Source organism: Cupriavidus basilensis OR16 (assembly GCF_000243095.1).
GTDB lineage: Bacteria > Pseudomonadota > Gammaproteobacteria > Burkholderiales > Burkholderiaceae > Cupriavidus > Cupriavidus basilensis_D.
The window spans coordinates 1-57,671 of sequence record NZ_AHJE01000016.1; the positions used below are offsets into that span (position 1 = coordinate 1).

49 protein-coding genes and 5 pseudogenes are annotated in these 57,671 nt (G+C 66.2%); 34 read left to right on the plus strand and 20 right to left on the minus strand.

All coding sequences use genetic code 11. The annotated features are described in order from the left end of the window. Together OR16_RS05640 and OR16_RS05645 are read left to right on the plus strand one after the other, a co-directional pair. Positions 1–495, plus strand: a 495-nt coding sequence (locus tag OR16_RS05640) for a M20/M25/M40 family metallo-hydrolase (RefSeq protein ID WP_006157001.1), incomplete at its 5' end; no start/stop codon positions are given. Between the two features lie 52 nt (positions 496–547). Continuing rightward, positions 548–1,205 (plus strand): annotated as a pseudogene (locus OR16_RS05645) (Bug family tripartite tricarboxylate transporter substrate binding protein). Between the two features lie 10 nt (positions 1,206–1,215). On the opposite strand, the gene OR16_RS05650 reads toward OR16_RS05645, so the two are convergent. After that, positions 1,216–2,154 (minus strand): LysR family transcriptional regulator, encoded by a 939-nt coding sequence (locus OR16_RS05650; RefSeq protein ID WP_100227843.1) that lies wholly within the window; start codon positions 2,152–2,154, stop codon positions 1,216–1,218. Between the two features lie 312 nt (positions 2,155–2,466). On the opposite strand from OR16_RS05650, the gene OR16_RS05655 reads away from it, so the two are divergent. Further along, positions 2,467–3,207: a class I SAM-dependent methyltransferase gene (locus tag OR16_RS05655; protein ID WP_006157003.1), complete on the plus strand. Its 741-nt coding sequence runs from the start codon at positions 2,467–2,469 to the stop codon at positions 3,205–3,207. A 31-nt stretch (positions 3,208–3,238) separates the two neighbouring features. Here OR16_RS05655 and OR16_RS05660 read toward each other — a convergent pair whose 3' ends face one another. Then, complete coding sequence (locus tag OR16_RS05660) at positions 3,239–4,141, minus strand: dihydrodipicolinate synthase family protein (protein WP_006157004.1); 903 nt, start codon at positions 4,139–4,141, stop codon at positions 3,239–3,241. A gap of 83 nt (positions 4,142–4,224) precedes the next feature. After that, a complete protein-coding gene (locus tag OR16_RS05665; RefSeq protein WP_081488692.1) occupies positions 4,225–4,755 on the minus strand; it encodes a LamB/YcsF family protein in 531 nt (176 codons plus the stop codon). A gap of 68 nt (positions 4,756–4,823) precedes the next feature. Between OR16_RS05665 and OR16_RS05670 the strand changes: the two genes are divergently transcribed. The 22 genes and pseudogenes from OR16_RS05670 (at position 4,824) to OR16_RS05775 (ending at position 30,263) form a co-directional block, all read left to right on the plus strand. Beyond that, the gene (locus OR16_RS05670; RefSeq protein WP_006157006.1) at positions 4,824–5,873 is read left to right on the plus strand and encodes an ABC transporter substrate-binding protein; all 1,050 of its coding nucleotides are present in this window, start codon (positions 4,824–4,826) and stop codon (positions 5,871–5,873) included. Between the two features lie 110 nt (positions 5,874–5,983). Next, complete coding sequence (locus OR16_RS05675; protein WP_006157007.1) at positions 5,984–7,606, plus strand: ABC transporter permease subunit; 1,623 nt, start codon at positions 5,984–5,986, stop codon at positions 7,604–7,606. A 2-nt stretch (positions 7,607–7,608) separates the two neighbouring features. Then, entirely contained in the window at positions 7,609–8,673 is a 1,065-nt protein-coding gene (locus OR16_RS05680) for an ABC transporter ATP-binding protein (RefSeq protein WP_100227836.1), read from the plus strand. Between the two features lie 49 nt (positions 8,674–8,722). Beyond that, positions 8,723–9,445 carry a GntR family transcriptional regulator gene (locus OR16_RS05685; RefSeq protein ID WP_006157009.1) on the plus strand — a complete coding sequence of 241 codons (723 nt, stop codon included), beginning with the start codon at positions 8,723–8,725 and terminating at the stop codon, positions 9,443–9,445. Between the two features lie 56 nt (positions 9,446–9,501). Then, the gene (locus OR16_RS05690; RefSeq protein ID WP_006157010.1) at positions 9,502–10,455 is read left to right on the plus strand and encodes a dihydrodipicolinate synthase family protein; all 954 of its coding nucleotides are present in this window, start codon (positions 9,502–9,504) and stop codon (positions 10,453–10,455) included. A gap of 16 nt (positions 10,456–10,471) precedes the next feature. Beyond that, entirely contained in the window at positions 10,472–11,926 is a 1,455-nt protein-coding gene (locus tag OR16_RS05695; protein WP_006157011.1) for an N-acyl-D-amino-acid deacylase family protein, read from the plus strand. Positions 11,927–12,061: 135 nt separating this feature from the next. Then, positions 12,062–13,288: a pyridoxal phosphate-dependent aminotransferase gene (locus OR16_RS05700; RefSeq protein WP_043418641.1), complete on the plus strand. Its 1,227-nt coding sequence runs from the start codon at positions 12,062–12,064 to the stop codon at positions 13,286–13,288. Next, the gene (gene pxpB, locus OR16_RS05705; protein ID WP_006157013.1) at positions 13,285–14,067 is read left to right on the plus strand and encodes a 5-oxoprolinase subunit PxpB; all 783 of its coding nucleotides are present in this window, start codon (positions 13,285–13,287) and stop codon (positions 14,065–14,067) included. The genes OR16_RS05700 and pxpB (OR16_RS05705) overlap by 4 nt, the downstream gene beginning before the upstream one ends. Continuing rightward, entirely contained in the window at positions 14,064–15,068 is a 1,005-nt protein-coding gene (locus tag OR16_RS05710) for a biotin-dependent carboxyltransferase family protein (protein ID WP_006157014.1), read from the plus strand. Before pxpB (OR16_RS05705) ends, OR16_RS05710 begins: the two co-directional genes overlap by 4 nt. A 17-nt stretch (positions 15,069–15,085) precedes the next feature. After that, the gene (locus OR16_RS05715) at positions 15,086–15,838 is read left to right on the plus strand and encodes a 5-oxoprolinase subunit PxpA (protein ID WP_043418691.1); all 753 of its coding nucleotides are present in this window, start codon (positions 15,086–15,088) and stop codon (positions 15,836–15,838) included. A 69-nt stretch (positions 15,839–15,907) separates the two neighbouring features. Next, entirely contained in the window at positions 15,908–17,503 is a 1,596-nt protein-coding gene (locus OR16_RS05720; protein ID WP_006157016.1) for an ABC transporter substrate-binding protein, read from the plus strand. 80 nt (positions 17,504–17,583) lie between these two features. Next, positions 17,584–18,570 (plus strand): ABC transporter permease, encoded by a 987-nt coding sequence (locus tag OR16_RS05725; protein WP_006157017.1) that lies wholly within the window; start codon positions 17,584–17,586, stop codon positions 18,568–18,570. A gap of 10 nt (positions 18,571–18,580) precedes the next feature. Continuing rightward, a complete protein-coding gene (locus tag OR16_RS05730) occupies positions 18,581–19,417 on the plus strand; it encodes an ABC transporter permease (RefSeq protein ID WP_006157018.1) in 837 nt (278 codons plus the stop codon). 4 nt (positions 19,418–19,421) lie between these two features. Further along, on the plus strand, positions 19,422–21,128 hold the full coding sequence (locus tag OR16_RS05735) for an ABC transporter ATP-binding protein (RefSeq protein WP_006157019.1): 1,707 nt from the start codon (positions 19,422–19,424) through the stop codon (positions 21,126–21,128). Continuing rightward, complete coding sequence (locus OR16_RS05740; RefSeq protein WP_006157020.1) at positions 21,125–22,387, plus strand: Zn-dependent hydrolase; 1,263 nt, start codon at positions 21,125–21,127, stop codon at positions 22,385–22,387. The genes OR16_RS05735 and OR16_RS05740 overlap by 4 nt, the downstream gene beginning before the upstream one ends. A 67-nt stretch (positions 22,388–22,454) precedes the next feature. Continuing rightward, a complete protein-coding gene (locus OR16_RS05745; protein WP_006157021.1) occupies positions 22,455–23,459 on the plus strand; it encodes a hydroxyacid dehydrogenase in 1,005 nt (334 codons plus the stop codon). Next, positions 23,456–24,281 (plus strand): annotated as a pseudogene (gene hutG / locus OR16_RS05750) (N-formylglutamate deformylase). Before OR16_RS05745 ends, hutG begins: the two are co-directional and overlap by 4 nt. Before the next feature lie 112 nt (positions 24,282–24,393). After that, a complete protein-coding gene (locus tag OR16_RS05755; RefSeq protein WP_006157024.1) occupies positions 24,394–25,350 on the plus strand; it encodes a LysR substrate-binding domain-containing protein in 957 nt (318 codons plus the stop codon). A 262-nt stretch (positions 25,351–25,612) separates the two neighbouring features. Next, complete coding sequence (locus OR16_RS05760) at positions 25,613–26,599, plus strand: N-carbamoyl-D-amino-acid hydrolase (RefSeq protein WP_006157025.1); 987 nt, start codon at positions 25,613–25,615, stop codon at positions 26,597–26,599. 40 nt (positions 26,600–26,639) lie between these two features. Next, positions 26,640–27,722, plus strand: a complete 1,083-nt coding sequence (locus OR16_RS05765) for a threonine ammonia-lyase (protein ID WP_237716942.1) — start codon at positions 26,640–26,642, stop codon at positions 27,720–27,722. An 81-nt stretch (positions 27,723–27,803) separates the two neighbouring features. Continuing rightward, on the plus strand, positions 27,804–28,790 hold the full coding sequence (locus tag OR16_RS05770; protein WP_237716943.1) for a Bug family tripartite tricarboxylate transporter substrate binding protein: 987 nt from the start codon (positions 27,804–27,806) through the stop codon (positions 28,788–28,790). A gap of 12 nt (positions 28,791–28,802) precedes the next feature. Then, positions 28,803–30,263 (plus strand): N-acyl-D-amino-acid deacylase family protein, encoded by a 1,461-nt coding sequence (locus OR16_RS05775; protein WP_006157028.1) that lies wholly within the window; start codon positions 28,803–28,805, stop codon positions 30,261–30,263. A 46-nt stretch (positions 30,264–30,309) separates the two neighbouring features. On the opposite strand, the gene OR16_RS05780 is transcribed toward OR16_RS05775, so the two are convergent. From OR16_RS05780 to OR16_RS05815, 8 genes are all read right to left on the minus strand, one after another. Continuing rightward, a complete protein-coding gene (locus OR16_RS05780) occupies positions 30,310–31,155 on the minus strand; it encodes a putative hydro-lyase (protein WP_192816407.1) in 846 nt (281 codons plus the stop codon). Positions 31,156–31,181: 26 nt separating this feature from the next. After that, positions 31,182–32,525, minus strand: a complete 1,344-nt coding sequence (locus OR16_RS05785) for an MFS transporter (RefSeq protein ID WP_006157030.1) — start codon at positions 32,523–32,525, stop codon at positions 31,182–31,184. A 534-nt stretch (positions 32,526–33,059) separates the two neighbouring features. After that, positions 33,060–33,278, minus strand: coding sequence for an acetyl-CoA carboxylase biotin carboxyl carrier protein subunit (locus OR16_RS05790; protein ID WP_006157031.1), 219 nt, complete (start codon positions 33,276–33,278; stop codon positions 33,060–33,062). Positions 33,279–33,316: 38 nt separating this feature from the next. Continuing rightward, positions 33,317–34,129, minus strand: coding sequence for a 5-oxoprolinase subunit PxpA (locus OR16_RS05795; protein ID WP_050982898.1), 813 nt, complete (start codon positions 34,127–34,129; stop codon positions 33,317–33,319). Further along, positions 34,074–35,036: a biotin-dependent carboxyltransferase family protein gene (locus OR16_RS05800; protein ID WP_006157033.1), complete on the minus strand. Its 963-nt coding sequence runs from the start codon at positions 35,034–35,036 to the stop codon at positions 34,074–34,076. The genes OR16_RS05795 and OR16_RS05800 overlap by 56 nt, the downstream gene beginning before the upstream one ends. Further along, a complete protein-coding gene (gene pxpB / locus OR16_RS05805) occupies positions 35,033–35,794 on the minus strand; it encodes a 5-oxoprolinase subunit PxpB (protein WP_006157034.1) in 762 nt (253 codons plus the stop codon). Before pxpB (OR16_RS05805) ends, OR16_RS05800 begins: the two co-directional genes overlap by 4 nt. Then, a complete protein-coding gene (locus OR16_RS05810) occupies positions 35,791–37,224 on the minus strand; it encodes an acetyl-CoA carboxylase biotin carboxylase subunit (protein ID WP_006157035.1) in 1,434 nt (477 codons plus the stop codon). Before OR16_RS05810 ends, pxpB (OR16_RS05805) begins: the two co-directional genes overlap by 4 nt. A gap of 114 nt (positions 37,225–37,338) precedes the next feature. Further along, positions 37,339–37,773 carry a VOC family protein gene (locus tag OR16_RS05815; protein WP_006157036.1) on the minus strand — a complete coding sequence of 145 codons (435 nt, stop codon included), beginning with the start codon at positions 37,771–37,773 and terminating at the stop codon, positions 37,339–37,341. A 167-nt stretch (positions 37,774–37,940) separates the two neighbouring features. On the opposite strand from OR16_RS05815, the pseudogene OR16_RS05820 reads away from it, so the two are divergent. From OR16_RS05820 to OR16_RS05830, 3 genes and pseudogenes are all read left to right on the plus strand, one after another. After that, a pseudogene (locus OR16_RS05820) lies at positions 37,941–38,820 on the plus strand (LysR family transcriptional regulator). Between the two features lie 500 nt (positions 38,821–39,320). Then, positions 39,321–39,923, plus strand: a complete 603-nt coding sequence (locus tag OR16_RS05825; RefSeq protein ID WP_043418705.1) for a methyltransferase family protein — start codon at positions 39,321–39,323, stop codon at positions 39,921–39,923. 217 nt (positions 39,924–40,140) lie between these two features. Continuing rightward, positions 40,141–40,461 (plus strand): hypothetical protein, encoded by a 321-nt coding sequence (locus OR16_RS05830; protein ID WP_006157038.1) that lies wholly within the window; start codon positions 40,141–40,143, stop codon positions 40,459–40,461. 452 nt (positions 40,462–40,913) lie between these two features. On the opposite strand, the gene bglX is transcribed toward OR16_RS05830, so the two are convergent. Next, complete coding sequence (gene bglX, locus OR16_RS05835; protein ID WP_006157040.1) at positions 40,914–43,202, minus strand: beta-glucosidase BglX; 2,289 nt, start codon at positions 43,200–43,202, stop codon at positions 40,914–40,916. Between the two features lie 233 nt (positions 43,203–43,435). On the opposite strand from bglX, the pseudogene OR16_RS05840 reads away from it, so the two are divergent. Beyond that, positions 43,436–44,866: pseudogene (locus OR16_RS05840) on the plus strand (glucan biosynthesis protein G); the annotation flags it as partial. An 8-nt stretch (positions 44,867–44,874) separates the two neighbouring features. Here OR16_RS05840 and OR16_RS40945 read toward each other — a convergent pair. Genes OR16_RS40945 through OR16_RS45375 form a run of 4 tightly spaced genes read right to left on the minus strand, consistent with a single transcriptional unit; the run spans position 44,875 to position 48,734 of the window. After that, a complete protein-coding gene (locus OR16_RS40945) occupies positions 44,875–46,218 on the minus strand; it encodes an aspartate aminotransferase family protein (RefSeq protein WP_081488694.1) in 1,344 nt (447 codons plus the stop codon). A 29-nt stretch (positions 46,219–46,247) separates the two neighbouring features. Beyond that, positions 46,248–47,714, minus strand: coding sequence for an N-acyl-D-amino-acid deacylase family protein (locus tag OR16_RS05850; protein ID WP_006157043.1), 1,467 nt, complete (start codon positions 47,712–47,714; stop codon positions 46,248–46,250). A gap of 16 nt (positions 47,715–47,730) precedes the next feature. Continuing rightward, entirely contained in the window at positions 47,731–48,357 is a 627-nt protein-coding gene (locus tag OR16_RS45370) for a Bug family tripartite tricarboxylate transporter substrate binding protein (protein WP_423739635.1), read from the minus strand. Beyond that, a complete protein-coding gene (locus OR16_RS45375) occupies positions 48,321–48,734 on the minus strand; it encodes a Bug family tripartite tricarboxylate transporter substrate binding protein (RefSeq protein WP_237716944.1) in 414 nt (137 codons plus the stop codon). The genes OR16_RS45370 and OR16_RS45375 overlap by 37 nt, the downstream gene beginning before the upstream one ends. Positions 48,735–48,951: 217 nt before the next feature. Between OR16_RS45375 and OR16_RS05860 the strand changes: the two genes are divergently transcribed. After that, positions 48,952–49,845: a MurR/RpiR family transcriptional regulator gene (locus OR16_RS05860; protein WP_006157044.1), complete on the plus strand. Its 894-nt coding sequence runs from the start codon at positions 48,952–48,954 to the stop codon at positions 49,843–49,845. 16 nt (positions 49,846–49,861) lie between these two features. Here OR16_RS05860 and OR16_RS05865 read toward each other — a convergent pair whose 3' ends face one another. The 4 genes and pseudogenes from OR16_RS05865 to OR16_RS05880 form a co-directional block, all read right to left on the minus strand. Then, positions 49,862–51,250 carry an amidase family protein gene (locus tag OR16_RS05865; RefSeq protein WP_050982899.1) on the minus strand — a complete coding sequence of 463 codons (1,389 nt, stop codon included), beginning with the start codon at positions 51,248–51,250 and terminating at the stop codon, positions 49,862–49,864. Further along, on the minus strand, positions 51,228–51,443 hold the full coding sequence (locus OR16_RS05870) for a hypothetical protein (protein WP_006157046.1): 216 nt from the start codon (positions 51,441–51,443) through the stop codon (positions 51,228–51,230). Before OR16_RS05870 ends, OR16_RS05865 begins: the two co-directional genes overlap by 23 nt. Position 51,444: 1 nt before the next feature. Continuing rightward, the gene (locus OR16_RS05875; protein WP_006157047.1) at positions 51,445–52,779 is read right to left on the minus strand and encodes an MFS transporter; all 1,335 of its coding nucleotides are present in this window, start codon (positions 52,777–52,779) and stop codon (positions 51,445–51,447) included. A 23-nt stretch (positions 52,780–52,802) separates the two neighbouring features. After that, a pseudogene (locus tag OR16_RS05880) lies at positions 52,803–53,617 on the minus strand (transporter substrate-binding domain-containing protein). A 312-nt stretch (positions 53,618–53,929) separates the two neighbouring features. On the opposite strand from OR16_RS05880, the gene OR16_RS05885 reads away from it, so the two are divergent. The 4 genes from OR16_RS05885 (at position 53,930) to OR16_RS05900 (ending at position 57,572) form a co-directional block, all read left to right on the plus strand. After that, positions 53,930–54,847, plus strand: coding sequence for a LysR substrate-binding domain-containing protein (locus tag OR16_RS05885; RefSeq protein WP_043418710.1), 918 nt, complete (start codon positions 53,930–53,932; stop codon positions 54,845–54,847). 151 nt (positions 54,848–54,998) lie between these two features. Further along, positions 54,999–55,472, plus strand: a complete 474-nt coding sequence (locus tag OR16_RS05890; protein WP_006157049.1) for a RidA family protein — start codon at positions 54,999–55,001, stop codon at positions 55,470–55,472. Positions 55,473–55,498: 26 nt separating this feature from the next. Further along, positions 55,499–56,692, plus strand: a complete 1,194-nt coding sequence (locus OR16_RS05895) for an aminotransferase class V-fold PLP-dependent enzyme (RefSeq protein ID WP_006157050.1) — start codon at positions 55,499–55,501, stop codon at positions 56,690–56,692. A gap of 82 nt (positions 56,693–56,774) precedes the next feature. Beyond that, a complete protein-coding gene (locus OR16_RS05900) occupies positions 56,775–57,572 on the plus strand; it encodes a TlpA disulfide reductase family protein (protein ID WP_006157051.1) in 798 nt (265 codons plus the stop codon). The last annotated feature ends 99 nt before the right edge of the window (positions 57,573–57,671 follow it).

Here is a 57,671-nt window from a genome sequence, read left to right on the forward strand (position 1 = left end):
GCGCGCAAGATCCTGGCGCTGCATGCGCTGACCGACGCGGAGCAAGGCATCACCACCAATGTGGGCTGCGTGAAGGGCGGCATCGTGCCCAATATGGTGGCGCCGCATGCGCAGGCCGAGCTCGACGTGCGCTTCACCGCCGACACGGATATCGAGGCGCTGGTCGAGCAAGTGCGCGCCATCATCGAGGCCGAATCGCTGCCGCGCACCAAGGGCCGGATCACCGAGATGCGCCGCACCCGGCCGATGACCCAGACGCCCGCGGACCTGCTGGCGCTGTACCAGCGCGGCGCGCGGCAGCTGGGCTTCTCGGTAGAGGGCGAGTTCACCGGCGGCGCGGCCGATAGCGGGCTCACATCCTCGGTGGGCACGCCCACGCTGTGTGGCACCGGCCCGGTGGGCGGCCATGCGCACACCGTGCGCGAGTACTGCGAGCTGTCCACCTTCGTGCCCCGCGCACAGGCGGTGGCGCTCGCCATCCTCGCACTGCGCTGAGCCGGGGCATTTTTGCCTGCATCCGATTTCTAACCACTTTCACCACACCGCCATGCCGAACGTGCCATTCTCTCGCCGCAAGATCCTTCGTACCGGCCTCATCGCAGCGGCGTGCGCGTGCGCCGCGCCGCTGGGCGCGCACGCACAGGGCGCCTATCCCTCGCGTCCCATCACGCTGGTGGTGCCCTTCCCGCCCGGCGGGTCGGTGGACATCATGGCGCGCCAGTACTCGGAGCCGCTCTCGCGCATCCTTGGCGTGCCGGTGGTGGTCGACAACCGCCCGGGCGCCGGCGGCTCGGTCGCCACGCAATCCGTGGCGCGCAGCAAGCCCGATGGCTATACGCTGGTGGTCTCGTCCCAGAGCAGCCACCTAGCCAACCCGCTGACCCAGCCGAAGCTGGGCTACGACCCGATCAAGGATTTCGAGCCGGTCCGACGTGCCGACCATGGCCGAGCTGGGCTATCCGCAGCTCAACCTGAGCTCCTGGACGGGCATTGCCGCGCCTGCCGGCACGCCCGAGCCGGTGGTGCAAAAGCTCTACCAGGCGGTGCGCCAGGCCGCCAGCGAACCCGCCATGCAGACAGCACTGCGCGCGCGCGGCGTGTTCCCGCCCGAGGAGATGACCCCGGCCGCCTTCGAGCGGATGATGGCCGAGCGGATGCAGCGCTACGGCGAAGTGGTCCGCCGCGCCAAGATCTCGGCGGAGTGAGCGCGGGGGATCAAGGCTTGATGGTGGCCGCCCCGCCTTTCTCGCTCATCCCGCTCATCTCGCCCAAGCCGCCCGCGCGCAGCATGTCGATGACCAGTTGCATGGCGGGCGTGGGCGGGCGGCTCTTGCGCAGCACCAGCCCGTAAGGCGCAAGCCGGCCATGCAAGGCGACCGGCAGCGTGGCGATCATGTTCAGGTCTTCGTAGTAGCGGGCCACCGAGGTGGGCAGCACGGCGAGCATGTCGGACTCGCGCAGCACGGACAGCGTGGTGAGGATCGACGAGGTCTCCACCGTGCTCACCGGCGGCGGCACGCGGTTCTCGCGGAAGGTCTGGTCGATGATCTGGCGCATCGGGCTGGGATGCGGCTGGATGATCCACGCATATTCCGTCAACGCGGCCAGTTTCAGCTTGCCGCGCTCCGCCGCCGGATGCCCAACGCGGGTGACGATCGACAGCGCCTCCTCCCCTAGCGTCTCGAACGACAATTCCTCCGCCGGCCAGCCATCGGGGATGCGGCCCAGCACGATATCGATCTGGTCCTGCTGCAACGCGTGCACCAGCACATCGCTGGTGTCGATCTGCACGATGATGTGCAGGCGCGGATGCGCTTGCTTGAGCTTGACGATCACGTGGGTGAGCAGGTCCGGCGCCGGCGCCATGACCGCGCCCACGCGCACCTTGCCCACGTCGCCGGCCTGGATGGCGACGAGCTCCTCGCGCAGTTCGTCCATGTCGGCAAAGACCACCCGCGCGTAGCGCATCACCGCCTTGCCCGATACTGTCGGGTCCAGCCCACGCGCGTGGCGCGTAAAGAGCGATACGCCGAGCGCGTCTTCCAGTTCCTGCAAGGATTTGGTGGCGGCCGGCTGGGTCAGGGCCAGCCCTTCGGCCGCCTGGCGCAGCGAGGGCGACTCCGACAGCGCCAGCATCAGTTGCAGGTGCCGCATGCGCAGGCGCTTGCGGATGGATGCGCTGGATGGGATGGTCACCGCGATAATCTCCGAGAATAGGCGGATGGCGAACTCCGCTGTTTTGCTTATCGCGAATTCTCGCACAGGGCGCTGGCGGCAAACACGGATTGCCGCTTCAGGCGCTTGCCGCACTTCGCGCATGCCGCCGCCCCGGCCCGAGGTGCTTTCGGGGCTGTTTGGCAGCATTTCCATGCATTTGGCGTCAGATTCCGGGCCGGCGGAGGGCATTTCGGGCATACTGAATGACTCCCTCCCATTGCGAAGCCGGCGTTCTGGCTTCCCCCCTCGATGCCCGGCTACCAAACCAAGCAAGAGCGCATCGCCGTCGCGGGCGTTACCGACCTCGTCATTCGCTCGCTGCTGGACAAGCAGCAGTACTCCGACCCCCTTGGCGAGGCCGAACGCATGGGCATTTCTTCCGCCATGTGGCCGCTGTTCGGGCTGCTGTGGCCGTCCGGTGCGCACCTGGCCGCGCGTATGGCGCTGCGGCCGGTGGATGCCACCGAGCGGGTGCTGGAAATCGGCTGCGGGCTGGCGCTGGCCAGCCTGGTGGGACACCGCCGGGGCGCGGACGTGACCGCCAGCGACTGCCATCCGATGGCCGCCGCCTTCCTCGCGGAAAACGTGCGCCTGAACGGCCTGGCGCCAATGAAGTACCGGCACGGGCACTGGAGCGCCGCGGAGCATGAGCACGACGCCCCTGAAGGCGCCGGCCCGGCCCCCGCCGAGGTCCACGGCCATTTCGACCTGATCATCGGCAGCGACCTGCTCTACGAGCGCGATGCCAACGCCAACCTCGCCCACTTTATCGGGCGGCATGCCAGCCCCACGGTCGAGATCTGGATCGTCGACCCCGACCGCGGCAACCGGCCCGCCTTCAACCGGCAGATGGCCGAGCAGGGTTTCGCCATGCGCGAGGAAAAGCTCGACCGCGTGGCCGCGCCCGGCGTCGATGCTTACAAGGGCCGGCTGCTGGTCTATCGCTGGGCCATGGCTCTGCCGCCGACATCTGGCCTGCCCCTGCCGTAGGGCCGCAATGCCCCACACAAGGTTCTGGTAGTCACGCCTCGCGCACGCCGCTGGCATGCAAGGCTACGCTCACTGCGTCGATCCCGTCGGCGTCGAGGTCCCGCAGCGGATGCCGCACATGGCCGCCGCGCCAGCCGCGCAGCTTCATGGCGGCCTTGGTGGACTGAGGCTGGCCAAGTTTGCGTGCGACTGCACGCATCGGGTACCAGCGACGATGCAGGCCGCCGGCGTCCGCCGCGTTGCCAATACGCACCGCATCGTAAGTAGCCTTGACCAACTCAGGCAGCGCGCAACTGTTGGTGGAACTGACGCCGTCGAAGCCGAGCACCAGGGGCCCAAGCATTACGAGGTCGGAAGCAGCCAGCACGCGAATGCGGCCACTTACGCGGCCGACGAGCTGATCGACTGTGGTCGGATTGAGATCGCCTTGCTTGAGTGCGACCACTTGCGGCACATCGCACAGGCGCTCGATCAGCGGCACCGAGAGCGTGATACCGACGCCCGGCGCGTTGTAGATCATCACGCCGGTCCTGGATAGCGGTGCCACCTCTTCAAAGAAGCGCACGATCTGGCCATCGGTGACTTCCGACACGAACGGCGGCATCAGCATGGGCAATCCGCCAAGTTGGCCAGCCAGCGAGGTCAGCTCCTTCACCACGCGAATGTCCGCATGCGCTGTGCATAGCAACACGGGCACGCGATCGCTCACCACTTCCATTGCGTGGCGGAAGAGCGCTGCGCGCTCGGCGGTATCCATGGCCGGGAATTCACCGTAGGTGCCGCCGATCAGGAGGCCATCGTAGCCCAGGCCCAGCATGCGCTCGATGTTCTCCGTCAGCGCGGGGAGATCCAGACTGCCATCCGCCGCGAAGGGCGTGACTGCGATGTTGAACAGGCCGCAGGTGCGCGCCTGCGATTCATCTTGAGATTTCATAATGCCTCGGGTCAACCTTGTTACGTTTGCGGAGGGAAAAAGTAAGCGGGGCGAGCTGGGAATCGGCTGGCATACAAATAGGACTAGAAATCGAGCTGGCTAAGCGGGCGAATGCGCACGCCATCGCCTTCCAGCGCAACGCGCACCGCCCTGGCAATGGCAACCCCTTGCGGGTTGTCGCCATGCACGCTGATCGTGTGGACCCGCAGGTCGGCCTTGCGACCGCCAACGGTATGAATTGCCTGCTCCCGAACCGTCTGCAAGGCACGCGCGGCAATCTGGTAGATCAGCATCTTCTCGATGTCGGCGGGACTATCCCCGATGATCTTGCGCCGGCCAAAACCGTTCAGATCGTTAAAGCCGGGGTGCGCACCAACATCGACGCCTCGCGACAGTGCCTGGGCCGCAGTCTGGTGCATGACGACGGCATCGCTGCCATGAAAGCCGCAGGCCACGTTGACCGATGTGACGATGGCCAGCATGGCGCCGTCGCCCCCTATTTCATAAGAGCCGAAGCTCTCGCCCAGGTCTGAGTTCAGATCGACTTCCCGCACGTTCTTTCTCCGAAACGCCACCCGGCGCCGCTTGGTATACCACTGGCACGCAAAATGCATGCCATTTACCAGGCAGCAGAATCCTGATGGCCGCATCCCCAAAATCGGGCATTTCAACTGGAGAAAGCATGACAAGCAAGTTGCAGAAAATGGTTAGTACCGTGGCGGCTGCCGCGGCCTTGCTGGCAGGCGCAGCCCACGCTGCGGAGCTGAACTTCGCGAGCTGGGGCGGCGCCTACCAGGGCGCGATCCGCGAGGCCTGGTTGAAGCCGTTCGCCAAGGACACCGGGGTCAAGGTGACGGAAGACACCGATCCGCAAGTCGCGAAGATCCGCGCCATGATCGACACCAAGACGGTGAACTGGGATGTGGTGACGGAGAACAGCGCGCGGCTTACGCGCGGCATCAAGCTGGGCGTGTTTGAAAAAATCACGCCCGAGATGGTGGATCAGAAGCACGTGATCCGCGGCGCGCGCAACGACTATGGCGTGCCGTCCGAGATCTTCTCGACCGTGGTGGGTTTCTCGTCCAAGACATTCCCCACCGGCAAGCCCCAACCTTCCACCTTCGCGGATTTCTGGGATGTGGCTAAGTTCCCGGGCAAGCGCACGCTGCAGGACGATCCGGCCACCGTCATCGAGGCCGCGCTGATCGCCGACGGCGTTGCGCCCGCCGACGTCTACAAGGTGCTCGCCACGCCCGCGGGCGTGGACCGCGCCATGAAGCAGATCGAGAAGATCAAGCCAAGCGTCGCCATGTGGTGGAAGAACGGCGCCGAACCGGTCAACGCGCTGGGCAGCGGCGAGGTCGTCATGGCGCTGGGCTGGAACGGCCGCTTCCAGGCCGGCATCGATTCCGGGCTGCCGATCCAGATGGGTTGGGGCAACGCCGTGGCGCAGGTTGGCTACTTTGCCCTGGTCAAGGGTGCGCCTCATCGCGACGAAGCCCTGAAGCTGCTGAACTACATGATCCAGCCGAAGAACCAGGCCGAGTTCAGCAAGCACATCGCCTACGGCCCCACCACCGAAGCCGCCTTTCCCCTGATCGACGAGGCTCGCAAGCAGCGCCTGCCTTCCACGCCAGAGCGGCTGAAGAGCGCGTTGTTCCTCGATTCCGAGTTCTGGGAAAAGCAGGGGCCGGCCATCGTCGAGCGCTACAACCAGATCCGCGCACGTTGATTCGTACCACCGCGAGGTAACTGCATCATGACAGGCACCGCCCTGCCCCTTCCCCCGCCTCGACCGCACCCGCCGCGAGGCAGGCGCGCCGCCGTCCGAGCCGCGCGGCGGTGCTCGCCAGCTTGCCGTTGCTGCTCTTCCTGCTGTGCTTCTTTGTCGGGCCCATCGCGGGCCTGCTCAAGGAAGGCTTCTATCAGGACGGCGTGGCGACGCTGGCCAACTACCGCCACCTGATCGACACGCCAATCTACCGGATCGTGCTGGGCAACACCTTCGCCATCGCCGCGGCGGTGACGCTGTCCTGCGTGCTGATGAGCTACCCACTCGCCTACCTGATGGCCAGCGTGCGGCCCAATGTGGCCAGGCTGCTGTTCTTCGCGGTGCTGCTACCGTTCTGGTCGAGCGCGCTGGTGCGCACCTCCGCCTGGATCGCGCTGCTGGGCAAGAACGGGCCGCTCAACGCCCTCCTGACCGGCGCCGGCATCCTCGACCAGCCGATGGCCTTCCTCTACAACTTCACCGGCGTGATGATCGGCATGACCCATGTGCTGATGCCCTTCGTGGTGCTGCCGCTCTATGCCTCGTTCCGCTCGCTGGACCACACCCTGGTGCAGGCCGCGCAGAGCCTGGGCGCGGGATCGGTGAGCATCTTCAGCCGCGTGGTGCTGCCGCTGACCAGCCCCGGGGTGGTGGCGGGCGGCATCATCGTCTTCATGAATGCGGTGGGCTACTACATCACGCCCTCGCTGATGGGTGGCCCGGCCCAGCGCATGGTGGCCGAGCTGATTTCCTACAACATCACCGAGGAACTGAACTGGGGCCTGGCCGCGGCGTTAGCCGCCGTGCTGCTGCTCACGGTGCTGGCATCGCTGTGGCTCTTCAATCGCCTGTTCGGCCTGGACAAGCTGATCGCCGGTTCGGCTGGCAAGGGCAGCAGCACGTCGGGCACGGGGCGCACCCCTGGCGGGCGGCTCGCCGTCGCCGCCGGCATCGCCTGCGCCGTGTTCCTGGTGCTGCCGATCGTCATCGTGATCCCGATGAGCTTCGGCACCACAGATTTCCCGGTGTTCCCGCCGCCGCAGTATGGGCTGCGCTGGTACGCCAGTTTCTTCGACGACGCCAAATGGCTCGATGCCCTTTGGTCGAGCCTGCGCGTGGGCGCGATCGTCACGGTGCTAGCCACCCTGCTTGGCACCGCCGCGGCGCTGGGCGTGCACAAGATGGCGTCGGCGCGCAAGGGCTGGCTTGATGCCCTGTTCGTCGTGCCAATGTCGGTGCCCGCGATCATCACCGCGGTGTCGCTCTACTACCTGCTGGCGCCGCTGGGCTGGGTGGCCAACTCGCTGGCGATCGTCATCGGCCATACCGTGCTGGCCACGCCCTACGTCTACATCACGGTACGCGCCGCGCTGCGCAGTTTCGATCCCAGCCTGGAACTGGCAGCGCTGAGCCTGGGCGCCCCGTGGCCGACCATGTTCCGGCTGGTGATGCTGCCGGCGCTGCTGCCCAGTCTCGTCGGCGGCGCGGTGTTCGCCTTCGTGACCTCGTTCGACGACGTCGTGATGGCGCTGTTCCTCACCACCATCCGCAACCGCACGCTGCCCAAGCTGATGTACGAGGGCCTGGCGCACGATTTCGATCCAACGGTGATCTCCGCGTCCTGCGTGCTGATTGCCGCCACCGCGCTCATCCTGATGGCCAACCAGTTGCTCGGAAAGAAGAAAGGAGCATGACGATGCAAGCCACTCTCTCGCCAACCGCGCCCCCGCCCTTTGCGGCGCCGCCGGTGCTGCACCTCTCCGAGCGCCCCGAGGCCCAGGGCAAGGACATCTCGGTGCGCGCCGTGCGCAAGTCCTATGGTAGCGCGGTCGCGCTGCCGGATGTCTCGCTATCGGTGGCACGCGGCGAATTCTGTACCCTGCTTGGCGCCTCGGGCTCGGGCAAGACCACGCTGCTGAAGATCATCGCCGGCTTCGAAGCGCCCGACACCGGCAGCGTGCATATCGCCGGCCGTGACGTCACCCACACGCCGATCGCCGATCGCAATATCGGCATGGTGTTCCAGAACTACGCGCTGTTCCCCCATATGTCGGTGTTCGAGAACGTAGCCTTTGCGCTGCGCATGCGGCGTCTCAACCACGACGACATCAAGCGGCGCGTCGGCGAAGCGCTCGAACTGGTGAGCTTGCAGGCCCTGGCAGCGCGCCTGCCGCGCGAGCTCTCGGGCGGGCAGCAGCAGCGCGTGGCGCTGGCCCGTGCGCTGGTCTTCATGCCTGACGTGTTGCTGATGGACGAACCGCTTGGCGCACTCGACAAGAACCTGCGGCAGGCGATCCAGTTGCAACTCAAGAAGCTGCACCACGACCTCGGACTGACGGTGGTCTTCGTCACCCACGACCAGGAGGAAGCCATGAACCTGTCGGACCGTATCGTCATCCTGGACCAAGGCCGCATCGTGCAGGCGGGCGCGCCCGCGGCGCTGTACCGCTCGCCCGACACGCCGTTCGTCGCGGGCTTCCTGGGTGAATGCAACTTCCTCGAAGAACCCGCCCGCGTGCTCGGCATCCGGCCGGAAAACGTACGCGTTGGCGCGCAACTCGGCGCATCGGACGTACGGCACGAGGGCCGCGTGGTGGCGTCGACCTTCTGCGGCCTGCACTGGAAGGTCTTCATCGCCTGGCGGGACAGGACCATCGTCGCCTATTCGCCCGCCGGCAGCGCTGGTACCGATCACGAGCCCGGGCGGCTCGTAGCCTGGGGGTTCAACTCCGGCGACGCCATGGCATTCGCCATCCAATGAAGGCCGATGGGCACCAGCAGCGCGTCACAACAATCACTACCGCACCAACATGAAAACACTGACAAAGATCGAGACAGACCACGGCGCCACCGCAAGCGAGCCGGAAGACATCGCGCCAATCTCGACCACGCCGGCCGGGGACATCCCGGACCTGGCGGGCGATGCTTACAACACGCTGCTCGAGATGATCCAGGTGGGCCGCTTGCGCACCGAAACGCCGCTGCAGGAGCGCGCGCTGGCGGCAACGCTGGGCATCTCGCGCACGCCGCTGCGCGAAGCCATGAGCCGGCTCATCGGCGGCGGCTTTGCCGTGCGCACGCCGCGCGGGCAGCTCATGATCAAGGAGCCCACCCTGCGCCAGTACCTGGAGATCCTGCAAATGCGGGGCCTGCTGGAAAGCGAAGCCGCCGCCCAGGCCGCGACCCGGATGGACCCCAAGCATGCGCAATTCGTCATCGCCCAGGTGGAAGCGCACCTGCTGGCGCGCAACACCACCAAGGACGAAAACCACAGGATCGATAACCTGCTGCACGACACCGTCGCCACGGCCAGCGGCAACCAGATGCTGGCGCAGACGATCCATGACCTGCGCATCAAGGCCAGATGCTTCGACCAGAACGGTGCGCCCGAGCGCTTCGAGCCCTGCGCGCGTGAGCATATCGCCATCCTGCAGGCCATTGTCGAGCGCAACCCCGATGCGGCGCGCGCCGCCATGAGCCTGCACCTCGCCAACGCCCGCGCTGGCCTGGTAGCGCGCCATACCAACTTGTGACTTCGTATGTCCATCAACGCGTCCATCAACACGTCCATCAACCAGCAGATTCATCCATGACAAGTACATCGCGCATTGACGAAAGCGCAAAGGGCGTCTTCATCATCTCCGCGACCCCCTTCACGGAACAGGGGGCGCTCGACCTGGAGAGCACCGACAGCCTGGTCGATTTCTACCTCGGCAAGAAGGTCGCGGGCATGACCATCCTCGGCATGATGGGCGAAGCGCCCAAGCTGTCGGAGGAGGAGTCCATGATCTTCGTGCGCCGCGTCCTCGAGCGGGTCGATGGCCGGGTGCCGGTGATCATCGGGGTGAGCCATGCGTCGAACCAGCATGTGGAGCGGCTGGCGAAGACCTCGATGGCGCTCGGCGCGGCCGGGGTCATGCTGGCGCCAGTGGCAAACCTCAGGACCGACGACCAGGTCCATGGCTACTACGCCGCCATTGCGCGCCTGCTTGGACCGGACATACCGATCTGCCTGCAGGACTTCCCTCAGGCCACGGGCGTCTATACCTCGGTCGACGTCATCTTGCGGATGGTGCGGGAATTTCCGCAGGTGGTGATGTTCAAGCACGAGGAGCTGCCCGGCCTGCGCAAGCTCTCGCAGATCCGTGCCCGGAGCGAGGCGGAAGGCCTGCGCCGCATCAGCATCCTGGCCGGCAATGGCGGGCTGTTCCTGCCGCAGGAGATGCTGCGCGGCGCGGACGGCGCGATGACCGGATTCGCCTACCCTGAGATGCTGGTCCAGGTCTGCGACCTTTTCGCCCAGGATAAGGCCGGTGAAGCCGAAGACCTGTTCAACCTGTACCTGCCGCTGCTGCGCCATGAGTTCCAGTACGGCATCGGCCTCGGACTGCGCAAGGAAACCCTGCGCCGGCGCGGCGCGATTGCCAGTGCCGCGGTGCGCAAGCCCGGACCGGTGCTGGATGCAACCGACCTTGCGGAGCTGGAGCGGCTGATTGGCCGCCTGGAAGCAAGTTTGGCGAACGCCGGCCACGTCGCTCACTGACGCCAGGGGAAACAGCATGACTTTCGACTTCTGCATCACCAGCGCATCGATCGTGGACGGCAGCGGCAGACCCGCCTTCGTTGGCGACGTTGCCATAAAGGATGGGAAGATCGCCGCCATGGGTGAGCTTGCTCACGCCAGCGCAGTGGAACGCATCGATGGCCGCGGCCGGGTCGTCGCCCCGGGCTTCATCGACGTCCATACGCACGACGACCGCGCCCTGCTGATGCCCGGCGCCATGACGGCAAAGCTGTCCCAGGGGGTGACGACCGTCGTCACCGGCAATTGCGGGCTTAGCCTGGCGCCTGCGCGGCCGGGGACGGCCATCCCCCCTCCGCTGGACCTGATCGCCACGCCGGATTGGCTACGTTTTCCGGCCTTCCGCGATTACCTCGACGCCCTGGAAGCGAACGGGACCGCGGTCAACGCTGTCTGCCTTGTGGGCCACCTGACGTTGCGGGCCAGCGTCATGGACAACCTGGAACGCCCGGCCACCCCAGCCGAATGCGATGCCATGCAGCGCCTGCTGGCAGACGCGCTCGAGGCAGGTGCCTGGGGCATGTCCACCGGCACCTTCTATCCGCCCGCGCGGCTTGCCACCACCGACGAAATCGTCGCGGTAGGCGAGCCCCTGCGGGCCCATGGCGCGCTCTATGCCACCCATATGCGCAACGAAGCCGAGAAGATCATCGATGCGTTGGACGAAACCTTCGAGATCGGCAGGCGGCTTGGCGTACGCGTATTGATCTCGCACCACAAGCTGGCGGGCATCGCCAATCACGGGCGCTCCGCCGAGACGCTGCAGCACATCGCAGCCGCGATGCAAACGCAGCCGGTATCGCTTGATTGCTACCCCTACAACGCGTCTTCCACCGTACTGCGGCCGGAGTTCGTGGCGCGCGCCGCCGCCGTGATGGTCAGCTGGTCCACGCCGCATCCAGAACATGCCGGCAGGCTGCTCGCCGATATTGCGCGCGAGATGGGCTGCGACGATGAACAAGCCGCCGCGCGCCTGGCACCGGCCGGCGCCGTCTACTTCATGATGGACGAGGCCGACGTGCGCCGCATCCTTGCCTTCCCCAAGGCCATGATCGGCTCGGACGGCATGCCGCACGACGAGCATCCCCACCCGCGCCTGTGGGGGACGTTTCCCCGAGTGCTGGGGCACTACTCCCGCGAGGAACAGCTTTTTCCGCTGGTAACGGCAATCCACAAGATGAGCGGCCTCACCGCCGGCGAGCTCGGCATCGCCGACCGTGGCCATATCGCCATCGGCCAGGCGGCCGATCTTGTGCTGTTCGACCCGGACACGGTCGGGGATCGCGCGACCTTCGCCAAGCCGGCCACGCTATCGGCAGGTATCGAGAGCGTCTGGGTCAACGGACGGCTGGCTTTCGCGAAAGGAGAAGTGCGGGACGATCGCGCGGGACGTGTATTGACCAGGACACCATCACAGGCCGTGCAAGCGTAGCAATCCGTTTGGCACGTGTATTGCTTGCACTCCATTGGCATACCAATGGCACACAAACCTCATATCAACCACCAACGCAATGTCATGGGCGATCGCTCGATGCCCATGGGCGCGTATAGGAAAGCAGCGCAAGCCATGTCTGTTCTTAGCTTAGATACCCGCCTGGCGTCCCGCCTGAGCGCCGCGCGGCCCTCGGCCACGGGGGCTGTTGCCGAAGCCGCCCGCCTCATGGTGGCGCAAGGCCACGCAGTCATCAGCCTGGCCGAGGGGGAACTCGACTTCGATACGCCCGCGCACATCCGGCAGGCTGCCGTCGCCGGCATCATGGACGGGCATACGCGCTACACAAACGTGGCAGGCACGCCCCAACTCAGGGCCGCGATCGTGCGCAAGTTTGCGCGCGACAATGTCCTGCACTATGACGAGAGCGAGGTCATTGCCGCGACGGGCGCAAAGCAGATTCTCTTCAATGCCTTGCTGGCCACCATCAACGACGGGGACGAGGCCATTGTCGTGGCGCCCTACTGGGTGTCCTATTCCGAGATGGTGCGCATTGCCGGCGGTACGCCGGTGGCTGTGACGCCGGCGGCCGAAGACGGCTTCAAGCTGACGCCGGACGCACTCGCCGCCGCCATCACGCCCAGGACACGCTGGCTGATGCTGAACTCGCCCTGCAATCCTTCCGGATCGCTCTACTCCGCCGACGAACTGCGTGGACTGGCGGATGTGCTGCGCGTGCATCCCCGCGTGCTGGTGATGTCCGACGACATCTATGAAAAGATCGTGTTCGAAGGCGAGTTCTGCTCCTTCGCGCAGGCGGCACCGGACATGAAGGCGCGCACACTCACCATCAATGGCGTCTCCAAGGCTTACGCGATGACGGGGTGGCGGCTGGGCTACGCCGGCGGCCCGCTGTGGCTGGTCAAAGCGCTGGAGATGTTGCAATCCCAAAGCACCAGCAACCCCAGCTCGGTTAGCCAGGCCGCCGCCATCGCCGCGCTCGACGGGCCGCAGGACTTCCTGGAGGACTGGATGGTACGCCTGCGCTGGCGCCGGGACCTTGCCGTCGATCTGCTCGCGGGGGCGGCACCGTTGTTGACCATGCGCACGCCGCCCGCGGCCTTCTACCTCTATGCGGATTGCAGCGGAACGATTGGCATGCGCACGCCGGGCGGCAACCTCATCGAAAGCGACCTGGACCTGGCGCGCTACCTGCTGGAGGAAGCGGGTGTCGCGGTCGTGCCCGGCACGGCTTTCGGCCTGGCGCCGTACCTGCGGTTTGCCTATGCGGTTTCCGATGACCGGCTGCGCATGGCTTGCGCGCAGATCGTCCAGGCCTGCCGCAGGCTGTCCAGGCCATGAAAGCAGCGGACATGGATGCACCGGCGCATACCGGGAGCGCGGCGGAGCCCGGGCCTGCGCACCAGCACCTGCGCGACGGATGGCTCATCGAGCCCGCCGGCGACCGCTGCCTGTTGATCCGCCTCGGCAACCGGGTAGATGCCGAGGTCAGCCAGACGGTGCACGCGGTGACGGCATGGCTGTCCAGCCGCGCCCTGCCCGGCGTCATCGACGTGGTGCCCGCGTTCACCACGGTGGCGGTCCACTACCGGCCCGTGCCGTTGCCAAGCGGCAAGGGCTCCGCCTCCCAGTCCCTGAGCGCGGCCATAGACCGGCTCCTGTCACAAGGCGTGCCCAGAATCGCCGGCTCCGGGCGCCTGGTGGAAATTCCGGTGTGCTACGGCGGTGAGTACGGCCCCGACCTGGAAGACGTCGCGCACCAATGCGGAATCTCCACCGGTGAGGTCATCCGCCTGCATACCGCCGCGCCGCTCGTCCTCTATACGTTCTTCTTCGCGCCAGGCACCCCGTTCGCGGGACCGCTGGATCCCAGGCTGCAGGTGCTACGGCGCGCAGTGCCGCGTACCCGTGTGCCGGCCGGCTCCGTGGCGATCGCCAACGGGATCTCCTCCATCTACCCGACTGAATCCCCCGGCGGGTGGAACCTCATCGGCCGTACGCCCTGGACCTTGTTCGACATCCGCAAGAGCCCTCCGACGCGCCTGCAGATCGGCGACCGCATGCAATTCATGCCGATCACGCCGCGCGAGTTCGAAGCGCTCCAGGAGCCACACCAATGAACCATATGCTGGTTGAGAAGCCCGGGGTGTTTTCCCTCCTCCAGGACACGGGGCGCTACGGCTACCAGCGCTACGGCGTGCCGGTCAACGGGCCGATGGACGAGTGGGCGCACCGCGTCGCCAATGCCCTGGTAGGCAATGGCGAGGAGGCCGCCACCCTCGAATGCACGCTGAAGGGACCCAGTGTCAGCTTCTCACGCAACACCTTGATCGCCCTGAGCGGCGCGGATATGCGGGTCACCGCGGGCGGCGCCCAGATCCCCATGCACTGTGCCGTCATGCTGCGCCACGGCGTACGGCTGGAGTTCGGCGAGCGCAGGTCGGGTGCCCGTCTCTATCTCGCGGTGCGGGGTGGATTCGATGCCCCGCTTGTGCTGGGCAGCCGCAGCACCTACGTGCGCGGCAGCTTCGGCGGCTTCGAAGGCCGCGCGTTGCGCCGAGGCGACCGGGTGCCGGTGGCGTCGCCAAGGGGAGAAGTCCTGGAACTCGAGCGCATGATGATCCAGAGCGGCATGTCCTTCGTCGCCGCGGCGGCACCGGACACCGCACCGCTGTCATCGGCCACGCAGGCGCTGCGCTTCGTGCCTGGCCCGCAGTGGCAGTCCTTCACCAGCCAGGCCCAGCGCGACTTCGAATCCGAGTGCTTCCGGCTTTCAGCGCAATCCGACCGCATGGGCTACCGGCTGGAAGGTCCCGAGTTGAGATTGGCGCAGCCACTGGAAATGATCTCCGAAGTCGTGACCTTCGGCACCGTCCAAGTGCCGCCGGGGGGTAGTCCCATCGTGCTGATGGCCGACCGCCAGAGCGCCGGCGGGTATCCGAAGCTGGCCTATGTCGCCAGTGCCGACCTGCCCGCGCTGGCGCAAGCCCTGCCAGGCGATGCGCTGCGCTTCCAGGCCGTCACCCAAGCCCGGGCAGAGGCACTCTGCCTGGAAGTCGAAGATCGCTTTGCCCGCGTCAGGGTGCTGGCCGCAAAGGCGCTGGGCCTCCTCGTCCAATAATGCAAAAGGAATCCATCATGCCGTTCATCGATATCAACTGCGATATGGGCGAGAGCTTCGGGCCCTGGGTCATGGGCAACGACCGCGCGATCCTGCAGCATGTCACCTCCGCCAACATTGCCTGCGGATTCCATGCCGGGGATCCGGACACGATGCTCGAGACGGTCCGCGCGGCCGCGGCCGCCGGCGTGGCGGTTGGCGCGCATCCGGGACTCCCCGATCTGCAGGGCTTCGGCCGCCGCGCCATGGCCATGACGCCAGGCGAGGTCTATGCCCTCATTGTGTATCAGGTGGGGGCCATGCTGGGCGTCACCCGCGCGGTGGGGGTCCCCCTGCACCACGTGAAGACACACGGCGCGCTCTACAACATGACAGCGCGCGACCCGGCGCTTGCCCAGGCGGTAGCGCAGGCCGTGCACGACATCGATCCCAAGCTGATGGTCTACGTCGCCAACGCCAACATGGCGAGCGCCGCCCGCGCGATGGGCCTGCGCGTGGCCTTCGAGGTCTATGCGGACCGCAGCTACCAGGACGACGGCACGCTGACCCCACGCTCCGAGCCGCACGCGATGATCGAAGACGTGGCGGAATCGATCGCGCAGGTCAAGCGCATGGTGACCGATGGCAGCGTGATCTCGCTCGCAGGCAAGACCGTTCCCATCGCAGCCGACACGCTCTGCATCCATGGCGACCAGCCCGGCGCGGCGGTGTTCGCGGCGCGTATCCGCGCCGCGTTCGATGCCGATGGCATCGGCGTGCGGCCCGTCTGACGTATTTCGCCACTCACGCACGAAACGCTCCCTATTCCGACCGACCCTCCCCGAACCAAGGTGATCCTCATGTTTTCCAAGCTCACTCCGCCCCGAAAGCACACGTTAAACCTCGCGGCGTGCACCGTTGCGCTGGCGCTCGGCGTGCTGTCCGGCACCGACGCGCATGCGCAGACGCGCGGCGGCACGTTGCGCGCGATCGCGCAGCCCGAGCCACCCACGCTCATGCTTGGCCTCAATCAGCAAACGCCCACCCAATACGTGGCGGGCAAGATCTATGAAAGCCTGCTGACGTGGACGCCGGACATGAAGCCTAAGCCGGGCCTGGCCAGGTCCTGGACCATTTCGCCCGACGGCAAGGTCTACACGTTCGAGTTGCAGCCGAACGTCAAGTGGCACGATGGCAAGCCGTTCTCGGCAGACGACGTTGTGTTCTCGGTCGACAAGTTCCTGCGCACGGTGCACCCGCGCGCGCGGGTCATCATCGAGCAGTTCGTGGACACCGTGAAGGCACTCGGCCCAAACAAGGTGCAGATCACGCTGAAGGCGCCATTTGCTCCGTTTCTGAAAGCCTTCGTCAGCGACAACATGCCGATCGTGCCCAAGCACATCTATGACGGCACCGACTACGCCAAGAACCCGGCCAACCAGACACCAATCGGGACCGGCCCGTTCAAGTTCAAGGAGTGGAAGAAGGGCGCGTACATCATCCTCACGCGCAACCCCGATTACTGGCAGGCCGGCAAGCCGTACCTGGACGAGATCGTCTTCAACGTGATTCCCGATGCGGCCTCGCGCGCGGTTGCTTTCGAGCGCGGCGACGTTCAGGTGGTGAGTGCCGGTGACGTGGACAACGTGGAGGTGAAACGTCTCAAGGCGCTGCCGGGCGTGCAATACACGACCAAGGGCTGGGAGATGTTCTCCAAGCTGGCCTATATCCAGATGAACCAGCGCAAGCCGCCCTTCGACAACGTCAAGGTGCGCCAGGCTGTCATGGAGGCCATCAACCGCAAGTTCGTCGTGAACAGCATCTTCTTCGGTCTGGGCAAGGTCGCCACCGGTCCGATTTCTTCCACCACGCCGTTCTACGATGCCAACGTGCCGGCCTACAACTTCGAGCTGAAGAAGGCGCGTGCGCTGATCAAGGAGTCGGGTGTCGACCCCGCGAAGACGCCGATCAAGATCCTGTCGTATCCCTACGGCGCGACCTGGGACCGGCTCGGCGAGTACACGCGCCAAAGCCTCGAACAGCTCGGCTTCAAGGTCGAGATGGAGTCGGCGGATGCGGGCACATGGGCCAAGCGCGTCTCGGATTTCGATTTCGACCTGACCTTCAGCTTCACGTCGCAATATGGCGATCCGGCGCTGGGCGTCTCGCGTCTTTACCTGGCCCGCAACATGGTCAAGGGCTCTGCGTTCGTCAACAACCAGGGATATCGGAACGACGCGGTCGACGCGATGTGGGACAAGGCTGCCGCCGCGACGTCCAACGACGAGCGCCAGAAGCTGTACTCCAGCATCCAGAAGACACTCGTGGAGGAGGTGGCGAACGGGTACCTGTTCGAGATGGAAATCCCGACGCTCTACAGCGCGAAGGTGCACAACCTGATCCAGACGGCGATCGGTCTTAACGACACGTTCGCCGATGCCTACATCGACAAGTAAGCACCCGTGCGCGGCGATGCGCCGGGCAAGTTGTACGGCGCATCGCGTTCCCCCTCGTCAGCTTTCTTGGAATCTATTCCGTGGATAAGGCACTGTCAGTGTTCGCGCGGCTCGGCAAGGCAGCCCTGGTCGTGCTGGGCGTCGTCGTCATCAACTTCCTGCTGATCCGCCTGGCGCCCGGCGATCCGGCCGCCGTGCTGGCGGGCGAATCGGGGGCCTCCGACCCCACCTACGTGGCACAGCTACGGCAAGAGTTCGGCCTCGACAAGCCGGTCTATGTCCAGTTGGCGAGCTACCTGAACGGCATGGCGCACCTCGACCTGGGTTACTCGTACCGGGAACGCCTGCCGGTGCTCGACATCATTCTCGACCGCCTGCCGGCCACACTGCTGCTGATGTCGTGCGCGTTCGTCTTCGCGCTTGTGTTCGGCGTGCTGTTCGGCGTGGTGGCCTCGCGCAGCCGCTACCAGGGCAAGCACCCATGGCTCGACAGCGTGCTGATGACGGGGTCGTTGCTGATCTACGCCACGCCGCAGTTCTGGCTGGCGCTGCTGGCGATTCTCTTCTTTTCGCTGCACCTGGGCTGGCTACCGCCCTATGGCATGGAGACGGTGGGCGGCGCGTTGGCAGGCTGGGCGCGTGCACGCGACGTCGCGCATCACCTTGTGCTGCCTACCGCGTCGCTCGGCTGCTTCTTCATGGCGGTCTACGCGCGGCTGACGCGCGCTTCCATGCTCGAAGTGCTTGGCATGGACTTCATCAAGACGGCGCGCGCCAAAGGCGTTTCAATGGGCGGGACGATCCGCCACCACGCGCTGCGCAACGCGTTGCTGCCGGTGGTGACGTTCGCGGGGATCCAACTGGGGCAGATGGCCGGCGGCGCGGTGCTTACCGAGACCGTATTCGGATGGCCCGGCATCGGACGGCTGATGTTCGATGCGTTGCTCCAGCGCGACTATCAGTTGCTGCTCGGCGTATTTCTAGTGACGTCGACGATGGTGGTGGTCTTCAACCTGCTCACCGATCTCGCCTACCGGCTGATCGATCCACGCATCCAGCAAGCCTGAGGAGCCTCACATGCCTTTCCTGAAACGATTCGTCGCCAACCGCGGCGCGGCCGTCGGCCTCGCGCTACTGCTGCTGGTCATCCTGACAGGCATCCTTGCCTCGACGCTCTATGCAGATCCGCCGTGGATGATGGTGGCGGAGCCGCTGCTGGCCCCGTTCGCCGACGGCGCGTACCCGCTGGGCACCGACATGCTGGGACGCGATATCGCGGCAGGCCTGGCCTACGGTGCGCGGGTGTCGCTGATGATCGGCATGATCTCCACGCTGGTCGCCGTCCTGATCGGCATCGTGGTGGGTGCCCTGGCGGGCTACTACGGCGGCCGCGTGGACGAGGCCCTGATGCGGGGAACGGAGTTCTTCCAGACCATTCCGCAGCTGGCCATGGCACTCGTCCTGGTGGCGATCTTCAAGCCGTCGCTGTACTCGATCGTCGGGGCCATCTCCATGGTGTCGTGGCCACCGGTGGCGCGCCTGGTGCGATCCGAGTTCATGACCCTCAAGCAGCGGGAGTTCGTGCAGGCCGCCATCGTGATCGGCCAGAAGCCGGCCCGGATCATTTTTACCCAGATCCTGCCCAATGCGGCCTCGCCGATCATCGTGACGGCCTCGTTGATGACCGCGACGGCCATCCTGACCGAATCGGCGTTGTCGTTCCTCGGGCTGGGCGACCGCAATCTGATGAGCTGGGGCTTCATGATCGGCGCCGCGCGCACGATGCTCCGAGAGGCGCCGTGGATGAGCCTCTGGCCCGGCATCGCCATCATGCTGACGGTGCTGGCCATCAACCTGATCGGCGAGGGGCTCAACGATGCCCTCAACCCTCAACTGCGCAAGCGGGGAGCTTGATACCGTGGCCATAGGCAATCCAGACCAGGGCGCCGCCCTGCTGTCCATCCGCGGACTGAGTATCCCGCTTCCGGCAGGCGGCGACCGCCAGTATGCCGTGCGCGACGTGTCGTTCGACATCCACGCCGGCGAGATTCTCTGCATCGTCGGCGAATCGGGATCGGGCAAATCCATGAGCGCCAACGCCATCATGGGCTTGCTGCCCGCCTATCTGCGTCCGCAGCAAGGGGAGATCCTGCTGCACGGTAAGAATCTGCTGGGCATGGACGAGAAGACGCTGCGCGGCATGCGCGGCAAGGACATGGCGATGATCTTCCAGGAGCCGCTGTCGGCGCTCAACCCGCTGCAGCCGGTGGGAGAGCAGATTGCCGAGGTCATGCGCGTCCATGCGGCTTATCCCGGTCCGGCACGCAAGGCCCGTGTACTGGAACTGCTCGACTTCGTCGGCTTGCCGGATCCAGCAAGCCTGTTCCATGCCTGGCCGTTCAGTCTTTCGGGTGGTCAGCGCCAGCGCGTGATGATTGCGATGGCGCTAGCGCTTGAGCCCGCGCTGCTGATCGCCGACGAGCCCACCACGGCGCTGGACGTCACCACGCAGGCGCAGATCCTCGCGCTGATCGCCCGCATCCAGCGCGAGAAAGGCATGGGTGTCATGTTCGTGACGCACGATTTTGGCGTCGTGGCCGAAATCGCGGATCGCGTCGTTGTGATGGAGAAGGGCCTGCTGGTCGAGGAAGGCACGGCCGACCAGGTGCTGAACCGGCCCCGCCATTCCTACACGCAGCGGCTGATCGCCAGCGTGCCGTCGCACCGGCCGGGCGATCGCGAAGACAATGACCCGGCCGACGCAGCAAGCGGATATCCGGTGCTGCGCGTCGAAGCGCTGCGCAAGACTTATGTCAGTCCGGGCGGGCTGTTTAAACGCAAGCGCGTGGTCGAAGCCGTCAAGGACGTGAGCTTTTCGGTCGGCGCCGGCAAGACGCTGGGTATCGTCGGCGAGTCGGGTTCCGGCAAGTCCACGATCGGCAAATGCCTGCTCAAGCTGACCGGAACCGACGGCGGTGGGATGTACTTTGATGGGCGCGACATCGCCCCGTTGAGCGAGCGGGAGTTCCGGCCATTACGCCGCCATATCCAGATGATCTTCCAGGACCCGTTTGCCTCGCTCAATCCGCGCCATACGGTCGGGCGCATCCTCTGCGATGGTCCGCTCGCGTGCGGCGTGCCCCGGGAACAGGCGCTGGCGAGGGCGCGCGAGCTGTTGCAGCTCGTCGAGCTCGATGCCTCGGCATTCGACCGCTATCCGAGTCAGTTTTCCGGCGGCCAGCGCCAGCGCATCGGCATCGCGCGGGCGCTGGCGATGGAGCCGCGGCTGATCGTGGCCGACGAGTCGGTGTCTGCTCTCGATGTCTCCGTGCAGGCGCAGGTGCTGCGGCTGCTGCGCGACGTGCAACGGCGCCTCGGCATCGCGCTGGTCTTCATTACCCACGATCTGCGTGTGGCGGCGCAGATCTGCGATGCGGTGCTGGTCATGCACCGGGGCAGCGTGGTCGAACGGGGCAGCCCTGCCCAGATCTTCGAGACACCCCAGCATGCCTACACGCGCCAGCTAATCGACGCGATGCCGGGGCGTGACTGGGATCCGCCGCTTGCCAGGCAGACGGCCGCGCAGGCCGAGGCGCAGGCAGACGCGATGGAGACCATCCGATGACCATCGCCGAACCGGATCTCGCCCTCGCCACCGCGCTGTTCGACCGCTTGCGCGAACAGAGTTTCGACGGCGTTGGCGTCACGCGAGACAGCTACGGCGCGGGCGAGCAGCGGGCGCACCAGCTTGTCGCCGACGCCGCCCGCGCACTCGAACTGGAGGTGGCGACCGATGCGGCGCTCAATCTCTATCTGACATTGTCGGGCACGGATCGCGGTGCCGCAGCGGTCATGACGGGTTCGCATCTCGACTCGGTACCGCGCGGCGGCAATTTCGACGGCGCCGCCGGGGTCGTCGCCGGTCTCGCCGTGCTGGCTGGCTGGCGCAAGGCGGGATTTTTGCCGCGTCGCGACGTCACCGTGGCCGCAATCCGCGCCGAAGAGAGCGCTTGGTTTCCGGTGTCCTATGCCGGGAGCAAGGCCGCCTTCGGACTGCTGGAGCCGCAGGCGCTTGACAGCGTGCGAGCCGACACCGGGCGCAGCCTGGCCGACCATCTGCGTGAAGCGGGCGGGCGGCCCGACGACGTCCGCGCGGGCCTGGCGCATCTGCGCGCCGACCGCATCGATTGTTTTATCGAACTCCATATCGAGCAGGGGCCGGTGCTGCTGGAGGCGGGCGACGTCGTCGGCATCGTCACCGGCATCTGCGGCAGCCAGCGCTACCGGCATGCCCGCGTGCAGGGAGCCTATGCGCATTCCGGCGCGACACCGCGCAGCCACCGGCAAGATGCCGTGGTCGCGACCGCGGCGCTGATCCACTCGCTGCAACAGGACTGGATCGCGCTCGAGGCGCAAGGGCATGAACTCACGCTGACCTTCGGCCGCTGCATGACGGACCCGGATCAGGCCGATTTCAGCAAGGTCGCCGGCCTGGTCGAGTTCAGTATCGACATGCGTTCGCGCAGCCGCGCCACGCTCGACCTGATGGATGCACGGGTACACGCTGCCGCGGCTGGCATTGGGGCGCAGCACCATGTGCAAGTCGATCTCGGTGCCGCGTCGTCCAGCGCCGCGGCGCAGATGGATCCGTCGCTCCAGCGCGCCCTGCTCTGCTCCGCGAGCCAGGGCGGAATACGCGCGCGGGCCATGCCCAGCGGTGCGGGACATGACGCGGCACTGTTCGCCGCCCAGGGCATACCCGCTGCGATGATCTTCGTGCGCAATACCCATGGCAGCCACAACCCCAACGAGTCGATGGACCTCGCCGACTTCGCCATCGCCACGCGGCTGCTGGCCGACACGTTAGCAGCGCGTGCAGGCTAGGATGCCTGCCGAACAATCCGCATCGCACTTCAAAACACAACCCATGCCTGATTCCCACGCAACGCCCATGCCAGTCTGCCTGATTACCCAGCCCATCCACCCCATCGGTGCGGAGCGCCTGCGCGCCGCGGGCTTCGAGGTGCGCCCGGGCCAGGCCGGTGACGAAGCCGCTCGCATCCGTGAAGTCGCAGGTGCCGACGCCGTGATCGTGCGCGAAGGCCTGACCGCCGAAATGATCGATGCCGCACCGCGGCTCGCGGTCATCAGCAATCATGGTACCGGCACCGACAAGATCGCGGTCGCACATGCGCATGAGCTGGGCATCCCGGTGGTGTCCACGCCCGACGCCAATATCGGCGCCGTGGCCGAACACACGCTGATGCTGATGCTGGCAGTTGCGCGGCGGGCGCCGCTGGCGGATGCGGCCACGCGGCAGTCCGACTGGCGCTACCGCTACGCGGCACCGATGCTCTCGCTCAGTGGCAAGACCCTCGGCGTGATCGGCTTCGGCCGCACGGGGCGCCTGGTCTGCGACATGGCGCGCGCGGGGCTCGGCATGCGCGTGCTGGTGTGGTCGCCCAGCGTGCAGACGTGCGAGGTCGAAGCACACGGCGCTACGCGGGTACCGACGCTGCCCGAACTGCTTACGGCGTCCGACGTCGTCTCGCTGCACCGTCCGCTGCGTGCCGACACGCGCCACACGCTCGATGCGAATGCGCTGCGCAACATGAAGCCGCGCGCCATCGTCATCAATACATCACGCGGCGGGCTGATCGACGAAACCGCGCTGGCCGCGGCGCTAAAGGAAGGCCGGCTCTTCGGCGCCGGGCTGGACGTCTTCGCGCAGGAGCCGCTCTGCGCGGCGTCCCCGCTGGCCGGGCTCGACAACGTCGTGCTGAGCCCGCACCTTGCCGGTTCCACCGAGGAGGCGCTGCATGCCACGGCGCTCCAATGCGCCGAACAGATCATCGAGGTGTTCGCTGGACGGCAACCGAAACACCTTCTCGATGCGCGCGTGTGGTTGCGCAGGCGCGTTCCCGTTATCACGCCATCCAAGGAAGTCCAGTCATGAATCCCCCCGTTTGCAAGCTGACGCAGGGCACCATTGCCCTGGTAGTCTCGATTCCGCACGGCGGCGAACTGTTGCCCGACGCGTTCGCCGCGCAAATGCAAGACGTGGCGCGCGTGCGTGCCGATACCGACTGGCACCTGGGGCGTCTCTACGCGTTCGCGACAACGCTGGGCGCGTCGGTCGTGGCAGCCAACTACTCGCGCTACGTGATCGACGTGAACCGCCCCGCCAACGGCGAAAGCCTCTATCCGGGCCAGAACACCACGGCGCTTTGCCCACGCGACACATTCCTGGGCGAGCCGCTGTATTCCGATCCCGAGGCCCCGTCCTCCGCCGAGATCGCGGACCGTATCCGCGATTACTGGAATCCGTATCACAGCACGCTGGCCGCCGAGATCGCGCGCCTGCGCCAAGTGCACGGGCACGTGCTGTTGTGGGAAGCGCACTCGATCGCCAGCGTGCTGCCCCGCCTGTTCGCGGGCCGCTTGCCTGATCTGAACATTGGCACCAACAGCGGCGCCAGTTGCGCGCCGGCGCTGCGCGAAGCCGTCATCGCCGCCGCGTCGGCCAGTCCTTTCTCGTGGGTCGCCGACGATCGTTTCAGAGGCGGGCATATCACGCGGCACTACGGACAGCCGCAGCGGGGGGGTGCACGCGGTGCAGCTCGAAATGGCACAGACCATCTACATGGATGAAGCGGCGCCGTTCGGCTATCGTGAAGACTTGGCCGCGAGGCTGTGGCCGACACTACGCGACATGGTGGAGCGCACGCTCGCTGCAATGACGACGCTGCCGCCCGTCACGGCCGACGCACTGGCTTGACACGTCGCTCGCGCCCGACGTGCAGCGCGGATCCGCCGTCCGGTGGCGCGCTTCTTGCGTCGTCACGGAGTCCACTTGCCGTTACCGCGCGCCTGCCTTGGCGCCACCCTGTATGTCAGCCATTAGCCGGCCTCCCGCCATCCCCCTGAACCTTCGCCAGATCGAGGTCTTCCACGCGATCATGGTCACCGGCTCGCTGAGCGAGGCCGGGCGCATGCTGTGCGTGTCACAGCCAGCAATCAGCCGGGTGCTGGCAACCGCGGAGAGCCGCCTGCGGTTCCTGCTGTTCGAACGGGTCAAGGGACGGTTACAGCCCACGCCGGAGGCGCGCCGGCTGTTCGAGGAAGTCGAGGTCATCCTCAGGGGCGTCGCCCAGTTCAATGCCGTGGCGAGCAGCCTGGGGGAACAGAACGAAGGCAAGCTGTCGATTGTCTCCAGCCCGAGCTACAGCGAATGGCTGATGCCGCGCGCCATCCAGCGCTTCCGGCTGCGCCATCCCGCCGTCCGCGTCCATTACCGCCCCATGCCGTTCGACGCCTTGTTGCCGTTCGTGGTGCAGGGGCACGCCGACCTCTGCATTGCATCGATGGCACCGCCCGACGGCGCGAATCTCCGGACCCGGGAGATCGGCGAGGGGCGGATCCTGTGCGCGCTGCCCAAGGGACACGCGCTAGCGGCGCTGGACGTTGTGACGGCCGGCGATTTGCGCGGCCAGACCTTTATCGGCTATGGCAGCGACACGCCCTTCGGCCGGCTCTCCTCGCATTTCCTTTCGTCGGAGCAGGGGCCACTCACGCCGGATATCGAGATTCGCTCGACACCCGAAGCCATGGCGCTGGTGCGCCAGGGTGTCGGGGTGGCCTTGGTGGAGTCGTTCGGATACACGCCATCCGGAGCGGACGACGTCGTGCTCAAGCCGATCAGCCCGGTGCTCAGTCACAAGATCTACCTGATCCATTCGCGGCAGAGCCCGATGTCGACCCTTGCCAAAGGCTTTCTTGCCACGCTCATGCATCTGCTGGACGCCGCACCGCGTGGGGATGCGCAGCGCCCGCCGATGTTCGCCTGAGAGGAGGTCGGCGGTGCGGTGGTGCGATTGCCACAGCCTACTACCGCGCCCCATCACATATTGCCCAGGACCCATAACGAGGGGCTATGAGGCGGCTGCGCACCAGGGCTGCCCCCAGCGCATTTGTTCTTTTCAAATCAATGCGTTGGGCGTGCGAGACGGCGCTGATGGGCGCACTGCCGGCGCGCGGGGCGCCGCATTTCAAGGGCAGCATCGCGTCCCTATACTCGACACCACCCCATCGCACGAGAGGCTCCAGTACATGTCCAGCATCATCACCGTCGCCGCCGCCCAGCTAGGTCCCATTCAGAAGTCCGAAGGACGCGAGATCGCAGTCGCACGGATGGTCCGACTGCTCGAACGTGCCTATCGGCACGGCGCGCAGGTCGTCGTGTTTCCCGAACTTGCGCTGACCACGTTCTTTCCACGCTGGTACCACGAGGACCTCGACGAGGCGGACCGTTGGTTCGAGACGGCGCTGCCCTCGCCGGAGACGGCGCCGCTGTTCGAGGCAATCCGCCGCTTCGGCCTGACGGTTTACCTGGGCTACGCCGAGATCGCGTATGAACCCGATGAAGCCGGTGTCATGCGCAAGCGCCGGTTCAACACCTCGGTGATCATCGCACCGTCGGGCGAGGTGATCCTCAAGTACCGCAAGGTCCATCTGCCCGGCCACGCGGAGTACGCGCCGGCGCGCAAGGTACAGCACCTCGAGAAGCGCTATTTCGAAGTCGGCAATCTCGGCTTTCCGGTGGTCCGGGCGCCGGTCGGCGAGGCCGAGGGCGTGAACATGGGCATGATGATCTGCAACGACCGCCGCTGGCCAGAGGCCTGGCGCGTGCTCGGGCTGCAGCAGGTCGAGCTCGTCATGCTGGGCTACAACACGCCAAGCATGAACATGGAGAATCGCGGCTTCGAGGCGCATCACCTGCGCGTGTTCCACTCCCAGCTGTCCATTCAGGCGGGCTGCTATCAGAACGCGTGCTTCGCGGTTGCCGTCGCGAAGGCTGGGACCGAGGACGGCCACGAAATGCTCGGCCATTCGATCATCGTGAATCCCCAAGGCGAAATCATGGCGCAAGCCACCAGCTGGGACGACGAGCTCATCGTGGCCGACTGCAACCTGGACATGTGCCAACTGGGCCGGTCCACGGTCTTCAACTTCGGATTGCATCGCCGCGTCGAGGCGTATTCACGCATCACTGACCAAGTCGGCAGCGTGGCTCCGCCGACCTGGCCGGCGCGCTGATCCCGTCCCCCCTTTTCTCGACCACCCACGGGCCTTCTCCATGCAGCCAACCGAAACCCTGGATATCCATCCGGCACGACCACGACCCGCGCACGCGATCCGGCACGAGATGCTGGGTGACATGCGCGTCCCCGATTTCGCCGACGTCGAGCTGGCGGCCCTGGACATCGCGCCCCATGTCGTTCGCACGCCGTTGCTGCGTTCGCCGGCACTCGACGCCATTGCCGGCGCGCCGGTCTGGCTCAAGGCCGAGAACCTGCAGGTCACGGGCTCGTTCAAGGCACGCGGCGCCTTCCATGCCCTGCTGTCGCTGCGCGCCGACCAGCGCGCGAAAGGCGTGATCGCCTATTCCACCGGCAATCACGGGCAGGCGATCGCCTGGGCCGCGCGCCAACTCGGTGTGGCGGCGACCATCGTGATGCCGATCGATGCGCCACGCAACAAGGTCGAGCGCGCGCTGGCCCAGGGTGCACGCGTCGTTCACTACGACCGTCGCCATGAAAGCCGCGAGGCAATCGGGATGCGGCTGCTCGGAGAAACCGGCGGCACGCTGATTCCACCGGGCGATCATCCCGCGGTGCTTGCCGCCCAGGGCACGGTGGCGCTCGAGGCGTTGCAGGATCTACCCGAGGCCGCACTCGACAACCTCGGACTGTTCGCGGCGCCCTGCGGCGGCGGCGGCCTGATGGCCGGTTGCGGGCTGGTCGTCGATGCGCTGAATCCGGGCGCGCGGCTGATCGCAGCCGAACCGGCCGGTTTCGACGACACGGTGCGCTCGCTGCGCAGCGGCCACAGGGAAATCAATGCGCCGGGCGCCACAACGCTCTGCGACGCATTGCAGGCCACCACGCCAGCCGAACTGCCCTTCGAGATCAATAAGCGCTTTCTCGACGGCGCGGTGGCGGTCACGGATGCGCAGGTCCGCGCCGCCATTTGCTTCGCGCTCGAGGAGCTTCGGTTGCTGGTCGAGCCGGGCGGCGCCGTCGCGCTGGCGGCCTTGCTCGCCGGCGTGATCAATCTCGAGGGCCGCGACGGCGTCATCGTCCTGTCTGGCGGCAATATCGATCTGCCCTTGCTTCAAACGATGCTGCAGCCCACTGCAGCCGCCGCGCACGGTACCTGAGACAGCCGTGTCACCGGCCCTGCGCGCATTGGCGCGAGCCGGCCTTGATGCCAACTTGCCTACCACGAAAGGAACGCCACCATGTCTCTTCTCCAGAATTTCGACCGGCTATTGAGACGGATGTCACTGACGGCCGCCGCCATGCTGTTCACAGGGAGCGCCTTCGCAGCCTATCCCGAGCGCCCCATCACGCTGATCGTCCCATTCAATGCGGGCACGACGCCCGACATCGTCTCGCGCTTGCTGGCCGATGCGGTCGGCCATGATATCGGGCAGCAGATAGTGGTCCTCAACCGCGTGGGCGCGTCCGGCATCATCGGCACGCAGGCCGTGATCAACGCGCCGGCTGACGGCTACACCATCGGCTTCGCGAACGCCGGCACACTGGCCATCAACCAGTCCCTGTACAAGAAGCTACCCTACGACGCCGACAAGCAACTGGCGCCCGTGGCCCTGACCGGCTTCGTGCAGAACGTGCTGGCGGTGCGCAAGGACCTCGGCGTGAAGTCGGTCTCCGAACTGATCACGCTGGCCAGGAGCGCGCCGGGCAAGCTCTCTGTCGGCTCGGGCGGCAACGGCACCACGGGCCATCTGAGCGCCGAGATGTTCAAGGCGATGGCGGGTGTTTCCATCACACATATTCCGTACAAGGGCGGTCCCGAAGCGGACCTGGCGCTGATGCGTGGCGAAGTGGATCTGGTCTTCGAGAACATCACATCGATCTCGCCATATCTGAAGAACGGCAGCGTCGTGCCGCTCGCCGTCACCGGCGCACGCCGCGACAGCCGCCTGCCGAAGCTGCCGACCATGGCGGAGACGGGGCTGAAGGATTACCAGGCGGTGGCGTGGACCGGCTATGTCGCGCCCGCCGCGACCGACCCGCAGATCCTCGACATTCTCAACAAGGCCTTCAACAAGGCGGCCAACTCGGATGCCATGAAAGCGCGGCTGGCCGACATGGCGTACGAGGTCACCACGGGGCCGCGCGGCGCGTTCTTCGATCTCGCCCGCAAGGAGCGGCCGGTCTGGGCCGCAGTGATCAAGAGTTCGGGCGCGGCGATCGACTGAGGAGGACGGATCTTGGCGCAATTCGACATACTGATTCGCGGCGGCACCGTGATCGACGGCACCGGCGCACCACGCAGGCTCGCCGACATCGGGGTCGCCGGATCGCGTATCACGGCGCTGGGCGCGCTGGCGTCCGACTCCGCGGCGGTGGTGATCGATGCGCGGGACCGCATTGTTGCTCCCGGCTTCATTGACTCGCATACGCACGACGACCGCTATCTGACGCTCGATCCGCTGATGCCGGCCAAGCTCAGCCAGGGCGTTACCACGGTCGTGACCGGCAATTGCGGGATCAGCCTGGCGCCCTGGCGTGCGTCCCCGGGACAGACCGTTCCGCCGCCGCTTGACCTGCTCGGCGACGATCCCGCCGTCTTTCGGTACCCAGCGTTCGGCGACTATCTCGCCGAGTTGGCGCAACATCCCGCTGCCGTCAACGCGGCCTGCCTGGTCGGCCATACGACACTGCGGGCCGCCGTGATGGACCGGCTGGACCGGGTGGCGACCGACAGCGAGATCGCGGCGATGCAGGCATTGCTGCGCGACGCCATGGAGAGCGGGGCCATCGGGCTCTCGACGGGGGTCGCCTATCCAGCCGCGATGCCGGCCACGACCAGCGAAATGGCCGCCGTGGCGGCGGTCATGCGCGGCTATGGCGGTGTCTACGCCAGCCATATCCGCGATGAGGGCGATCGGATCCACGAGGCGCTCGACGAAGCGTTCGAGGTCGGCGCCGCGGGCGGCGCGCCCGTCGTGGTCTCGCATCACAAGTTGATTGGTCCAAAGAACCACGGGCGCTCGGTCGACACGCTAGGGCACATCGCACAAGCGATGCAGCGTCAGCCGATTGGACTCGACTGCTATCCGTACAACGCCGGCTCCACAATCTTGCGAAAAGACCGGCTCGCGGTTTCGAGCCGAGTCATCGTCACGCGCTCGGTGCCGCATCCCGAGTTCGCCGGGCAGGACCTCGATATCATTGCGGCAACGATGGGCCTCTCCCCCGAAGACGCCGTCGATGCGTTGCAGCCGGCAGGCGCGATCTACTTCCTGATGGACGAGCAGGATGTGCAGCGCATTCTCGCCTTTCCCGAAACCATGATTGGCTCCGACGGGTTGCCCCACGACCCAGCCCCGCATCCGCGTCTCTGGGGGACGTTTGCGCGCGTGCTGGGGCACTACTGCCGGGATCTCGGACTTTTCCCGCTCGAGCAGGCCGTGCACAAGATGACGGGCCTGACGGCCCGCTACTTCAGGCTCCCGGGGCGCGGGATATTGTCACCCGGAAATTTCGCGGACATCACCATCTTCGATGCCGCCAGCGTTGCCGATATGGCGACCTTCGCGCGGCCCGTTGCCCGCGCGAGGGGCATCGAGACGGTGATCGTCAATGGCGCCATCGCGTGGAGCGTCGGCGAGAGCACCGGCGCACGTGCCGGGGCGGTGATCCGCCGCAACGATACCACCGGTGCTTAGCGCATGCATTTCCGGCGGCTCCCGGTAACTCCAGTGCCACCCTTCGTTACACCTCATCTCCCTGCGCGAACAGTAACCTCAACGCATCGGCAGGCACGTCGCACACCAGCATGTGCCCCGGCGCATGGGTGATGCACAGCGGCGGGCGCGCCATCATGGCCGCCGCCTGCGGCGTGACCCCGCACCCCCAGAACACGGGAATCTCCCCCGCCAGGATCGCGGTCGGCTCGCCCTCGTCGGGACGATCGATGTCCGCGATACCGATCGCAGCGGGGTCGCCCATATGCACCGGCGCCCCGTGCGCGCCCGGCAGCCGTGCGCACACCGCCGAGGCAATGGCCGCCTGTTCCGGCGTGTAAGGCCGCATCGACACCACCATCGGTCCATGGAAGGCGCCAACGCGCGTGGTCTGGATGCTGGTGCGGTACATCGGCACGATCTTGCCTTCGTCCACGTGCCGCACGCGCAGGCCGGCCCGCTCCAGCGCATCCTCGAAAGACAGCGAGCAGCCCAGCACAAAGCCCACGAAATCGTCCTGCCAGAGCGCTGCAATATCGTCGCGCTCCTCCACCAGTTCACCATGGCGCCACACGCGGTAGCGCGGCACATCGGTGCGCAGGTCGATATCGGCGCCCAGCATCGGCACCGCCGGGCTGCCCGCTTCGGTCATGCCGATCAGCGGGCATGGCACCGGGTTGGCCCGGCAGTACCCGAGGAAATCCTCGGCCCAGGCCTTGGGCAGGATCATCAGGTTGCCCTGCCCATGGCCGGGGGGCGCCATGCCGCTGGTATTGCCGTTGTACCGGCCACTGCGGATGCCGGCACGGGCGCCGCCCGGCGTGGCGGCCCAGCCGGGGGCTAGCCCGGCCGCGGCGTGGATGCCTGTCTCCATCTCCATGCTCCGGTTGCGGGCCGTCATCAATCAAGGGCCTGGCTGGCGGTTTCCTTCACGCCCAGCAGGGCCAGCAGGCTGACTGCCGCGCCACCCATGAGCAGGTAGGCCGGGCTGAGCAGGTTGCCGGTGCTGCCGATCAGCGCGGTAGCCACATACGGCGTGAGCCCGCCGCCGAGAATGGCGCCAATGTTGAAGCTGAACGCCATGCCGGTGTAGCGCACGCGGGTCGGGAACTGCTCGGCATAGGTCGGGTAGCCGACGGACTGCACGATGGGCATGGGCAGCGCCACCACCATCATGGCGAGGAAGGCCAGGCCGATGCTGTGGTTGTCCATCAGCATCATCATCGGCAATACCAGCACCATGTAGGCACAAAAGCCAATGGCAAGCACCTTGCGCCGGCCATGCCGGTCGGACAGCCCGCCCCACAGCGGCATCAGCATGGCCATGGTCAGGCTGACGAACGCCATGATCCAGTACACCGTTGCCTTGTCGTACTTGAGGTAGGTGGTCATGTAGATGTTCATGAACACCAGGCCCACCCAGTAGCCCACGTTCTGGCCGAACGACAGCAGCACTACCTTGAGCACGGCGGGCATGTGTGCGGTGAAGACTTCCTTAAGCGGTGCCTTGGGCGGCTCGCTATGTTCCTGGAACTGCTTGAAGGCCACGGACTCTTCCACGCGCTTGCGCACCATCGACGAGATCACCACCATCGGGATCGCCATCAGGAACGGAATGCGCCAGCCCCATGCCTGCATCTGCGCGGGTTCCAGCAAGCCGGTGGTGATGCCGCACACGGTCGCGGCCAGCGCACCGCCCACGGCCACGCCCACCGGCGTGAAGGCGCCGTAGAAGCCGCGCTTACCCTTGGGCGCGGACTCGGCCACATAGGCGGCCGCACCAGTGACTTCGCCGCCGGCGAAGAAGCCCTGCGCAAGACGGATGGCCAGCAGCAGCAGCGGCGCCACGATGCCCGCGCTGGCGGCCACCGGCAGCAGGCCGATGATGCCGGTGGCAATGCCCATGCCGATCACGGTGACCAGCAGCACGGCGCGGCGGCCGACGCGGTCGCCCAGGCGCCCAAGCACGATGCCGCCGATCGGGCGCATCAGGAAGGCGCTGCCGAACACGGCCAGGATGGCCAGCAGCGAAGCCGTGGCGCTATCGCTGGGGAAGAACAGCGGGCCAATGGTGGAGGCCATATAGCCGTACACGCCGAACTCGTAATACTCGATGGCGGTACCGGCAGCGGCAGCCATGGCGGCTTTGCGGGCGACGGCATTGCCGCCTGCCGGCGCCGCGGCAGTGGCGGATGCCGGTGCCGCTTCGGGCATCGGCAGGGATGAGGTGGGGGCGTTGGACATATTGTCAGTTTCCAGGATGCGACGGGGTAGAAAATCCAGTCCAGGCGTGGTGAAACCCCTGGATGAACCAGCGCTGAAGCACGAATACCTGCCGCGATGGCCGTCCTATGCCCGAAACTTCCTGGTGCACAGGCCGGGCTCGCGTCTCTTTTTATTTCCGGAGAGCAAACCACCTGCCGGGAATCGCGGGCCTTTAAAGACCGCCGGAATTCGTGCCTCATCGATTACACCGGATACTTTGCAACAAGCATGCCAGCGGTTATTTCGTTAAAAACACGGAATTCCGGGCGTTACGATTCCTGACTAAAAAAAGCCATCTGACTCGGGGATTTAATGCGCCCCGCCGCACCACAACAATGAAACTGTCGTCCCGCCTGGGGCATGGAACGCACCGAAACCGGTATCGTTCGAGGCCGGCTGGTGATTAATTCCCCAACCTGCGGATTATTCAGAAAGCAGCCAGGCCGTACGGCCCGGCCGACGCCGCCAGATAAATATCGGCGGCCGATTTACAGCTTTATCAAAAATCCGATTTCAAGCGGCCGGAATAAAACTACCCAATACCTGCCCTTCTTCCACGACCTCACCTTCGGCCACGCAATACGATTCGATATAACCAGCCGACCCGGCCTCGAGCGGTATTTCCATTTTCATGGATTCGATAATCAGCAGCGTGGCGTCCTTTACCTGCATTTCGCCGGGCTGCGCCACGAGCTTCCAGAGGGTGCCGGCGGTTTCTGCCACGATGGGCATGGGGGATTTTGTGTGGGGCATATGCAGTTTGTCCGTAGCTATCGTGATTGCGGTGCGCGCACCGTGATGCCTTCGGCCTCCAGCGCGGCGCGGATGCGGCGGGCAAACCCGGCCGCGCCCGGCTGGTCGCCGTGGATGCACAGCGTGTCCGCCCTGACCGGCACGTCCACGCCTCCCAGCGAGCGCACCACGCCGTCGCGCACCATGCGCAACACCTGTGCGATGGAAGCCTCCACGTCGGTGATCATGGCGGCGGGATGGCTGCGCGGGGTCAGCGAGCCATCGTCCTGATAAGTGCGGTCGGCAAAGACCTCCTGCGCCACCGCGAGGCCGGCCTCGCGCGCGGCCGTGACCAGCGCGGAGCCGGCCAGGCCGTAGAACACCAGTGACGGATCCACATCGCGCACGGCCTCGCACAACGCGCGCGCCATGGCACCGTCGCGCGCGGCCTGGTTGTACAGCGCGCCGTGTGGCTTCACATGCGCGAGCCGGTTGCCGGCCGCGGCGGCAAACGCGTGCAAGGCGCCAACCTGGTAGACCGTGATGTTGTAGATCTCATCGCGGCCGAGTTGCATGGCACGCCGTCCAAAGCCCTGCAGATCCGCAAAGCCCGGATGCGCGCCGAGCGAGACGCCGAGCGCGGTGGCCGCGCGCACGGTGGCGGCCATGGTCTGTGCATCGCCCGCGTGAAAACCGCAGGCGATGTTGGCGGAGGTGACATGCGGCAGCACGGCCGCATCGTCGCCAAGGCGGTAAATGCCGAAGCTCTCGCCCATATCGCTGTTGAAATCGATCTCAGCCACGCGCGTGTTCCCCTGCCGTTGCCGTATCCATGGCTTCGAATACGGCATCCTGCAGCATGGCCAGGCGCTGGGCTTCCTGTAGATCGATCAAGGCAAAGCGCACCGACTCGCCCGGCATCTGTTGCGCCAGGCGCGGCAGGTCCACCGCGCACACATGGGCAATCTTGGGATAGCCGCCGGTGGTCTGGCGATCCGCCATCAGCACGATGGGCTGGCCGTCGGGCGGCACCTGGATCGTGCCGAAGGCCACGGCCTCGGACAGCAGCTCGGCAGGCGCGGCCAGCGCGAGCGGCGTGCCTTCCAGGCGGTAGCCCATGCGGTCCGATTGCGCGCCAATGCGAAACGGCTCGCTGACGAGCGCATGCCTGGCCGCATCGGAGAAACGCGCCCATTCGCGCCCGGCGACGATGCGCACCGGCTGATCGGGCGCGGTGAGGACATCGGCCGGAAACGCCGGGGAACCGGCGTCGCGAACCGGTGCGGCTACGCCGTTGCGCAAGGCAATGTGGTCGCCCTTGCGCAACGGCTTGCCAGCCGCGCCGCCATAGCCGCCGCGCACAAAGGTGCTGCAACTGCCCATGACCGGCGTCAACGCAAAGCCGCCCTGCGCCGCCAAGTAAGCGCGCAAGCCACTGCGGCGCTTGCCGAAGACCAGCAGCGCGCCTGCGGCGACGGGCACCGCGCGGTTCATCGGCACGGGCGCGCCGTCGAGCGTGGCATCCAGATCCGCGCCGCACACGGCGATCACGCCCGGCACGTGGAATCGCAGCGTGGGGCCCATCAGCGTGATCTCCAGCGTGGCCTCTGCCGCGGCGTTGCCGGCCAGCGCGTTCGCCAGCCGGTGGGCGCGCTCGTCCATGGCGCCGTTGGCCGGCACGCCGAGTTGCTGGTAGCCGTTGCGCCCGAGATCCTGGAAGGTGCTCAACGCACCAGGCTTGATGACTTCGATGCTCATGGCTGCACGCCTCCGTCCGCCTGCATGGATTCGAATACGTCGGAAGAGATCGGCACGAAGCGCACACGATCGCCGGCGGCCAGCAGGCACGGCGACGCGCGATACGGGTCAAACAGCGCCACGGGCGTGCGCCCGATCAGGTTCCAGCCGCCCGGCAAGGTCATGGGATAGATCACGGTCTGCCGATTGGCTAGGCCAATCGAGCCTGCCGCCACCGCGGTACGCGGCGTGCTGCGGCGCGGCGGCGAAAGGCGCGCGTCGAAGCGGCCCACATAGGGATGCCCCGGCGCGAAGCCCAGCATCAGCACATCGACCGGCTCGGCGCTATGCAGCGCGATGACCTGCTCGGGCGACAGGCCGCAGGTGGCGGCCACATCGTCCAGGTCGGGGCCGTGCTCGCCGCCATAGCAGACGGGAATATCGATCACCAGCGGCGCGCCCGCGTTTGACGAAAGCGCTTCGCGCAGGAGTTCGCCGATCATGGCCGAGAGCGCCTCGAACGGCGTGCTGGTACCCGTCGCGCGGGCCACGGTAATCGGCTGGTAGTGCACGCCCACGGTGGTCAGGGCGGGCACGATGTCGGTCACGCCGGGCAGGGCCGCGGCGGCGATCCGCACCGCTGCCACGCAGGCCTGGCGGTTGATGGCGATATCCGCCACCGTGCCAAACTCGACAATCAGGCAGCGATCGCCGGACGGCGCGATCCGCCAGGACGTTTGCGCGGCCGGCGCGGCGTGTTCCACGTCCTGCGCGATCATGCCCGCACCGCCACGGCGGATGGCGCAGGCACAGCCACGGGCGCGGCGGACTCGCCCACCAGCACCGCCAGCTCCCGCTCCACAAAACCGGTATCGACGCGGCCGGCACGGAAGTCCGCATGGTCCAGCACGCGGCCAAGGAACACGGCGTTGTGCCGGATGCCTTCGATCACGGTTGCGCCGAGCGCCGCCTGCATGGTGGCGATGGCGGCTTCGCGGTCGGTGCCATAGGCAATCAGCTTGGCGATCATAGGATCGTAGAACGGCGTGATGGCATCGCCCTCGCGCACGCCGGTGTCCACGCGTAGCCCGGCCATGCCCGCCGGCAGGCTGAAGCGCGCCAGCTTGCCCGGCGATGGCATGAAATGGCGCGCCGGGTTCTCGGCATACAGCCGGCACTCGATGGCCGCGCCGCTCCGCCGGATCTCATGCTGCGCGCTGGGTGCAAGCGTGCCGGCGGCGAGCCGGATCTGCGCCTGCACCAGGTCCCAGCCGGTGATGGCCTCGGTCACGCCATGTTCCACCTGGATGCGCGTGTTCATCTCCAGGAAGAAGTACTCGCCGCTGTCCGCGTCGAGGATGAACTCGACCGTGCCCGCACCGCTATAGCGCTGGTGCGCGGCCAGCGCCACCGCCGCCGCGCTCATGCTGGCCAGCACGGCGGCCGGCACATCGGGCGCCGGGCTTTCTTCAATGATCTTCTGGAAGCGGCGCTGCACCGAGCATTCGCGCTCGAACAGGTGCACCGCCGTGCCGTCGCCGAAGCCAAACACCTGCACCTCGATATGCCGGGCGCGCGGCACATAGCGCTCCAGGTAGACGCTGGCGTCGCCAAAGGCCTTCAAGGCCAGCGCCTGGGTGGACGCCACCGTGGCCGCCAGCGTGCCTGGCCCGTCGACGCGCTTCATGCCGATGCCGCCACCGCCGCCGGCGGCTTTGACCAGCACGGGAGCGGCTTTGACCAGCACGGGATAGCCAACGCGCTGGGCCTCCGCGTGCAAGCGCGACAGGTCTTCGGGCAGGAAGCGGATACTGCCGGGCAGCACCGGCACGCCGCATGCGGCGGCAATATCGCGGGCGCGGTTCTTGTCGCCCATGTTCTCGATCGACTCGACGGACGGGCCGATCCACTGCATGCCTTGCGCTTGCGCCGCACGGGCAAACGCGGTGTTCTCGGAGAGGAAGCCATAGCCCGGGTGCACCCCATCGGCGCCGTGCGCCGTGCCCGCGGCGAGCACCGCTTCCACATTCAGGTAGCTCTGCGCCGCAGGCGCGGGACCTACCGCGACGGCGATGTCTGCCATCTCGCAGTGCAACGCGCCCGCATCGGCGGCGGAATGCACGGCGACGGTTTCCATGCCGAGCGCCTGCGCGGCGCGGATGATGCGGCAGGCAATCTCGCCACGGTTGGCAACCAGGATTCTTCGCATATCGACTAACTCTTGCAGCTACTGCGTGGGGGCGATGCACGCGGGGCGGGCGAGCCCTGCCCCGCGTGCGGCGGCCGGCCTTGTGGCCGGTCTCACTCTGGTCTGACGTGGGTGTTACTTGGCGAACAGCGAAGCGATATTGGCAAAGGCCTTGAGCTCCAGCGCGTTGCCCGACGGGTCGAGGAAGAACATCGTGGCCTGCTCGCCTACCTCGCCCTTGAAGCGGATATGCGGCTCGATGATGAACGACAGGTTGGCGGCCTTGAGCTTGTCGGCCGCGACATGCCACTGGTCCATCGGCAGCACCACGCCAAAGTGGCGCACCGGCACGGCATCGCCATCGACGGCGCTGGTGTTGCGGTGGCCCGCTTCCTCCGGCGCCAGGTGGGCCACGATCTGGTGGCCGTAGAAGTTGAAGTCCACCCAGTCCGGCGCGCTGCGCCCTTCGGGGCAGCCCAGCAGGTCGCCGTAGAACTCGCGCGCGGCGGCAATGCTGTGGACGGGGAAGGCAAGGTGGAACGGGGCGAGGACGGGAGTGATTTCGCTCATGGCGCTTGGGGATCGAAGTGTTCGAGGTGTTGTGGGGGGCCGGGTCTTGGCACGCCGCCGGCAACGTTCCGGCCGGTGCGCCAATGAGGGAAAGTCTAGGCATGGCAACCAATTAAAAAAAGCGATATATTTTTGACCTTAGCTACACGAAAATTGATGAATCAAACATGCTGCGCGAACTCAAGACCTTTATCGCCGTCGCCCGGCACGGCACCTTTGCCAGCGCGGGCGCGCGCATCGGGCTGACCCAGTCGGCGGTCAGCGCGCAGATCCACCGCCTGGAGCAGGAGTTTGGCTTCGCCCTGTTCGACCGCACGGGCCGCTCGGCGCGGCTGAACGCCGCCGGCCGGGAGACCCTGGCGCTGGCGGAGGAGCTGATGACCCTCTACGCGCGCATCGGCGAGCACGGCGGCGCCACGGAGCGCAGCGGCATGGTGCGGGTGGGCTCGATCGCCTCGGCGCAGGTGTCGTTCCTGGTCGACGCCATGGCCGCTTTCCGCGCCGAGCTGCCCGGCTGCAGGATCCGCGTTGTGCCTGGCGTGTCCCTGAACCTGCTTGGCCAGGTGGATGCGGGCGAAATCGATATCGCGGTCATGATCCGGCCGCCCTTTGCGCTGCCGTCGGAGCTGGAGTGGCGCACGCTGGTGATGGAGCCGTTCGTGCTGCTGGGCCCCGGCCGCCATGGCAGGCCGGGAGTGGGGCGACGCGCTGGAGTCCGCGCCCTTTATCCGCTATGACCGCGGCTCGTTCGGCGGCCGGCTGGTCGACCAGTTCCTGCGCCAGTCGCGGCTGGCGGTGCGGGACGCCATCGAGCTGGATGAGCTGCAGGGCATCGTGCAACTGGTGGCGCGCGGCCTTGGCGTGGCGCTGATTCCACAAACGGCGGCGCAAGGCCCTTGGCCGCGCAGCGTGACTGCCCTGCCGCTTGGCGACGATACCTTTCACCGCGAGATCGGCCTGGTGGAGCGGCCGCGCCATAGCCGTCAGCCTGTGGCAAGCCGGCTCGCCGAGTACATCAGCGAGGCAGCGCTGGGCGGCAAGATGTAGACGGATGCATATCGTTCGCCGCCTTGCACGGCAGGTGCCGGGACGAATTCAATACGAATAGAAATGATTATCGTCCGCATTAATACACCGTGAAGTGGCACTGCTTTTGTCCGTAGCCAATACCAGCTCCAGCTCTCCGCACGACGTCACCTCCCTTTACCGCCACCACCACGGCTGGCTGTACGGCTGGCTGCGCGCCCGGCCAAGCAATGCAGTGGCGCGCCGCAGGGTGGTCCCCTCGTTAGGGGGATATGGGTTGCACCCGCATCCCGGCGTAATCTCTGCTCGTGGTTGGCATGCAGAACCCATCCGACGTGGCACGAGGATGTCCCATCCGGGTATCGAAGCGTTGCCTTATAAAAACAGAGAGGTATCAGGGAATGCATAACGATAGCGACGCAAAGTCGCGTAGCGTCAATGGGGTCAAAGGGGTCAAAGGGGTCAATACACGCAACACTGGCGGATTCATTGCCGGATTCATCCAGCCGCAAGTGCGCGAGATGGTAATCGAGGTATCCGCGCGCCTGTGCGTGGTGTTGTTGCTGAGCGTGTTTGCCTATAGCGCGTACATGCAGTGGCGCCTGGCGCCCGAGCGCATCACCTTGCTGCTGCTCGTGGTGGCCACGCTGCTGACCGTAGGCCTATCGCTGTTCGCGCGCATCCCCGAGAAGCGCGACATGCGCCCCTTGAGCTTCGCGATGTCGGTCGGCGGCAGCTTCTACTATCTCGGGATCGAGCTTGACCCCGGCGTTCGCCTTGTCCCCGAGACAGTCGGCGCCACGCTGGAAATCGCCGGCATCCTGTTCCAGCTGTTCGCCAAGCTCTCGCTGCGCGGCTCCTTCGGCATCCTGCCAGCCAATCGCGGCGTGGTGTCGCGCGGCGCCTACCGGCTGGTGCGCCACCCCATCTATCTGAGCTACGTGGTGACAGACCTCGGCTTCCTGCTGGCCAACTTCGGCTGGCGCAATGCGCTGATCTACGGCGGCCTCTATGCGTTGCAAACAGGTCGGATATTCCGGGAAGAGCAACTGCTGGGCCAGGACCCTGCCTATCGCGCGTATCAGGCCAATGTGCGATATCGCGTTATCCCCGGCGTGTTTTAGATGGTACGGCAGGGATTACCCGGCTCGCCACCCAGAATGGGAAAACTCTAATATCAGATGCAGAAATGTCTGTATTCCCCAATACCTGAAAGCCGACGATGATCATGATCAAGGATCCGGGGGGATCGATTACTCCCCGTATCCTGCAAAAGCCAGCCGATCGCGGACATCCGCCAGACCGGCTGGCCTCACCATCGAAGTGCTCAAGGAGACTCTAATGATTCCACGGCTTGTATCAACTGCCAGCTTGGCGCTGCTCGCATTTTTCGCTGCCGGCAGCGTCGGCGCGCAACAGCAGCCGATGAATGCAAAGGAAGCCAAGGCAAAATTCGCGGAGAAGTTCGCCGCCGCCGATACCAACCACGACGGCAAGCTGACCAAAGAGGAAGCGCAGGCGGGCATGCCTGAGGTCTACAAGAACTTCGACGCGATCGATGCCAGGAAAAAGGGCGGGGTGACGCAGAAACAGATTGGCGCGTACTGGGCGGCCAAGGCCAAGCAGCGTGCGGCGGCGCAGAATCCGGGAAGCCTGAACTGAGCTGACGGCGCCGGCCCTCAAGCGAGGGTCGGGGCGAGTTCCCCGGCGAGCTGGCCAGAGCCAGGCCAGTGCCGGGGAGCTTTAATGCTTATCCAACGATGCAATGATGCAACGATGGACGGTCCCTGACTAAACTCCAGTCAGGTCAGGAGGTTGAAGGCGAACCCTAGCGCAATTGCGCCGCCTAGCGCTTCCACTGCCGCCAGCGCGAGAAGGTTTTTCCAAACGACAGCGTCTTCCTGCTTGGTCACCATGGTCTTGTCTCCTGAAGTAGGAATCCACGGCCGGGCGTTGGTGGAAAGCACGGCAGTCTCTATTCCACACGCCAGCCACGTCTCAACTTGCATTCAGTAGACCGCAACGCGGCGCCGGCGAAAAGCTGGCACAAACCCCTATTCAGGCTACCGGCCTGGGGCCGCGCGCGCAGCCAACGCAGCTCCAGGCCCTCCCCCTTACTGCAGCACGAAGCCCTGCTCCCGCACCGTTTGCGAATCCAGCCCGATCTGGACCTTGAAATCCCCCGGCTCGGCGGCGTATTCGAGTTTGGCGTTGAAGAACTTCAGCTTGTCCTCATCAATGCTGAAACGCACCACGCGCTCCTCGCCAGCCTTGAGCATGAGCTTGTGGAAGTCCTTCAACTCCTTCACCGGCCGCACCACGGAGGCGGCGACGTCCCGGATATAGAGCTGGACCACGGTTTCGCCGTCGCGCTGCCCTGTGTTCTTCACCTTCACGCTGGCCTCGATCCGGCCATGGCGCGCCATGGTGGGGCTCGACAGCGTGATGCCGGACACGCTGAAGTCCGTATAGCTCAGTCCGTAGCCGAACGGGTACAGCGGGCCCGGCGATTCCTCGAAGTATTGCGAGGTGTAGTTCGGCGCCTGACCCGGCACGAACGGGCGCCCGATGCGCAGCTGGTTGTAGTAGGTGGGGATCTGCCCAAGCGAGCGCGGGAAGGAAATGGGCAGCTTGCCCGAGGGGTTGTAGTCGCCGAACAGCACATCGGCAATGGCATGGCCGCCTTCGGTGCCGGCGTACCAGGTCTCGAGCACGGCGTCGGCGTTGTCCTTTACCCAGTTGATGGTGAGCGGGCGGCCGTTCATCAGCACCACCACCATCGGCTTGCCGGTGGTCTTGAGCGCCTTGAGCAGCGTCTCCTGGCTGCCCGGCAGCGACAAGGTGGTACGGCTCGAGGCCTCGTGCGACATGCCGCGCGACTCGCCCACGGCCACCACGATCACGTCGGCGCCGCGCGCTGCCGCCACGGCTTCGGCAATCATGTCGCCGGGGGCACGCTTGTCCTGGACAATCTCGGGCTTGTCCCAGTTCATGAAGTTCAGGTACCCGACCACGCCAGCGTCGTCGGTCACGTTCGCGCCGCGGGCATAGACCACGCTGCCCTTGTCGCCGAGCGCGTCGCGCACGCCTTGGAGCAGCGTCACCGTCTGGGCGGATTTGCCGGCTGCGGACCAGCTCCCCATGGTGTCGATGGGCGCGTCGGCCAGCGGCCCGACGACCGCGACCTTGCCCGCCTTCTTCAGCGGCAGCGTGCGCTCGCGGTTCTCGAGCAGCACCAGCGACTTGCGCGCGGCGGCGCGTGCAGCGTCCCGATGCAGGCGGCTCTGCGCGTCGACGTCCTCCGGGTCCTGCCCGGCGGCGCCGATGCGCTTGAAGGGTTCCTGGAACAGCCCCAGGTCGTACTTGGCGCCCAGTATCTCGCGCACCGCGTCGTCGATCACGCGCATGGGCACTTCTCCGGATTTCACCAGCTCGGGCAAATGATCCCGATAGGCGGAGTCGTGCATGCTCATGTCGACGCCGGCCTGGATGGCGAGTTTGGCGGACTCGCGCGCATCCTTGGCCACGCCATGCCTGGTCAGCTCGTCGATCGCTCCGTGGTCGCTCACCGTGATGCCCTTGAAGCCCCAGGTCTTGCGCAACAGGTCCCGCAACAGCCATGTGTTGGATGTGGCCGGCACGCCGTTGATCGAGTTCAACGCGATCATGACGCCGCCGGCGCCGGCATCGATGGCGGCGCGGTACGGCGGCAGGTAGTCCTGGTACATGCGGATCGGGCTCATGTCGACCGTGTTGTAATCGCGCCCGCCCTCCACCGCGCCATACAGCGCGAAGTGCTTGACCACCGCCATCACGCTGTCGGCGTTGGCCAGCGATGTTCCCTGAAAGCCCCTGACGCTGGCCTGCGCGCACAGCGAGACCAGATACGGATCCTCGCCAAATCCCTCCGACGTACGCCCCCAGCGCGGATCGCGCGAGATGTCGACCATCGGCGCGAAGGTCATGTCGAGGCCGTCCGCGCTGGCTTCGATGGCCGAGACGCGCGCGCTCTGCGCCACGGTTTCCATATCCCAGCTCGACGCCAGGCCCAGGCTGATCGGGAAGATGGTGCGGTGCCCGTGCACCACATCGTAGGCGAAGAAGATGGGGATCTTCAGGCGGCTGCGCTCCACCGCCGCCTCCTGCATCGGCCGGTTGTCCTTGCGCGTCACCGAGTTGAACGTGCCGCCTACGCGGCCCGCCGCGATCTCCTTGAGCAGCTGGGGCTGGGGCATGTCCCCGCCGATGCTGATGAGGCGCAGTTGCCCGATCTTTTCCTCGAGCGTCATCCGTCCTATGAGATCGGCGACGAAGGCGTTCTTGTCGCCGGCAGCAGCCGGCGCGGTGCCGGCAAGAACCGGCGAACAAACCAGGCTGGCCGACAGGGCCAGCAAAGAGAGCATTCTCATCTGAGTGTTATCCAGGTGGCGCGACAAGCTAGCTGCCCCGCGATGGTGCGCATTTCCTGCCTGACAGGCACGCAAAGCGAAATACGTTATCTTTCTGCACTGCGCCCGCAGTTTACCGCCACTACACTATCCGAAGCCGCCGCGTGTGACGCGGCAGCCTTGCTCAACCTGTTTTTCTGGAGAGATTCGTGGTTCTTGCCGTCATCGCCGCGTCGTTTCGTAACAAGATGAAAATCGCCTTGCCAACGCTGCTTGCCGCAGGTTCGCTGCTGGCTGGCAGCCAGGCCAGCGCGTTCTCCCTGGACGACGTGGTACCCCGCGCCAAGACCCTGGCCGACAAGCCCTATGCCGCACCGGTCAGCAACCTGCCTCCGGTGTTCAGCCAGATGCAGTTTGCCGACTACATCAAGATCCAGCCGCAGCGCGACAACCTGGAGTGGAAGGACCAGGGCACGCCGTTCCGCCTGGGCTTCTACCACCAGGGCATGCAGTTCGGCAGCCCGGTACGCATCAACGAGATCGTGGGCGGCGCGGTCCATGAGATCAAGTACGATCCCGCGCGCTTCGACTTCGGCGACCTGAAGCTGGAAAAATCCGCGACCGGCAAGCTCGGCTATGCCGGCTTCCGGGTGCTCTACCCGATCAACCGGGCCGACAAGCTCGACGAGATCATGAGCGTGCTGGGCGCCAGTTATTTCCGGGTCGTCGGCAAAAACCAGGTCTATGGCCTGTCCAGCCGCGGCCTGGCCATCGATACCGGGCTGCCCGTCGCGGAGGAGTTTCCGGCCTTCCGCGAGTTCTGGATCGAGCGGCCGAATCCACAGGACAAGCACCTGGTGTTCTACGCCCTGCTTGATTCCAGGCATGCCACCGGCGCCTACCGCTTCGATCTCTACCCCGGCGAGGACGCGGTCCTCAAGGTGCAGGCGCGCATTTTCCTGCGCGGGGCCGTCACCAAGCTCGGCGTGGCGCCGCTGACCAGCATGTTCCTGTTCGGGCCGAACCAGCAACGCGACCCGTACAACTTCCGCCCTGCCCTGCACGACTCCAACGGCCTTGCCATCCATACCGGCAGCGGCGAATGGCTGTGGCGCCCGCTGAACAACCCGCGCAACCTCGCCATCAGCACCTTCCAGGTCACCAACCCCAAGGGCTTCGGCCTGCTTCAGCGGGGCCGCGCGTTTTCCTCGTATGAAGACCTGAAGGACCGCTATGACCTGCGGCCAAGCGCCTGGATCGAGCCCCAGGGCGACTGGGGCAAGGGCAAGGTCGAGCTGGTGGAAATCCCCACGCCCGACGAGACCAACGACAACATCGTCGCCTTCTGGACGCCGGACCAGTTGCCGCCCAAGGGCCAGCCCCTGAAGGCGGACTACACGATGCACTGGACTCTTGACGAGCGCGCCCTGGTGGACAAGGACCTGGCCTCGGTCAAGCAGACGCTGCGCTCCGCGGGAGAAATCACGCAGGCCAACCTGATCCGCCATCTGGATGGCAGTACCGGCATCGTGGTCGACTTCGAAGGCCCCGTGCTGGCGAACCTCCCCCCCGGCACGCAGGTCGGCGCGCAGGTCAGCGTGAGCAGCAACGCCGAGATCATCGACCGGGTGGTGGAACCCAATCCCGTCATCAAGGGCTGGCGGCTGAACCTGCGGATCTTCCGGGCTCAGGCGAGCGCGCCGCGGGTCGCCGGCATCACGGCCTGGACCGACTCGGCGAAGCGCTCGACGATGCGGTCGATATCCTGCGCCGAGCAGATGAACGGCGGCGCAAAGAGTACGTGGTCGCCTCGCACGCCATCCACCGTGCCGCCCATCGGATAGATCAGCAGCCCGTTCTGCATGGCGGTGGACTTGAGCCGGGCGTGCGTTTTCAGGGCCGGGTCCAGCGTCGCCTTGGTCTGGCGGTCGGCGACGAACTCCACGCCCACGAACAACCCTCGGCCACGGATGTCGCCAACGTTGGGGTGATCGCCCAGCGTTTCGCGCAGCCGGGCGCGGAGTTGCTCGCCGCGCGCCAGCACGTTTTCCAGCAGATGGTCTTCGGCGATGGTCTGCTGCACGGCCAGTGCCGCCGCGCAGGCGGTGGCATGGCCGATATACGTATGCCCGTGCTGGAAGAAGCCACTGCCGCCCAACACCGCGTCATAGATGCGGCTGGTGGAGATCATCGCGCCGATCGGCTGATAGCCCGCGGCCAGGCCCTTGGCAATGGTCACGATGTCGGGCACCACGCCATCTTCCTCGCATGCGAACAGGTGGCCGGTGCGGCCCATGCCGGACATGATTTCGTCGAGGATCAGCAGCACGCCGTACTTGTCGCAGACGGCGCGAATGCGCTTGAGATAGTCCGCCACCGGCGGCACGGCGCCGGCGGTCGCGCCTACCACGGTCTCCGCCACAAAGGCGGCGACGCTCTGCGGGCCGAGTTCGAGGATCTTGGCTTCGAGCTCGTCGGCAAGGCGCTGCGCGTACTGCTGGTCGGTCTCGCCCGCGGACTGGTCGCGATAGGCGTAGCACGGCGCCACATGGTGCGCCGGCACCAGCAGCGGCAGGAACGGCTCGCGGCGCCACGCATTGCCGCCGATGGCCAGCGCGCCCAGCGTGTTGCCGTGGTAGCTCTGGCGGCGCGCGATGAAGTGGCGGCGCTCCGTTTGCCCGATCTCCACGAAGTACTGCCGCGCCAGCTTCAACGCGGCCTCGACCGCCTCGGAGCCGCCCGAGACAAAGTAGACGTGATTGAGGTCGCCGGGCGCGGCCTGCGCCAAGGTCCGGGCCAGTTCTTCCGACACTTCGGTGGTAAAGAACGATGTATGCGCGTAGGCGAGCGAGTCGACCTGCTGCTTGATGGCTTCGATCACGCGCGGATGCCCGTGGCCCAGGCAGGACACGGCGGCCCCGCCCGAAGCGTCGATATAGTGCTTGCCGTTGCTGTCGATGAGCTCGATGCCCTTGCCGGCGACTGCCACGGCAAGCGTCTGGCGGGGATTGCGGTGAAATACGTGGGTCATGATGATTGGTGTTGAAGCGACATGTCGAATTAGGCGTGCGGGCGATGCGTGAGAACCTGGCCGGGGAACGCGGCAATGACGTGTGTTTCCTCCCACACGCGCTGGCCGTTGACCCAGACGCCGTGGATGCCTTCGCTTGCGCGGATCGGATCCTCGAAGGTAGCGTTGTCCTGCACGCGATCCGCGTCGAACAGGACCAGGTCGGCGAACTGGCCGGCCCGGATCAGCCCGCGCTCCGTGAGTCCGTATTGCTCGGCGGCAAGCCCGGACATCTTGTGAACGGCCTGCTCAAGCGTCATCAGCCCGGACTCGCGCACCATCCGCGCCAGGATCCGCGGGAATGTGCCCCACTGGCGTGGATGGGGACGCGGATCGAACGGCAGTCCGTCCGAGCCAAAGATGGTCAGGGGAAAGCTGGCAATGCGCTCGACATCCGCTTCATCCATGATGAAGTAGATGGCGGCGGCGGGCTTCAGCTTTTCCAGCAGGCCATGTTCGTCCAGCCCCAAGCTCTGCATGAGTTCCTGGAAATCCCGGCCGCCCGCTTCCGGGCAGCCTTTGGACCAGGTGATCATGGTGCGCGAGGATTGCCGTACGCGATCCAGCCGTAGCATGGTCGAGGTTGCGGGATAGGGATGGCAGTCCAGGCATAGCGGCTGCAGCCTGGCGGCTTTCTCCAGGATGGCCAAGGTCTCCACGGAGCGGCCGTGATTGCGTTTGCCCGCCACCTTGTGGTGCGAGAAGACGATGCGGCAATCCAGCGCCCCGCCGATCCTGAGCGCTTCTTCGATCGACGGCACGATATCGTCGGTCTCGTCGCGCAGGTGGGTGGAGTAGATGCCCCCGAATGCCCGCAGCGGCTCGCAGACCTGGATGATCTCCTGCTCCGTGGCGGCGGCGGCCGGCGGATAGAAGGTGCCAGTGGAAACGCCAAAGGCGCCTGCCCGCATGGCTTTTTCCACCTCCATGCGCATGACGGCCACTTCCTCCGCGTTGGCTTCGCGGCCCACGTCCGGCATGGCCTTGACGCGGAGCGTGGAATGGCCGAGCAACGGCACCACATTCACGTTGGCCGGCTTGCTGCGCATGGCATCAAGCCAGTCGGCGAATTCGGCGAACCGGAACAGTTCCGCGGGGCCCATCAGGTCCAGGGGCTGCGGCGGATCGCTGCTGACCAGCGGCGCCACGCTGATGCCGCAGTTGCCTGTCACCACCGTGGTGATGCCCTGCGAGACCTTGGGTTCCATCTCCGGATGCACCAGCAGGTAGCCGTCGTCGTGCGTATGGGAATCGATGAAGCCCGGCGCCAGCACGCGGCCCGCCGCGTCGATCACTACCCTCGCCTGCATGCCGGCCAGGTCGCCGACGGCAACGACCCGGTCGCCGGCGACAGCAACATCCGCGATCCGCCGCGGCGCGCCCGTGCCATCGACCAGCGTCGCGCGCAAAAACAGCAGGTCCGCAATGCTGGCGGCCTCAATGGGTAATACCGACATGACTTCTCTCCCCTGCCTACTGTGGTTCGATTCCCGCTTGTTTGACAACTTCCGCCCACTTTACGGTCTCACGGGCCGCAAAGGCGGACAGCGCCTGCGGTGTGCCGCCGACGGCTTCTGCGCCCAGGGCAGCGAATTTCGCCTTCAAGGCCGGATTGGCCAGTGATTGGTTGAACGCGGCATTGAGCCGGGCAACGGTGTCACTGGACGTGCCGCCGGGCGCTACCAGCCCACCCCACGCCACACCTTCAAAACCCGGCACGCCGGATTCGGCAATGGTGGGCAGGTCCGGCAGCATGGGGGAGCGGTTCAGGCTGGTCACCGCCAGCGCCCTGAGCTTGCCCGCCTTGATCAGCGGCAGGATCGTGGGCATGTTGTCGATCAGCACGTTGACCTGCCCACCCATCACATCGGTGGCGGCCTGCGGGCTACCCTTGTAGCCAACGTGCATCCAGGTGAGCCTGGCCCTGTCGGCCAGCAACTGGCCAGTGAGATGGCCCGAGGTGCCCTGCCCGGGCGAGGCGAACGTCACCTTGCCGGGATGATCGTTGACATAGCGGAGCAGCTCGGCAAAGGTCTTCACCGGCAGGTCGTTGTTGACGGCGATCACGTTGGGCACCTTGAACAGCAGCACCACCGGCACGAAATTGTCCGGGCGGTAGCTGAGCTTCCTGAAGGTGCTCTTGTTGATCGCCAGCGTGACGTTGTTGGCATACCCCAGCGTGTAGCCATCCGGAGCGTGTAGCCATCCGGCGCGGCGCGCTCGATCTCCGAGATACCGATGATGCCGGACGCCCCCGGCTTGTTATCGATCACGAACGACTGGCCGAGCGTCTTGCCCACCTCGGCGGTCAGTGCCCGCATCAGCACATCGGGGCTGCCGCCCGCCGCGGACGGCACTACCAGCCGGATCGGCTTGGAGGGATAGGCATCGGCGGACAAGGCCGCCGTGAACGGCGCCGCCGCGCAGCAAAGAAACGCTGCGGCCTTGAGTGTGAAACCAACCGTGGAGTTCTTCAAAACTTGTCCTCTGGCGTGGGGTGCGTGCACAAACTGCCGGCACCGGTGAAGTATAAGAAAGCGCGCCCGTCTATGCAACATATGTTTCCTTAAAAATCATAAAGATTCACACGATTCATTGCGCGCCGCGCTACACCAAGCCACGCCGGAGCCACGTCCCGTGCAGCGCGCGAGCGGTTGTGCAACAATCGTTACATCCGCCAATCGGGAACCCCCCATGCCTACCGAAGCCTCCATGCCGCCGCAGAGCCTGGATGAACTGCTTGTTCATCTCCGGGAGAACTTCGCCACGCTCAGTACGCAGTTCCAGGGCGGGGCGCGCTACCTGCTCGATCATCCGCAAGAGATTCCCATCCTTTCCATGCGCAAGATTGCCGTGGATGCCGGCGTCCAGCCGGCCACCCTGGTGCGCCTGGCGCAGTTCCTTGGCTTCGAGGGCTGGCAGGGCCTGCGCGAGCTCTTTGTCGAGTCGATCCGCGGTGGCCCGCAGCCCTACGCCAAGCGGGCCAAGAAGCTGGTGCGCGAGAGCGGGTCGAGCCGCATGCTCACCGACATGCTCGACGCCCAGCACCGCAACCTCGACCTGACCGGCGCCAACAATGCCGAGTCGATGCCGCAGGCTGCCGACCTGCTCAGTGCCGCGCCCAATGTGTATGTGGCCGGCTTTCGCTCGTGCTACCCCATCGCGTTCACGCTGCACTACGTGTATCGGCTGTTTCGCCCCACGGTGCACCTGATCCGTGGCGATGCGGGCACGCTCGAGATGGAGCTGCGCGCATTGACGCCCAAGGACGCCGTGGTGGTGGTGAGCTTTGCGCCCTACTCCCAGGAAAGCATCCGCGTGGCCGATGCCGCGCGCGAGGCCGGCTGCCGCGTGGTCGCACTGACCGACAGCACCGTGGCGCCGATTGCCCTGCATGCCGATTGCACGCTGCTGTTTTCCATCGACAGCCCCTCGTTCTTTCCCTCCATCACGGCCGGGGTGGCGGTGGCGGAAGCCCTGGTCGAGCAATTGCTCGCCAAGAAGGGCAAAGGCGCGATCAAGGCGCTCGAACTCGCCGAAGGCCAGTTGCACCAGACTGGCGCCTATGTCCCGGCCAGGCGGAGCTAGCTGGCCAGGCTCGCGGCTAGGCGAGCTTGTTGCAGCCGGCCCGCGCATTGCGGCAAAGCCCTTGGGCTTCCAGGAACAACGCCGCGTCCAGGCACCTCGCCTCGTGCCAGGTCGGCCCGATTAGCTGGACACCGAAGGGCATGCCGTCCACGGCGCAAGGCGCGGCGACCACGGGCAGCCCGGCCAGCGAGACGGGGCGAGTCAGGTGGCCGGCATCTGCGCGCGGCACGTAGATCCGCCGGCCGCCGCCGATCTGCTCCGCCCCGATCAGGGGCGCTGCGTAAGGCGTGGTGCACGCCAGCAGCAGGTCAACCTCGTCGAACAGTGCCTCCAGCTTTTGGCGCCACACGGCCTGGTAGGCCTTGGCCATCTGGTACCAGCCCTCGGGGATCGCCAGCCCGGCCAGCATGCGCCGGCGCACAAAGGCGCTATAACCGGGATGGCGCTCGGCGAATCCGCGCTGAGCATGGTTGCGCCCGACTTCAAACGCGGAAATGATCGACGCGGCGTCGCGTGCAAGATCGGCCTCGGGCAGATCGATCAGGTGCGCGGACCCAAACGCGGAGGCAACGCGCAGCACGGCATCCTGGGCCTCGTCTTGCGCGAAATCGCCAAAGCCGGCTTGCAGGATCCCCACGCGCAGGCCCGCCATCGCCCCGCCGCCGGCCGGCATCGGCTGGCCGGTGGCGGGACCGGCCCCCTGCATCGCGCGGTACGCAAGCGCCAGCCCGCTTGCATCCGAGGCCATCGGGCCAACCGCATCCAGGCTCTCGGCATACGGGAAGCAGCCCTGTGCCGGAATGCGTCCCGTGGTCGGCCGCAGGCCCCAGATGCCGCAGAACGACGCCGGCGCGCGAATGGATCCGTTGGTATCGGACCCGATGCCGATCGGTGCGATCCCGGCTGCAATCGCCGCGGCGGTGCCCGCCGACGATCCGCCCGCGATCCTGGCTGGATCCAGCGGATTGCGCACCGGCCCGCCAATCACGTTCTCGCCGGTGGCGCCACAGGCATACTCGTCCATCTGCGTCAGCGCCACCGGGATCGCGCCGGCTGCTATCCACGCTTGCACCACGGCAGCGCTGCTGGCCGCGGGCGGCTCGTTCGCCCGCGCAAGGGCGCCGGCAAGCGTCGCGTGGCCCTGCACGTCCAGCAGGTTCTTGACGACGAAGGGCACACCGGCCAGGGGAAGCGGGGCCTTGCCGGCGAGGCGGGCCGTGTCACAGGCGAGTGCGCCGGCCATGGCCTGCGCCGCCAGCAGTTGGGAGACACAGTTCAGCGGCTCCACCGCCGCCGCCCTGGCAAGGCTGGCGCGAACCACGTCTTGCGCGGTAACGCTGCCGTGCCGAAGCTGCGCCGCGATGCCAGCGACAGAATGCAGATCAACCGCCACTGTCTTTGCCATTGCCGTTCTCCACCCTGCCGCACGCTTGTCCGCTTGCCAAGGCACCGGCAAGCCCCAGCGCCATGCCCTCCATGCCCTGCACCAGCGCCACGACGGCCTCGTGATCTTCCGCCGAAACCGGCGGCCGGACTTTGCCAATGGCCAGATCCACGGCAGCCAGCAGTTCCGCCTGCGTCATGCGCTGCATCGCCATCTCACACCTGCCGGTCGGACATGAGCTGGCGCGGAATGGCGAGGATCACCACCGCGGCAATCAGCATCATGGCGGCCAGTGCCAGCACCCCCAGCGAGATGCTGCCGGTGGACTGCTTGATGCCACCCATGAGCACCGGGCCGATCAAGCCAGCCAGGCTGGCAGCGCTGTTGATCATGGCGATGCCGCCGGCGGCGGCCGTGCCTGCCAGCACGCGGCCCGGCAGGCCCCAGAACATTGCCAGCGTCGCCATCAGGCCGGAGATGCCAATGGTCAGGAACACCATGGCCACGACGGTATTGTGCGGAAACAGCGTACTGGCCCACATGGCGGCAGCCGCGATAAAGAGCGGGACGGCGCAATGCAGGCGCCGCTCGCCCACGCGCTGCGCATGCGCCGCGTTGCGGTTCATGACCACGCAGGCAACGCTGTAAGGGATGGCCGTCAGCAGGGCGATTTCGAGGGGCGACTGCATGCCCGTGGACTGGATGATGGTCGGGAGCCAGAACACCAGGCCGTAGTTGCCGATATTGAACAGCAGGCAGATGCCCATCAGCATCCACAGCACCGGGGACTTGAGCGCGGCCACGAAACTCGTGTTCTTGCGGGCGTTTTCGGTCGATAGCGTGGTGGTGATCGCCGCCGCTTCCGCCTTCGTCAGCCACGGCGCGGTCTGCGGCGACTCCGGCAATATCTTGAACACGAGCAGGCCCAGCACGATCGCCGGCAACGCTTCGATCAGGAACATCCACTGCCAGCCCTGCAAGCCATGCAGGTCGTGCGTGCCGGACATCAGCGCGCCGGAAATCGGCCCGCCGAGCACCATCCCCAGCGGCATCGCCAGGAACAGGATCGACATGATCTTCGACTGCCGGGCCGCCGGATACCACTTGTTCAGATACATGACCGCGGCAGGGAAGAAGCCGGCTTCCGTCACGCCCAGCATGAACCGTGCGAAGTAGAACTCCGCTGGCGTGCTCACCAGCATGGTCGCGGCGGAAACCAGCCCCCACACGATCATGATGGCGGCCATGCTCCTGCGCATGCCCAGCCGGTAGATCAGCAGGCTGCTGGGCACCTGGCAGAGCATATAGCCCCAGAAGAAGATGCCGGCCCCGATGCCGTACACCACGTCGCTCAGCCCCAGCGCCTGCTGCATCTGCAGCTTGGCAAAGCCAACGTTCACCCGGTCCAGGTAGCTGAAGAAATAGCAAAGGACGATGAACGGCACGATGCGCCTGGTCACCTTGGCGAAGGCGGCGGCGTCCAGCCCGCTCTCAACGCATGGCGCTTCTGCCGCGACATCCAGGGTGGCGGCGTTCTTGACAACGGTCATGCTGGTCTCCTCTGAATCCCGGGTTACTCGAACGCTTCGTCGTTCGGCTGGTCGTAAGCCTTCTTGACCGCGGCGCTCATCGGAAACTCGAAATTGATGTTCTTCGGCGGCACCGGCTTGCTGAACCATTTGTCGTACAGGCCCTTGATTTCGCCGCTCTTCATCAAGCCGGTGATCACGCCGTCGACCAGCTTCTTGAACTCGGGATCATCCTTGCGCATCATGAAACCGTAGGCCTCGAACGATGTTTTCGCGCCCGACAGCAGCACGTCGTCCATCATCCTGATTGCAGGATCAGGAACGACTCGCCGTAGTCCTTGGCGCTCTGGATGGTGATGTTGGCCTTCTTGTCGTCATTAAGCTTGCGCAGGATCCGCTCGGAGGTGGTGCCCGCGTTGGTGACCACGGCCTTGCCGCTGAGATCCGGGAAGTCGTGGACCGGGCTGCCCTTCTTGACCAGCAGGCGGGTGCCGGCGACAAAGAAGGTGGTGGAGAACGACACCTGCTGCTGGCGCGCTTTCAGGTTGGTGGTGACCCCGCACTCCAGGTCGACCGTGCCGTTCTGGACCAGGGAGATGCGGTTCTGCGACGTGACCGGCACCATGTGAACGTCAAGCTTGGCCAACCCTGTCTGCTTCCTGACCTCGGCCACCACCTTGTCGCAGATGTCTTGCGAGTAGCCGATCACCTTCTGGTTGCTGTCGTAGAAAGAGAACGGGATCGATGAGGTGCGATGCCCGATCGTGATCGTTCCCGATTCCTTGATCCGGGCCAGCGTCGGGCTGGCGGACACGTCCGCGGCCTGGACCGCCCCCACGCCAAGCATCGCTCCCAGCATTGCCAATCCGAGGCAGGTGGCTTTCACAGCTTTCATTTATCGCTCCTTGTTTAGCAGACATGCGACGGGCCATCGCGTTTGAATACTATTCACTGAGCAACAATTGTTCCATCATGGATAACCATGAAACATATGTATTTTTTGCGCCAAAAATGAAGGAACAGTCGCATCACGCACCAATCACGTGACACATATGGTGCATGCCAACCGCGTATTGGGGCATGGCGGAACCAGCAAGCCCCCGCAACTAGGCGTAGCATGTCGCGCTCGCCCAAGCCTTCGACCCAGCCTTCGACCCGCCTTATGCGCTCCCTGCGTTCCATGCGCCCCCTGCCGCCTCTCGCGACCCTGCGCGCGTTCGAAGCCACCGCAAGGCGCCTGAGTTTCAGCCTCGCGGGGCAAGAGCTTTTTGTGTCACAAAGCGCCGTCAGCCACCATATCCAGCGCCTCGAGAGCGATCTGGGCGTGGCCCTGTTCGAGCGGCGCGCCCGTGCGGTTGCGCTGACCCCGGCTGGCCAGGCGTACTACGCCAAGGTGCATGCGGCGTTCGCGCTGCTGCGCGAGGGCACCGAGCAGGTACGGGCTAGCGCCATCGCGCGCGCGACACTGACCGTGGGGCTGCTGGCGTCCTTTGGCACGCGCTGGCTGGCGCCGCGCTTGCAGGCGTTCTCCCTGGCGCATCCCGACATCGACCTGCAGTTGCGGCCCGATATCGCGCTGGCTGACGTGGCGGGCGGCGAGGTGGATGTGGCGATCCGCTACGGGCGCGGCGCCTGGCCAGGCGTGCAGGCGCAGCAGCTCATGCCCGAGCGCCTGTCGGTGGTCTGCGTGCCGGGGCTGATCGCCGGACCGGATCGCCCCGCCAGGCCACAGGACCTGCTGCGCTTCGCGTTCCTGTCGTCGCATGCCCGGGATCCGTTCGAGTGGGATGCGTGGTCGCGCCGCTTTGGCCTGGACCTGGACCAGGCGCGGACCGTGCACCTGCACGACTACAACATCGTGGTGGAGGCGGCGTTGGCCGGCCAGGGCATTGCCATGGGCCGCCACCGGCTGATCGCCCAGCAACTTGCCAGCGGCGCGCTGGTGCAGGCCCTCCCCGGCACGGTACTGGATGACCCTGGCATCGGCTGGTGGCTGGTCGCGCCGCGCGGGGCGCTGGGCGAGGCCGCATCGGCGTTCCGTGCATGGTTGATGGCGGCGGCCGCCGAGGATTCGATGGCAGGGATGTGATGCGATGTAACGGGATGGGTTACGAAGAGACATCACGCCATGTGACGGCACGTATTAGTTTTGCTCATGCGTGCCGGGCGAGAATTGATTGGTTTCCCGGCCGCCAAGCCGATAGGATGGGCTTTCCCCATCTCTTTTCAGCGCAACCGACATGACCCTCTCCCTCTCCGGCCGCGTGGCCGAACTCGGCCTGACCCTGGAAGCCGCCGCCGCGCCCGCCGCCAACTACGTGCCGTTCGTACAGGACGGCAACCTGCTCTTTATCTCCGGCCAGATCTCCCGCGAGCATGGCCAGGCCGCTTACCTGGGCCGCCTGGGCGACACGATTTCGGACGAAGACGGTGTGCGGGCGGCGCAGCTGTCGGCGCTCGGCATCCTGTCGCAGGTGGCCGCCGCCACGGGCGACCGGCTGGACCGCGTGGCCCGCGTGGTGCGGCTTGGCGTGTTCGTGGCCTGCACGCCGGACTTCAATCGCCAGAGCGCCATCGCCAACGGCGCATCGGACCTGATGGTGCAGGTCTTCGGCGATGCGGGCCGCCATGCGCGCAGCGCCGTCGGCGTGGCCTCGCTGCCCGCCGGCGTTGCCGTGGAGGTCGAGGCGGTCATCTCCCTCACTTCGCCCTGAACACAACGCGCCCCACAGGAGCCCTCATGCCTGCCCCCCTCACCGCTACCGCCGTCGACGCACTGCGTGCCCTTACCCCTGGCGCGCAAAGCACCACGCATTTCAACCACGGCGGCGCCTCCTTGCCGTCCGCGGCCACGCTCGAGGCGATCTACAGCCATCTGCGGCGCGAGGCCATGCTGGGGCCGATGGAGGCAGGTGTCGCGGCGCGCGAACAAACAGAGCGCGCACGCACCCTCGCCGCGCGGTTGCTGAACGCCGAGCCCGCCGAGATCGCACTGACCACGGGCAATTCGCCCGGGTGGGGTGCCGCGTTTGCGGCCCTGGGGGCCTGGCAGCCCGGTGAGCGCATCCTGGTCGGGCGCCACGAATGGGGCGGCAACCTGGCCGCCATGCGCCTGACGGCCCAGCGCGCTGGCGCCTCGATCGAGACCATCCCGAGCGACAGCAGCGGCGCCGTGGACCCTGAAGCACTAGCGGCCATGATCGACGGCCGGGTGCGGCTGATCGCGCTGACCTGGCTGCCGGCCAACGGGGGGCTCATCAATCCGGCGGCGGCCATCGGGCAAGTGGCGCGGCGCCACGGCATCCCCTACTTCATCGACGCAGCGCAGGCAGTGGGCCAACTGCCGATCGATGTGACCCAGCTGGGCTGCGACGTGCTCAGCGGCGCGGGCCGCAAGGCGCTGCGCGGCCCAAGGGGCACGGGCCTGCTGTACGTGCGGCGGGATTTCCTGCCCCGCCTGACGCCGGCATTCGTCGACACGTACTCCGCGCCGCTGGATGCGCACGGTGAGCCGGTGCTGCGGGCCGGCGCGGCCAGGTTCGAGTCGGCGGAAGCCGCAATGGCGCTGCGCTGCGGGCTGGCCAACGCCCTGGAGGAAGCCCTGGAGATCGGCCTTGAAAACATCCGCGCGCGCATCGACGGCACCGCGCGGGCGCTGCGCGCGCAACTGGCCGAGATACCCGGCGTCACCGTGCTGGACCAAGGCCGCGAGCTTTCAGGGTTGGTGGCGTTTAACGTCGCCGGCCACAACCCCATGGCGCTGCAGGGCAGCCTTGCGGCGCAAGGCGTGACGATTGGCAGCAACGGCGTGCCTTATACCCCGCTGGACATGAACGCGCGCGGGATCGACCAGGTGGCGCGCGCCTCGGTCAGCTATCTCACCACGGAGGCGGAGATCGGGCGATTGCTGGCCGCATTGCGGGCCTTGGTGTGAGACGTGGTGTGAGACGTGGCGAAAAAGCAAACCCGAAACTGGTGCAGACTAGCGGTTGTTGCCACCAAGACCCCTAGGCTGTATGAAGATTGGACCCTTTGCGCTTGCGCTTGCACCGCTCATCCTGATGCTCGGCATCGCCGTGGCCGTGCTGGCCGGGCGAGCCGTCGGCAAGGACCGGGCGAGCATGGAACGCGCGATCCTTGCCATCGTGCTGGCCGGCCTGGTGGTGGCGCGGCTGGTCTTTGTGCTGCAATACCTGCCGGCCTACCGCGCCGATTGGCCGACCATCCTGGATATCCGGGACCAAGGCTTTGACCTGGCCTCGGGCGCCGTGGCCGCAGCCTGCATGTTGGCGTGGTATCTGATTCGCCGGCGGGCGATGCGCAAGCCGCTGCTTGCCGCGGCGGCGGCGGGCGTGGTGGCCTGGGGCGCGGCAACCATGTTGGCGAATCGTTCCGGACCCCCGCCGTCTGTCCCCGCCGTCGCGCTGGTCAACGCGGCCGGCCAGATGCAGCCGCTTTCCATGGCCAATGGCAAGCCAACCGTGGTGAACCTGTGGGCCACCTGGTGCCCGCCCTGCCGGGCCGAGATGCCAATGCTTGCCAAGGCACAGGCAGAAAACCCGAACGTGAACATCGTCTTCGTGAACCAGGCCGAGCCGCGCGACATCGTGCAACGCTATCTGGAGGAAACCCGGGTCCGCATCGACAACCTGCTGTTTGACCCCGGTCTCGAAGTGGCCAAGGCCACGGGCGCCAAAGGGTATCCGACGACGCTGTTCTATGACGCGCAAGGCCGGCTGGTGTCGACGCATCTCGGCGGATACTCGCGCGCGACGTTCGAGCATGCCCTGGAGCAGTTCCAGCCGCGCCGCTAGGCAGCGGCTGAGAGGCGCGCCGATTCCGTACTTCGGCCTGCCGCGGCAAGGCAAGCCGCTGCGCGGCGTCGCCCGGCGCCCCGAAAAAATAATCGCCCG

Bases quoted from the DNA above. Each gene is read 5' to 3' on its own strand.
- OR16_RS05865 (WP_050982899.1), bottom strand. From the start codon at position 51,250: ATGGCAAAGACAGTGGCGGTTGATCTGCATTCTGTCGCTGGCATCGCG.
- OR16_RS05895 (WP_006157050.1), top strand. From the start codon at position 55,499: ATGCCTGCCCCCCTCACCGCTACCGCCGTCGACGCACTGCGTGCCCTT.
- OR16_RS05900 (WP_006157051.1), top strand. From the start codon at position 56,775: ATGAAGATTGGACCCTTTGCGCTTGCGCTTGCACCGCTCATCCTGATG.
- OR16_RS05720 (WP_006157016.1), top strand. From the start codon at position 15,908: ATGTTTTCCAAGCTCACTCCGCCCCGAAAGCACACGTTAAACCTCGCG.
- OR16_RS05715 (WP_043418691.1), top strand. From the start codon at position 15,086: ATGCCGTTCATCGATATCAACTGCGATATGGGCGAGAGCTTCGGGCCC.
- OR16_RS05800 (WP_006157033.1), bottom strand. From the start codon at position 35,036: ATGAGCATCGAAGTCATCAAGCCTGGTGCGTTGAGCACCTTCCAGGAT.
- OR16_RS05670 (WP_006157006.1), top strand. From the start codon at position 4,824: ATGACAAGCAAGTTGCAGAAAATGGTTAGTACCGTGGCGGCTGCCGCG.
- OR16_RS05655 (WP_006157003.1), top strand. From the start codon at position 2,467: ATGCCCGGCTACCAAACCAAGCAAGAGCGCATCGCCGTCGCGGGCGTT.
- OR16_RS05825 (WP_043418705.1), top strand. From the start codon at position 39,321: ATGGTAATCGAGGTATCCGCGCGCCTGTGCGTGGTGTTGTTGCTGAGC.
- OR16_RS05830 (WP_006157038.1), top strand. From the start codon at position 40,141: ATGATTCCACGGCTTGTATCAACTGCCAGCTTGGCGCTGCTCGCATTT.
- pxpB (WP_006157034.1), bottom strand. From the start codon at position 35,794: ATGATCGCGCAGGACGTGGAACACGCCGCGCCGGCCGCGCAAACGTCC.
- OR16_RS05710 (WP_006157014.1), top strand. From the start codon at position 14,064: ATGAACCATATGCTGGTTGAGAAGCCCGGGGTGTTTTCCCTCCTCCAG.
- OR16_RS05730 (WP_006157018.1), top strand. From the start codon at position 18,581: ATGCCTTTCCTGAAACGATTCGTCGCCAACCGCGGCGCGGCCGTCGGC.
- OR16_RS05755 (WP_006157024.1), top strand. From the start codon at position 24,394: ATGTCAGCCATTAGCCGGCCTCCCGCCATCCCCCTGAACCTTCGCCAG.
- OR16_RS05780 (WP_192816407.1), bottom strand. From the start codon at position 31,155: ATGGAGACAGGCATCCACGCCGCGGCCGGGCTAGCCCCCGGCTGGGCC.
- OR16_RS05875 (WP_006157047.1), bottom strand. From the start codon at position 52,779: ATGACCGTTGTCAAGAACGCCGCCACCCTGGATGTCGCGGCAGAAGCG.
- bglX (WP_006157040.1), bottom strand. From the start codon at position 43,202: ATGCTCTCTTTGCTGGCCCTGTCGGCCAGCCTGGTTTGTTCGCCGGTT.
- OR16_RS05810 (WP_006157035.1), bottom strand. From the start codon at position 37,224: ATGCGAAGAATCCTGGTTGCCAACCGTGGCGAGATTGCCTGCCGCATC.
- pxpB (WP_006157013.1), top strand. From the start codon at position 13,285: ATGAAAGCAGCGGACATGGATGCACCGGCGCATACCGGGAGCGCGGCG.
- OR16_RS05680 (WP_100227836.1), top strand. From the start codon at position 7,609: ATGCAAGCCACTCTCTCGCCAACCGCGCCCCCGCCCTTTGCGGCGCCG.
- OR16_RS40945 (WP_081488694.1), bottom strand. From the start codon at position 46,218: ATGACCCACGTATTTCACCGCAATCCCCGCCAGACGCTTGCCGTGGCA.
- OR16_RS05795 (WP_050982898.1), bottom strand. From the start codon at position 34,129: ATGCCGTATTCGAAGCCATGGATACGGCAACGGCAGGGGAACACGCGC.
- OR16_RS05740 (WP_006157020.1), top strand. From the start codon at position 21,125: ATGACCATCGCCGAACCGGATCTCGCCCTCGCCACCGCGCTGTTCGAC.
- OR16_RS05695 (WP_006157011.1), top strand. From the start codon at position 10,472: ATGACTTTCGACTTCTGCATCACCAGCGCATCGATCGTGGACGGCAGC.
- OR16_RS05685 (WP_006157009.1), top strand. From the start codon at position 8,723: ATGAAAACACTGACAAAGATCGAGACAGACCACGGCGCCACCGCAAGC.
- OR16_RS05890 (WP_006157049.1), top strand. From the start codon at position 54,999: ATGACCCTCTCCCTCTCCGGCCGCGTGGCCGAACTCGGCCTGACCCTG.
- OR16_RS05870 (WP_006157046.1), bottom strand. From the start codon at position 51,443: ATGGCGATGCAGCGCATGACGCAGGCGGAACTGCTGGCTGCCGTGGAT.
- OR16_RS05650 (WP_100227843.1), bottom strand. From the start codon at position 2,154: ATGCGGCACCTGCAACTGATGCTGGCGCTGTCGGAGTCGCCCTCGCTG.
- OR16_RS05665 (WP_081488692.1), bottom strand. From the start codon at position 4,755: ATGCATTTTGCGTGCCAGTGGTATACCAAGCGGCGCCGGGTGGCGTTT.
- OR16_RS05690 (WP_006157010.1), top strand. From the start codon at position 9,502: ATGACAAGTACATCGCGCATTGACGAAAGCGCAAAGGGCGTCTTCATC.
- OR16_RS05815 (WP_006157036.1), bottom strand. From the start codon at position 37,773: ATGAGCGAAATCACTCCCGTCCTCGCCCCGTTCCACCTTGCCTTCCCC.
- OR16_RS05745 (WP_006157021.1), top strand. From the start codon at position 22,455: ATGCCAGTCTGCCTGATTACCCAGCCCATCCACCCCATCGGTGCGGAG.
- OR16_RS05760 (WP_006157025.1), top strand. From the start codon at position 25,613: ATGTCCAGCATCATCACCGTCGCCGCCGCCCAGCTAGGTCCCATTCAG.
- OR16_RS05700 (WP_043418641.1), top strand. From the start codon at position 12,062: ATGTCTGTTCTTAGCTTAGATACCCGCCTGGCGTCCCGCCTGAGCGCC.
- OR16_RS05785 (WP_006157030.1), bottom strand. From the start codon at position 32,525: ATGTCCAACGCCCCCACCTCATCCCTGCCGATGCCCGAAGCGGCACCG.
- OR16_RS05790 (WP_006157031.1), bottom strand. From the start codon at position 33,278: ATGCCCATCGTGGCAGAAACCGCCGGCACCCTCTGGAAGCTCGTGGCG.
- OR16_RS05660 (WP_006157004.1), bottom strand. From the start codon at position 4,141: ATGAAATCTCAAGATGAATCGCAGGCGCGCACCTGCGGCCTGTTCAAC.
- OR16_RS05860 (WP_006157044.1), top strand. From the start codon at position 48,952: ATGCCTACCGAAGCCTCCATGCCGCCGCAGAGCCTGGATGAACTGCTT.
- OR16_RS05770 (WP_237716943.1), top strand. From the start codon at position 27,804: ATGTCTCTTCTCCAGAATTTCGACCGGCTATTGAGACGGATGTCACTG.
- OR16_RS05765 (WP_237716942.1), top strand. From the start codon at position 26,640: ATGCAGCCAACCGAAACCCTGGATATCCATCCGGCACGACCACGACCC.
- OR16_RS05850 (WP_006157043.1), bottom strand. From the start codon at position 47,714: ATGTCGGTATTACCCATTGAGGCCGCCAGCATTGCGGACCTGCTGTTT.